This is a genomic window from Luteibacter sp. (assembly GCF_036499525.1).
Classification (GTDB): domain Bacteria; phylum Pseudomonadota; class Gammaproteobacteria; order Xanthomonadales; family Rhodanobacteraceae; genus Luteibacter.
This window is the reverse complement of record NZ_DASYDO010000012.1, coordinates 1-44,808: the sequence shown is the minus strand read 5'-3', so window position 1 is coordinate 44,808 and position 44,808 is coordinate 1. Positions and strand designations below refer to the sequence as shown.

Below are 44,808 nucleotides of genomic sequence, written 5' to 3'. Positions count from 1 at the left end.
CACCGGATCAGCGCGGACGAACGCAGTGCGCGCAAGGGGCAGCGCTTCCTGACGCTGTTCTGTGACCTGGACGCACGCCGCTTGCTGTTTGCCACGCAAGGGCGGGATGCGGCCACCTTCAAGGCGTTCGCGGCGGACTTGGCGGCCCACGGCGGTGACGCCGAGACGATCACCGACGTCAGCTTGGACATGGGCGCCGCCTACCATGCCGGCGCGCGTGGGCACTGCCCCAACGCCACGGTCAGCGTCGATCCCTTCCATGTCGTGGCACTGACCAACGAAGCACTGGATCAGGTGCGCCGCGCGGAGGTCAAGCAGGTCGGCGATCTCAAGGGCATCCGTTGGGGGACGCTCAAGGACGCGGCGTCCTGGACGCGCACGCAGGTCGCGCAGATGCACTGGCTGCAACGTACGAACCTGAAGACGGCACGCGCCTGGCGGCTTAAGCAGGCCTTGCGCAAGGTGTTCGCTGGCGGCACCGGCATCGCGCACGCCACGGTGCTGCTGGACGCCTGGCTGAGCTGGGCACGGCGCTGCCGCCTGGCGCCCTTCAAACGACTGGCGGCCACGCTCAAGAAGCATCGGGACGGCATCCTCGAACACTTCCGCTCCGGCTTGAGCAATGGTTTTGCCGAGGCCATCAACGGGCGTCTCCAGGCCGCCAAGGCACGGGCCAAGGGCTACGGCACTGATGACCACCTCATCACCATCAGCTACCTGATCTGCGCCAACCTCAGGCATCTACCGAAGAATCCCTGGCTCGACCCCGATCAACAGACCGCGGCCTGAAGGTCAACCACACGGATCGAGAGAGAGCCGGTTTTCCTCACGCAAGTCGTCCTGCAACTTCTCCCGTTTGATCTTGAGCTGAGAGGCGGTGACTTCATGGTAGCCGCCGTATTCGGCACTCCCTTGTTCCGCAGTGACTTCTAGCAAGGGCTGCCCGGCCGTAACTGCATCGCCTTCATGGACGAACGTGTGCGTGACGACACCCGCAGCGGGCGGAACAATCGTCAGCAATCCACTGCTGGGAGCTAATCTCCCCTCAGAACGAACTCGCCGCGTGTAATGACCACAAACCGTGAAGGCGACGATAGCAACGACGACTGCGGAGGCATAGCCGAAAAACAGCCAGCCCATCCGTGGCGGACTTACCCTGATGCTCCCAAGCCAATCCTTTTGTCGCGCCGCAATAACTTCCGGTCGAAACAGCGTCTCCGTCATCCTTGCCCCTTCGTCGATCTGCCCTTTCCCGACTTGCTCTGTCTTCTACTAGACTCGGCCACCCACCCTTCCATCCCCAGAAGGCTGTCATGACATTGCAATCCATGACAGGCAGTTGTCAAGTGTCAAAGCGAACGGCGCGGTGCCACGATCAAGTCGCCGAACAACAGGCCGGCCACCAGCGATACCAGCAGCGTAATACCTAGAAGTCCCGTATCCATGCCCAGCGAGGCATCGCGATCGAGCAGGTAGGACACGCTTCGGAAACTCACCGATCCCGGCACCAGCAGGATGATGCCCGGTTCGCGCACCACCGCTCCCGGCATGTGTGCATAACGTGCGTAGACATTGCTGAGCGAGCCGAGCAACACACCCCCCACAAACACGCCAAAGGGTGCGCCGGGCAAGGAGCCGGAAATACTGCCGCCCCAGGTGGTAGCGAGATAGCCGAGTACTACCGACGCCATCACGACGAGCCAGGTGCGCGGCGCGGCACGAAACAGGATGGCGAATGAAAACGCGCCGAGGATCAGTGAGGGCCAGTCGGCCCAGCCGGGAAGCGGCGGCAGCGAGTAATTGCGCGGCATGATGCCGAAGGCTTCACACAGCTGGCTCGCCGCGACCGTGCCGAAGGTGAGCTTGAGCAGCGTTGCTATCGCACCGCCCATGCGGGCCACGCCGGAAACGAGGTGCTGGCTGGAAATTTCTCGCACGGCCGTCGTGAGCGCCATGCCGGGCAGGAGCACGATGAGGCTGCCAAGGATCACGGACTTCAGCGCAAGAGGCACGATGTACGCGCTGACGATGGTGGCGATGGCCGTGGCGACCATCGCGCTGATGGCCTCGCTCGCGGCCGTGAGTTGGGGACGCCCGCCCGAAGCGATCGTGATGAGTCCGATGATCACGCCAATGACGCCCGCCGTGACCAGATCGGGCCATGCACTGTGCAGCAGCAGCGCCACGACGCTGGCCGCGCAAAGGCCATAGCTGGCGATGACGCCCAACTGGGCGCGGAACGTGTCTGGCGCACCGAGCTTGCGCAGGAGGTAAAACCCTTCGCGCAATTCCATCTGCCCGTCGATCACGGCATCGGCGATGCGATCGGCTTCAACCAGGCGCCCCAGGTTCACGTCGCCGGGTGGAAGACGCATCACCTGAGTGACCTGCGCAACGCTTTCCTCGCCTTGCCCCAGGTCGGCGAACGAGACGATGATCGCGGTCGGACTGGACCAGACGTCCGCCGTCAGGCCAAGCCGTTGCGCCGAGCGGCCGATGGCGGTTTCCAGTCGCGGTGCCGTGGTGCCGTATTGGTGCAGCCGGCGCGCCAGCTCGGTGAGGAAGGCGATGCGGGTGTTGATCGCCGTGGTGGCGAAGCTCACCGGTACCGTCAACGGCGCGCCTTCAGCCAACGTCCACCGCCTTCACCACGCGCAGGGTCGTGCCGTCGATACCCACCACCTCCACCATGGCGCCCAGCGGAAGGTCTGGCCCCGTGACGAGCCATGCACCGTCACCGACCTTCGCCTTGCCGCGGCCGTTGAGAATGGGCTCGCACAATATGTAGCGCTGTCCGATGAGCTGTTCGCCGCGCCGGTTGAGTCGTTCGTTGCCGGGCGGGATGCGGTCCAGACGCGGCCGCACCAACTTCCAGTAGGCGAAGCAGGAAAGGAACGCGAATACGGCGAAGACGAGCGCCTGGGCCAGCGCGCCCATGTCGGGTACCAGCAACAGGACGACGCCCATGGCCGCCGCGGCGATGCCGATCCACAGCATGAAATAGCCGGGAAGGATCACCTCGCCGCCGATGAGCAGCAGCGCGACGATCCACCAGAGATAATGCGTGGCGACCTGTTCCATGGCGTCAGCGCGGAAGTGGCGGCGTGCGGCCGGACGACGTGTCCGGGGCCCGCTGCTGTGCGGCGAGCGAGTCTTTCGCCAGTTCGGCGATGCCGGCCAGCGAACCGAGGATGCCGGTAGCCTCGATGGGGAGCAGCAGGGTCTTCTGGTTCGGGGACTTCGCCATTTCTTTCAGCGCCTCAACATAGTTGTTGGCGACGAAGTAGTTAAGCGCGTTGACGCTGCCCCCCGCGATGGCCTGCGAAACCATGGTGGTGGCCTTGGCTTCCGCTTCGGCGAGGCGCTCGCGCGCCTCGGCTTCACGGAACGCGGCCTCCTTCTTGCCTTCGGCCTCCAGGATGGCGGACTGCTTTTCGCCGTCGGCCTTGAGGATGGCCGCCTGGCGGAAACCTTCGGCGTCGAGGATGTTCGCGCGCTTCTCGCGCTCGGCCTTCATCTGCCGCGCCATGGCATCGACGAGATCGCGCGGCGGCGAAATGTCCTTGATCTCGATGCGGGTGACCTTGACGCCCCAGGGATGGGTGGCTTCGTCGATCACGCCCAGCAGCTTCGCGTTGATCGCGTCGCGCTGGCTCAGGCTTTCGTCCAGGTCCATGGAGCCCAGCACCGTACGGATGTTGGTCATGATGAGCGCGAGCGCCGCGGTTTCGAGGTTTGCCACTTCATAGGCGGCCTTGGCGGCATCCAGCACCTGGTAGAACACCACGCCGTCGACGCGGACCACGGCGTTGTCCTTGGTGATGACGTCCTGAGAAGGGACGTCGAGCACCTGCTCCATCATGTTGATCTTACGGCCGACCGCGTAAACGAACGGGATGAGGAAGTGCAGCCCGGGCGTGAGCGTGCCCGTGTATTTGCCGAACATTTCCACCGTCCATTCGTAGCCCTGCGGCACGATGCGGATCAGCTTGGCCAGTACGACGACGACGACCACCACGACGACCAGCGCAACAATACTTCCCATGGCCTGATTTCCCTCTCCCGGTATGTTTCCGGAGTATAGGCGAAGCGCCTCAGGGCGAACCGGCGGGCAGGACCAGGGTGACACGCAGGCCACCGCCGTCGCGGTTCGCCAGTGCGATGCGGCCGCCGTGCGCCTCAGAAATTTCGCGCGCCAGGGCCAGTCCCAGCCCGGTACCCGAGCGTTTGGTGGAATAAAAGGGCAGCAGCGCCTGGGCCAGCACGGTTTCGCTCATGCCCGGGCCGTGGTCGGCCACCTCGATCAACATGTCGCGGCCCACGTGGTGCACGGCAAGGGTCACCTCTTCCGGATCGCCGCCGGCCTCGTGCGCGTTCTTGATCAGGTTGATCAGCACCTGCTCCACCTGGGTCGGATCGAACCAGCCGGGCTGCTTTGGCACCGGCGCCGCGAGGCGGAACTTCGCATGCAGGGCGAGCGCATCGAGGAAGCCCTCCCAGCCCACCTCCTTCGACTGCGGCGTGGGTAGCTTGGCGAAGCTGGCGTAACCGGCGATGAAACTGTGCAGATGTTTCGCGCGGTCGCCAATGGAGGCGAACACGCCGGGAAGTCTGGCAAGATCGCCGCGGCGAGCCAGTTCCGCGCCCGAATGGGACAGCGACGAGATGGGTGCGAGCGAGTTGTTGAGCTCGTGGCTGATGACCCGGATCACCCGCTTCCAGGTGTGCACTTCCTGTCGCGACAATTCACGGGTCATGCGACGGTACAACTGCAGGCGGTGCGGCCGTCCTTGCAGGCGAAAGCCGCGCTGGGACAGGTGGAAGGTTTCCTCGCTGCCGTCCATGTCGACGGAGAACAACGCATCTTCCCCGCCCTTGGCCGCCTCGCGCAGGCTTTCCGGCATGGTGGCGAGCACGTCGTGGAAGTCCAGGCCGGCCAGCGCCCTGCCCTCATTGAACAAGTGGCGGGCGGCGATGTTGGCATAGGTGATCTTGCCGGCCGTATCGGTGAGCACGAGCGCGACCGGCGTGTTCTGCACCACGGTGTCCAGCAGCAGTTCTCGCTGGGCGAGGTGCTGGCGCTGGTCGCGCAGGGTCTGGCCCAGCGTGTTGTGCATGCGGATCAGGTCGCCCAGCTCGTCGCGCCGGGTGGTGCCGATGGACATGCTGAAGTCGCCATCGCGGTAGCTGGCCACGGCGCTCTCCAGGGCACGCATCAGCCGGCGCAGAGGCTCCACCAGCGCATGGGCGACCCAGGCCGACAGCGGCAGCAGCACCAGCAGGCAAATCAGTAGCGCGGTGCCGCCATCGAAGTTCTCGATCGGAGGCGCCGGCGGCAGCTTGCCGGCCTTGTCCGGCACCTCGCGCATCCAGGTCAGCAACTGGGGGAATGGCCAGATGTAGACGCCGGCGAACACCAGCGCGCCGACGATGGCGGAACCGGCAACGACCAGGGTCATCCGGCCTTCGAGGGAAATGGTCTTCATGGCGCTGAACGTATCAGACTGCCAGTCCGTACCGCTCCATGCGCCTGTACAACGCCTGCCGTGAGAGCCCCAGGTTGCTGGCCGCGCGGCTCACCACGCCACCGGCCGAGGCGAGCGCGGCTTCCACCGACTCGCGGCTGGGTTCGTCCAGGTTACGCGTGACGTTGGCCGCCGGCGGCGGCAGGTTCAGGTGCGCCGGTTCGATGCGGCCGTCCGCGGCCAGCAGCGCGGCGCGAGCGATGGCATTCTTCAGTTCGCGCACGTTACCGGGCCACGAATGCGCCAGCAGGGCCTCGCGCGCGTCCTCGCTGAGCGTGGCCTTTCCGTCGAGGAAGAACTCGGCCAGCGGCAGGATGTCGTCGCAGCGTTCCGACAGCGGCGGCAGGTTCACGTCGATCACGTTGAGGCGGTAATAGAGGTCTTCACGGAATGTGCCCGCGGCGATCATCGCCTTGAGGTCGGCGTTCGTGGCGCTGACGACGCGCACCTTCGCGTGCCGCGTGCGGCCGGAGCCGAGGCGTTCGAACTGCCCGCTTTCGAGCACGCGCAGCAGCTTCATCTGGCCCGGCAACGGCAGGTTGCCGATCTCATCGAGGAAAAGCGTGCCGCCATCGGCCATCTCGAAGCGGCCTTCGCGCGCCTTGTTCGCGCCGGTGTAGGCCCCTGCCTCGGCACCAAACAGTTCGGCTTCGATGAGTTCGCCCGGCAGCGCGCCGCAGTTCACGGCCACGAAGGGGCCCCGGCGTACCGCCGAGTTGGCGTGGACGATGGCGGCGATGCGCTCCTTGCCCGCGCCGTTGGGCCCCGTGATGAGCACCGGCACGTCCGATCGGGCGACCTGGCAGGCCAGTTCGATGGTGCGGCCCATGGCCTCGGAGGCGAAGACCAGGCCTTCGAGTTCGTAGCGGCTCTCGAGCACTTCGCGCCGGCGGCGGCGCTCGACCCGTGCACGGGTCACTTCACGGGTGGATTCGGACAGCTCGAGCAGGTTCTCGACCGTCGCCAGCAGCTTGATGTCGTCCCACGGCTTGGCGAGGTAGTCGGCGGCACCCGCCTTCACCAGTTCCACCGCCGCCTCGAGGTGGGTCCACGCTGTGAGCAGGATCACCGGCAGGTCGGAATACCGGGCGCGGATCGCCTTGAACAAGGCCGCGCCTTCCTCGCCCGAGGTGGTATCGGCCGTGAAATTCATGTCCTGGACGACCACGTCGACGCGCTCGCGGGCCAGGGTCGCCAGCCCGTCCTCGGGCGTGAGGGCCACGAGCGGACGGATATCACGCAGGCTGAGAGCGAGCGAAAGCGCCTCGCCCACCGAAGGGTTGTCGTCGATGATCAGTACGCAGCGCATCGGGTCTCTTCGCATGCAGCCATGGATGCTTCCCCCGGCGAAAAGGTTGCTCCCCCGCCGGCACATTTTTCCATTCTAGCCACGGGTGGCTTCGACCGGGGGGACGGACGCCGCGCGCAAGGCCGGCGCGAGGACCGCGACCTGCCCGAGGAGCCAGAGCACGGCCGCGCCCACAGGCAGGTAAGCCAGCGGCAGGCGGGGCAGCTCGTAATGCATCATCAGCAGTGCGTTGATGCCGTAGGCCAGCATCATGCCGAGCACGATGCCCATGCTTGCGAGCAGGAAGTTCTCGGTCTGGAAGTAGCGCAGGATCGCGGTCCGGCTCGCGCCGAGGGCCCGTCTCACACCGATCTGGCGACGCCGCTGGGCCACCCAGAAACTCGCCAGTCCCACGATGCCGAGGGCGGTCACGATCAGCAAGGCCACCGACACCGACGTCAGCAAGACCGCCATGGCGCGGTCCGAGGCAAAGAAGCGCCCGCGGATCTCCGGGTACAGCCGTGCCTCGACCACCACACGACGTGGATCGATGGCCTTGAGAGCGGCGACCGCGTCCTTGAGCACCCGCGCCGATTCACCTTTGCGGGCACGCACGAAATAGCCGCCACCGTAGGCGGGGATCATCCGCCAGGGCAGGAGTACCGTGTTGTTCAATTCGTCGCGCGCCTTCGTCGACGCCGCAGGTAGCCGCTCGAGGAGTCCCACGACCCGCATCGTCTTGTCGCCCACCACGATCTGCTTCCCAAGTGCCGACTGCCCTGGGAAAAGATGTTGCGCCAGCGCGCTCGTGAGCATCGCAATGTTGCTTCCCGGTGCCTTGCCGGTGATGTTGTCGTCGATCCATACGTATTCATCGGGGCGAATGGCACGCCCGGCGACGACGCGCAGGCCAAGGGTTTCGACGAGCGATTCGCCGTAATAGACCGCCACGCTGGTGCCAGGCGATTTCTGTGCCGGATCCAGCTTCACTCCTGAATTCCAGGCGGATCCGCCAAACGGAAGCGAATTGCCGATGGTGACCGCCTCCACGCCGGGAACGGCGCGGATGGCAGCGAGGTCTGCCTCGGCACGGGCGTGGATGTCGGCACGTGGACCGATATCGGAGACGACGATGCGCATGAGCTGGTCTTCGGCAATGCCGCTGGGCGTGGTCATCCATCCCAGGCGGTCGCCAATGACGAACGTGGCATTGCAGACGATCGCGCAAGTCAGCGCGATCTGCAGCACCAGCAGGGTGGCGGTGAGCTTGTGCCGGCGCAGCGTCGATACGATGGGAAGAACGTCGAGGGACATGTCACTAGCTCTTCAATTGCAGGGCCGGCGCGATGCGGCAGGTCCGCCAGGCGGGTATGAGACCCGCCACAAGCGTGGCGACGACAGAAACCACGAAGGTGGTTCCAAGCATGGCAAAGTCGAGGTGCGCGAGTTGCGCGGTGGCACCGGGCTGCAGGCGCACCAGCGCCAACCCCGCCAAGGCCACACACAATCCGGCCAGGCCGCCGGCCACGCCGATCATTGCCGCCTCGGTAAGCAACTGGGCGAAGACGCTGCGCCGGGACGCACCCAGGGCACGCCTCACGCCCACCTCTCCGGCGCGACGCATGAATTTCGCCAGCATCAAGCCCACGGTGTTAACGAGACACACCACGAAGAAGCCAAACGCGAGCCAGACCTGCAGGCGCACGTCGCCAGGCACGACGCGCTGCTCGTCCAGGTACTGCATCACGTTGGGCAAGTCGATACGCGCCGGCCGTTCGAAGCGTCCCAGCGTCACTTGCTCGCGCGCATAGCCGTCGAGGAAGGCGCGATAGGAGGCCACGGACGCGGCATCGTCCAGTTGCACCCAGAACTGCAGCCACACGCAGGTCGCCGTTTCCATGCCGTCCTCGTCCGCGGAGCCGGGGCCCCAGCACTCGATCCCGCCGTTTCGCTTCAATTTCGCGGTACGCGCCGTACCCAACGGGACGAATACTTCCTCGCCCACGCTGTAGTTGCCGGTGTTGAGGTCGTAAAAATGCGGCACCGCGCGCCATGGCCGCAGCACGCCGACAATGCGCAGGTCCACGCCATCGACATGCAGCGTCCGTCCGACGCTGTTCTCGCCGTAGAACAGCCGATCGTTCAAGTCCGCGCCGATGACCGCCACGCGTGCACGCGCCTCGTCGTCGGCAACGCTCCAGCCCTGGCCATAGCGAAACGGCACGTCGAACATGGGGAAAAAGTCCGTCGTGGTGTACCGCGCCGGCACGATGAAGGGATCGACGCCGAGATCGTCGGACTGCACCGGCGCGGCACCCGCGACCATCAGCGCCTGGCGATGGGCACGGTGGGCGTGGAGCAGGTTCATGCCGTCGATCCAGGTGACCTGGGTCGGCAACTCTTCGGTCGGGTCGTATCCTTCCTTGTCGCGCGGATCCAGGCGCGGCATGAAGACCTTCCCGCTGCGCCCCGGCAGCGGATCGCCCGAAAGCACGTGCCATACCGTGAGTGTCGTCATGCTGGCCCCGATCCCAAGGGCGACGGCCACGATCATCAGGGCCGTGAGCGCCCTGCTTCGCCGGAGGCTGCGCAGGGCGAGTTCCACGTAGTAACCGAACATCGGGATTCCTTGGCCTGGCCTCAGACGCTGCGGGTGGCTTCGACTGGGGACACCCTGGACGCACGCAGTGCGGGGGCGAACACCGCGGCCTGGCCGAGGCCGAGCAGCATCACCACGCCGACGAAGACGTAGCTGACCGAAAGGCGCTGCATCTCGAACTGCGTGAGCATCCATTGGTTCATGCCCAACGCCAGAACGACACCTACGACGACACCGGCAAGTGCGATCAGGAAGTTCTCGGTCATGAAGTAGCTGAGGATGTCGATCTTGCGGGCACCCAGGGCGCGCCGCACGCCGATCTGCTTCCGGCGCTGCCCGACCCAGAAGCTCGACAGGCCCACGATGCCCGCGGCGGTGATCGCCAGCAGCACTGCGCAGACGATGCTCATGAGGGTCGCCATCCCGCGATCGGCCTCATAGGCATTGCTGCGGACCATCTCGAAGGTGCGTATGCCCGACTTCTCGGGAAACACGCGCATGCGATTCACGCCGTAGAGCGTGTTGGCGATATTGCGGTATACCGAATCCTGCTGGCCCGGCTTGGTGCGCACAAGGAAGTGTTGATAGCTGCTGTTGAACAGAAAGGGCATGATCGTCACGTTATCGATGAAGTCCGCGTCGATCCAGGGCACGGTGAGCTTTTCGACGATGCCGATGATCGTGGACGGTCGGCCCTTGATGTAATACACGGCCTTGCCGAGCGCATTCCCACCCGGGAAGAGCTTGTCGGCAAACGCCTTGGTCACGATCACCTGAGGCGGAGCCGGCCGCTGGTCGCGTTCGAACGAGGTGATCTCGCTGGCGGTGAAGTTACGTCCGGCGATAAGCTTCACCCCCAGCGTCGCCAGCGCATGTTCGTCGCCGAAATACAGTGCGCTCTGCACGCCGTCCTTCGTGGCATCGGGGTCTTTCTGCGCCGTTGTCGACCAGCCACCCCGCCGAAGCGGGAAGGCATTGGTTACGTAGGCATCCTCCACGCCAGGCATCGAGCGGATCGCCTGGATGTCCGTCTTCATCAACGGGAGATAGCTCGCCGGCGAGCCGACGTAGAGGTTCTGCACGGCGACGACATTGGACTCGTTCATGCCGGTCGTTCGGCTCACCCGCTCGACGCGCTCGTGCACGATGAATAGCGCATTGCAGACGATGGCGAGCGTCAGGGCGATCTGCAAGGCGATGAGGATGGTACCCGCCTTATGCCGGCGAAGTGCTGCCAGGATGGGTTTGATCTGCATGCTGTGATCCTCAGTTCGACTTCAGCTGCCACGCAGGCTGCACCTGAGCGGCGCGCCAGGTGGGATAGAACGCGGCGATGACCGATGCCCCGATCGCCACCAGGAGCGTGAGGGCCATCAGCGCCGGGTCCAGCGTGGCGAGTCGCGCGATCTCCTCGGGGAAGACCAGGCCGACTCCGAGCACGCCGACTCCCGTGAGCAGCAAGCCAAGCACACCGCCGGCAATGCCGATCGTCCCCGCTTCGATGAGGAACTGTGCGTAGATGTCCCGGCGCGACGCGCCCAGGGCGCGGCGAACGCCGATTTCAGGCGCCCGACGCAGGAATTTCGCCAGCAGCAGCCCGACCGTGTTCACCAGGCAGATGATCAGGAAGCCGAGCGACACCATGAGCGATACCTGCGACTCGCGCGGCACGACCTTCTGTACCGACAGCCAGTCCATGACATTGCGCAGGCGGACGTTCGGCGCCCAGCTGAATCTTCCCGACCGCTGCATCTCCGCGGCATAACCCGTCAGGTACTCGCGATAGGATTGCGCGTCGGACCTGCTCGGCAATTCGGCCCACAGGGAAAGCCAGATGCATTCCGAGCGCAGGTAGTTCTCCCAGCCTTCGCCAGGGTCCTTCACGCAGTTGTTGTTGCCGTTGTTGGGAAGCTTGAGGTCCACTGCGCGGGTGAACGGCACATACACCGACGCAGCATCGTCGAAACCCTGCGTGTTGGGCACGTCGAAGAAGACCGGCTGAGGGGCCCAGTCCTTGATAACGCCGGTAATGCGGAACAGGTGTCCGTCCAGGTTCAACTGCTTGCCGACGCTGGGTCCGCCATTGAACAGCTTGTCGTTCAGCGACTTGCTGATGACGACCACGTCGGCATGCTTCTCGTCGTCGTCGAGGCTCCAACCCCGTCCCTGCAGGAAGGGCACGTCGAACATCGGGAAGAAGTCGGCACCCGTCGCATAAGCGCCCTGGCGCATTGGCAACCGGGAGGGATCTTCCGGAATCACCGACACGCCCACCGGGTAGCTGACGGTCTGCCGCTTGGCCTTGTGCGCACGCAGCAGTGCCGTCGCATCCCTGTAGCTCAATGCCGGCGGCGGCTCGCCGCTCTTGATGTTCTCGGGACCCCAGTTGTCGATCTGCACGTTGTAGAGCACATCGGACTTCTGCGGGATCGGATCGCGCGAGGTCGCTCGGAACACCGAGTAAGTAGTCATCGATGCGGCTACGCCGAACCCGATCGCCATCACCATCAGCGCGGTGAGCATCGGGTTGCGGCGCAGGCTGCGCAGTCCGAGTTGAAGGTAGTAACTGAACATGGGTGCCCCCGAGATTAGCGACGGGATCAGGAATGCGCGGTATGGGCGTGCGCGTGGAAGCGCGGCTCTTCCGCAAGGTCGACTACCTGGCCGTCGATCACGTGGACGTTGCGCTGCGCGCGGGCGGCCAGTTCCGGATCGTGCGTGACCATGACGATGGTGGCGCCTTCGCGATGGATCTCCTCGAGCAGCTCCATCACGCTGCGGGCCATCTGCGTATCGAGGTTGCCTGTGGGTTCGTCGGCCAGGAGCAGGCGCGGCGAGCCGGCCAGCGCACGGGCGATGGCCACGCGCTGCTGCTGGCCGCCGGAAAGTTCCGCCGGATAATGCTTGGCGCGCGAGGCAAGGCCCACGCGTTCCAGCGCATCCATGATGCGCTGCTTGCGCTCGGCGGCCTTCATGCCGCGATAGCGCAGCGGCACTTCCACGTTGTCGAACACGTTGAGGTCGGGAATCAGGTTGAAGGCCTGGAAGATGAAGCCGATCTTCTCGTTGCGGATGCGCGAGCGGGCGTTATCGTCGAGCTGGCTCACTTCCACGCCGTCGAGGTGGTAATGGCCACCGGTGAACGTTTCCAGCAGGCCCGCGATGGTCAGGAAGGTGGTCTTGCCCGAGCCCGAGGGACCGGTCACAGCGACAAACTCGCCTTCCTTCACATTGATGTTGAAGTCGCGCAAGGCGTAGGTCTCGACGACTTCCGTGCGGTAGACCTTGGCGAGATGGGTCATCTTGAGCATGGTTTTTCCCTCTATCAGCGGCTGATGGCGACGTGTTTCGCGTCGCCGAAGGTGTCGGCACCGGAGATGACGATCTTGTCGCCTTCCTTCAGGCCATCCAGGATTTCTACCTTGTCGATGCTGCTCGCGCCGACACGGATGTCACGGCGATCGGCCATGGCGTCGTTCACCACGTAGGCATAGCGGCCTGCGCTTTCGTCGACGAAGGAGCCGCGCTGCACGGTGAGCACGTTGTCGCGCTTGTCCATCAGGATACGCACGGACAGGCGCTGGCTCTGGCGCAGTTGCTTGGGCGTTTCGCCGTCGAAACGCAGGCGGGCGGACACCTCGCCATTCACCACTTCAGGCGACACGGCGCTGACCTTGCCGTCCCACTGCTTGCCGTTACCGCTGATTTCGCCCGGCATGCCGATGGCGAGGTCGCGGGCGAAGCTCTCCGGCACCTTCATTTCCACTTCCAGCGCGGAAAGGTCGATGACGCTGAGGAGCTGTGCATCCTTGGCCACCGTGGCGCGTTCGGCGATGAACAACTGGCCTACCTGGCCGTCCACCGGCGACTTCACGTTGAGGTCTTCCACCTGGCGCTCGAGGTCCTGCACCAGGTACACCTGGCGATCGTGGGCGAGCTTCTTTGCCTGCACGTCGAACGTGAGGCTGTCGTTGTCCATCGAGAGATCGGTCTTGGCATGCTTGGCGGTGATCTGCGCCTTGTCGAGCGTGGACTTGGCCTTGTCGACATCGGCCTGCGGCACCGCGCCTTTGCCGTAGGCGCTCTCGTAGCGATTCAGGTCGCGCTCGGCGGCAGTCTGGTCGATGGTGGCGTTATCGAAAGCCTTCTGAAGTTCGGAGCGCTTCTTCTTCGCGTCGATCTGCGCGCGCAGGTATTCCACTTCCATCGCGTCCGCAGCCGACTTTTCCTGGGACAGCTTGCTGGTCAGTTCGGGGCTGGTGATAACCGCCAGGACCTGCCCCTTCTTCACCACGTCGCCCGCGTGCACCTTCAGCACCACCGCACCGGAGGAGGCCGCGTACATGGTGGGGCTCACCGCCGCCACGACCTTGCCCTCGGCGGCGATGTCGCGGACGAAGGGACCACGCGTCACGGTGCCGAAATTCAGTCGAGAAGCGCTGACCGAGGTGTCCGCCGAGAACATCGTGGCCACGCGCGGCGCGGCAAGGGCGATGAGGGCCACCGCGGCGACGCCTCCTCCGATAAGGAGGAACTTGCGATTGCGAGCGCGGGTCGGGCGGACTTCGACGAGACGGTCCTGGGCGGAGGTGTCACGGATCATGGTGGATTCCCTGGTCTACTTGCCGGGATAGCCAGCAAGCGCCGTGCCAAGCCATGAAATACTTTCAGATCAAATATATAGCGTGGTCGCGCTAGGCCGAGGGGGTGTCCGCGGACAAAGTGTCCGGACACTGGAGAGTCCGGACACATAGGTAGGAACGCGCCCTGCGCGCGATCGCCCTTCGCCCCGTTTTCCACGTCTGCGCGCCAGCTCCGGGGCTCAGCCTCAAAACATGTCGCGCGCAAGGCGCGCTCCTACCCCAGGGTAGCGAGGGACTCGGAAACGGCAATAGCACGCGCCACGCCATGGCCTAGCGAGGAAATCGGTGCGTCGCGAGTACCAAGCACCGTGAAGCCGGCCATGCGCCGCCGGGTGAAACAGAGCACCCGCGCTCGGGAACCCCGCACCCAGTCGCGATCGGGCATGCGACACGCAGGCGGAAGCGCGGGCAGCGCACCCGCGAACAGCCCGTCCCAGGCGAGATAATCGGTGTCCGGCAGGAGGTATACGCGGCCGACGGTGTTGCCCTCCCCGTTCACGCAATCGATCCATTCGCGGGGCCCTTCGGCGGTCACCGCACCGCTGACGCCGACATGTCGCGTGCCCAGCAACGCCGCCAGCTCGGCCGATTCGACCAGGCAACCCAGCGGTTCGGCGACGTAAGGCAATGCGGCATGACGAGGCGCGAGATAGAGCACGCCACCCAGCTGGCCCAGGCCTTCGAACAGCGTGCGCGGCGATAGGGCCAGCCAGCGCGTGGTGGCGGTGGAGCGGGCGCGCGAATGCACGCCGAACGATGCGAGCCAGCCGAACATGGCGTCTCCCGGTGACGTGGGCGATGCGAGGATGCCTGGCTGGGCGGCCTGGGGAGACCCGCGTGGCTTGGCGTCGGGGAGAGGGTGACGCTTACTTGGTCAGGATGAGCTTGTCGTTACGCGTCAGGCGCAGGTGGTACTCGCTGCCCTGGTGCTCGATGACCAGCTCGCGCGAACCGTCCAGCAGGTTCCTGCTTTCGACCCGCCGGACAGCCATCGGGGCGGCACGAAGCGGCACGACCTTGTCGCGGTCGCCGTTGTCGTTCAGGGGAAGCGATCGAAGCAGCATGGTCTGACTCCGCAGGTTAGGGCGCGGAGTTGATGATAATGATTCTCAATTACAAGTCAAGCTGTCGCCAGCATTTCCGCCAGCGTGCCTTCGAGCTGCTCCAGGTCCGGAATGATCGCCGTATCGTCGCGGACCAGCACGCGGGCGCGGACGCCAAAAGGCAGGTCGTGGCCGTCGTGGGTCGGAAGCAAGAGTTCCGCGTTCAATGTGGTCAGGCGCGGAAAGCCGTGGGTAAGCACGGCGAGGTAAGGCATGGAAGGGTGCTGGCCCACCCCCTTCAGCACTGCGACGCGCGCGGCCTGCGGCGGTGCGTCCTCCGGAAGGCTCGCCACGTGGTCGAAGCTCAACAGAGGAATGCTCCAGCCGCGCCAGGCGATCTGGCCCAGCAGCCAGGACGGCGCATCGGCCACCGGCTCGACACCGGCAAGGGTGATTACTTCAGCCACCGCGGCATTCGGAAGCAACAGGCGGACGCCACCGCTGGGAATCAGGACGCAGCGGATTTCTCGCGGTAACGGCTCGCTCATGGAAGTTCCTCGATCAGTTTCTGTGCCAGCGCCCGCACGTCGCCGGCAAAGTCGGCCACCCGCTCCTCGCGGATGCCCGCCACCATGTGTCCCGCCTCCAGCTCCGGCGGCACGGTTTCGACCCATACCCGGCCGCCCGCGTCGTATACCGCCTGCGAACCGGCGACCGCGTCGTTGCCGCGGCCTGCGAAAACGATGGCCAGCACGTCGGCACCGAAGCCACCGGCAAGCGTGCTGAAGATGCCGTCGATCGACGGGCCGTTCGCGTTCGAGGAACTGCCATCGTCGCGCACCGTGACGCTGCCGTCGCGGCGGATCTGTACATGTGAGCCGCACGGCACGACGATACAGTCACCATGCACGGCATGGCTGCCATCGGTCGCGATACGCGCGCGTCCGAGACGTGTCGCAAAAGCCTGCGCATCCTCGTGATGGGCAACCACGAGCAACACGCCCGGTATACGCGCAGGAAGCGCGGCGAGGAAGGTAGCGATCGATGCCTCGCTCTCCTGCGTGCCGCCAAGCGCGATCACGCGGCGCACCGCGCGCGGCGCCGCCTCGAGGAACATCTCGTGCGCGAAATCGCCATCCGTACGCGGGGCGACCGCCTCTTCCATGGAAACCAGTTCCAGCGTGAAGCCCGACTCGAGACCGTGCGTGCCGTCGTCCACGACGTCGTGCGCGAGGTATTCCTTCGCGCTCATGGTTTCGATGCCGAATTCGGCCGGCTCGGCTCGAGGGGCGGACTCGACCACGATCGTGTCGTGATCGACCAGGTCCCACTCCGGCACCGGCGGAGGCACGTATTCAGTGGCGCGCGATTCGATCTGCACGGCAGGCATCGCCTCAGGCGCTTCGCCCGATCGCTCGTTGTCGTCAAGCGACGCGAGGCTGAAGCGGCCGGCATCGAATCCTTCTTCGGGTTGCGGCGCAGGCGCCGGCGCTTCTTCGACCACCTCGAAACCGGACAGGTCGAGGAAGGCCAGCTCGGTGAGTTCGACTGGCGTGGAAGGCACCGATTCGAGATCGTCGTCCGCCAACGGTCCCGAATCCGCCAGCAGGGCTTCGAGTTCCGCGGCCAATTCGGAAGGATCGGTGGGTTCGCCTTCCGCCACGGTGCCGTCCTCGGACAGCGCCGTCGAGAAGCTCAGTTCGTGGGTAACGCCTTCCGCCACGGCCGGCGTCTCGTCGGTGACGAAGTCATCCTGCGCGGGCATCGGCGTCTCCAGGTAGCCATGGCTACCGGTCATCGCCAGGTCGTCGACCAGCGGTTCGTCGAAGCTTTCCTCGGCCGGTGCGGCGACGCCCGCAAGCGCTACGACGCGCGGCTCGATGGCGCGCGCATCCTCGGGACGGGGCGGATCGAGTGCCATCTCCCCGACCAGTTTCGCGGCCAGGTGACGTGCCCAGCGGGCGCGGTCCCAGCCCTCGAGCTTGCGGCTCGCATCGGCATCGTTGAACACGAGGCGCGGGTGCCCGCCTTCGACGGTGTCGTACAGGCGGTCCAGGTCGTCGTCGCCCGGATCGTCCAGGTCGACAACGACCACGTTGGCCGAGGAGCCGACAAGCTCCGCCGGCGCGAACGAACGCAGGTCCGATTCGTAGACGATCCGCGCGCCCTGGGCGACGAGTGCTTCCCGCAGATGGGCGGAAAGGCTGGCATCGTCGAACAGCAGCGCGACGGTCGCCTCGCGATCAGCCATGGTGGGCTCCGAGCACGTCGTTGATCTGCACGATGAGGTCGTTCTCCTGGTACGGCTTGCCGATGTAGCGATCGACACCGATGTCGAACGCGCGCTGGCGATGCTTATCGCCGGTGCGTGAGGTGATCATGATGATCGGCACGCCGGCAAGGCGTTCGTCGGCCTTCATCTGCGTCGCCAGCTCGTAGCCGTCCATCCGCGGCATCTCGATGTCGAGCAGCATCAGGTCGGGCACGCGCTCGTTGAGTTTCTCGAGTGCATCCACGCCGTCCTTCGCCGTCATCACTTCGAACTCGTGACGCTCGAGCACGCGGCCGGTCACCTTGCGCATGGTGATCGAATCGTCGACCACCATCACCAGCGGCTTCACGCGGGTCTCGTCCTGTGCGCGTGGCGCATGCGGCACCAGGGCCTCTGCCTCGAAGGCGCGGCGCGCCACGCCGTGGCGGACCAGCGGTGCGAGATCGAGAATCATGAGCACCGAACCGTCGCCCATGATCGTCGCGCCGAGGATGCCCGGTACCGAGCTCACCTGGGGGCCAACCGGCTTGACCACGATTTCGCGCGAGCCGAGGACGGCGTCGACGCGGATCGCGGCGCGCAGATCGCCCGAGCGGGCGAGCAGCAGCGGGATGTCGCCTTCGTCCGGCGACGACACCACGTGCACGCCAAGCAACTGCGGGAGGTCGTGGATGCCGTATTCCTCGCCCAGGTAATCGAACCCGGGTTCGGCGTCAGCCATGCGATGGGCGAGTTCGTTGGGCGCCATGCGCGCCACGCCATGCACCGAAGTCATCGGAATGGCGAAGTTGGTTTCGCCGATCCGCACGATCAGGGCCTGGGTCACTGCGAGGGTGAACGGCAGGCGCATCACGAAGGTCGTACCGCTGCCCTTCTGCGATTCGATGCCGAGCGTGCCGCCGAGCTGCTTGATCTCGTTGGCCACCACGTCCATGCCCACGCCGCGCCCGGCCACCTGGGTGACCTTCTCCGCGGTGGAGAAACCCGGCACCTGGGTGAGCTGGTAGATCTGGTCGTCGGACACGCGGGCGTCGGCGCGCAGCAGGCCACGCTCGATGGCCTTGGCGCGGATCGCGTCGCGATCCATGCCGCCGCCATCGTCGGACAGGCGCACGACGACCTCGGTCGCCTCGCGCGATACCTGGATGCGCACCGTGCCTTCCGGGTTCTTGCCCGCGGCCTCGCGCGCCGCCGGCGCCTCGATGCCGTGCGCCACGGCGTTGCGCAGCATGTGCTCGAAAGGCGCCTTGATGCGGTCGAGCATGTTGCGGTCCATTTCGCCGTTGGCGCCCTCCACCACCAGCTGCGCGCGCTTGCCCACGTCGGAGGCAGCCTGGCGTAGCGTGCGGCGCAGGTTCGGCACCATGGCATCGAACGGCAGCATGCGCGTCTGCATGAGACCTTCCTGCAGCTCCGCGTTCACCCGCTGCTGCTGGAGCAGGAGGGTCTCGGATTGCCGGGTCAGCTCGTCAAGGATCGTCTGTAGCGAGACAAGATCGGACACCGACTCGGCCAGTGCTCGCGAGTACTGCTGCAACTGCGAGAAGCGGTCGAGTTCCAGTGGATCGAAGCTGGACAGGCCGGTATCGCGGTGTTCCTGGTGATAGCGCGCGATGATCTGCGCCTCGGTTTCGATCTCGAGCATGCGCAGCTGGCTGCGCAGGCGGCTGACCGTCTGCTCGTGCTCGGTGAGCGCCGAACGGAAACTGGCCGTCTGCTGTTCCAGGCGCGAGCGGTAGATCGACACCTCACCGGCGTGGTTCACCAGCGTGTCGAGCATGTCCGCTCGAACCCGGATCTGTTCCTGCGACGCGCGCTGGAGTTCCTCTTCCTCGAACTCCGGAAGGAGTGCGGGAAGATCGCGTTCGAGAACGGACGCCGCATGAGGCTCGGCTTCCGCGGGCTGTTCGAACGCGGGCGCATGCTCGATGATCGCGGCCTCGCGTTCTTCGCGATACGCGTCGGCCGTGAGGGTGTCGGGTGCGATCGGCGAGCCCGCCAGGCGCGCGAACGGCTCGATGTCGGCGTCGGTAAGGGAGATCGGCTTGCCCAGTGCGATGAATTGCACCATGCCGTGCAGGCGGTCGAAACCGGCCTCCGTCGCCTCGATGGCAGGGCGGTCGCCCTCGCGCTGGCCACCCGCCACCGCGTCGAGCAGCGCTTCCATCGCGTGCGACAAGTCGCCGACCGCTGAGATGCCGGCCATGCGTGCGCTGCCCTTCAGCGTGTGCAGGTCACGTTGCAGTGCGGCCACGTGCTCCGGCTGCTCGGGCTCGGCACGCCAGGCGGCGAGCGCGGCGTCTGCATGGTCCAGGATCTCGCGGCCTTCCTCGACGAACACCTCGAGCAGGTCCGGATCGATATCGGCATAAGGCGACAGTTCCGGCGCGAGTGTGGGACCGGGCTCGTCCACCGGCGTGTGCACGGGTAGCGCGAGTGGCTCGTGCGACTGGTCCTCGATGAAGACCGGCTCGTTCGCAACAACCGGTTCTTCCGGCACGTCACTGCCATGCGACGTCAGCAGCGGCAACGCAACCTCTTCGGCGACTACCGGTGACGCGGCACTTTCGATCTCACCCAGCAGCGAACGCCACGCGGCGTCTTCTTCGGCGTCGTATGCCAGTATGGGCCGGACTTCGCCTTCGGGCTTCTCGATCGCGGGTGTTTCGATCTCGAAGTCCTCGATCGAGGCCAGCAACTCCGCGGTGAATTCGTCGCTGGAAGCGATCGGTTCCACCGGCACCTGCTCGATACGCGGCAGTTCGCCCTCTTCCGCCAACTCGTCGTCGAGCGGCAGTGGATCGGGCTCGTACAGGATATGGGCGACTGTCGCTTCCGGCTGTTCGTCTCGCAGCGCGGCGATGCGCGTGGCAAGCGCGTCCACGTCCGGAACGCGTGGATCGGGCGCGTCGAACTGGGCCATGACGTGATCGACCAGGTCGGCCGCTTCAGTGAGCACGGCCACGCCTTCTCGCCTCAACGGCAAGCCCGTGGCACGCACGCGCTTGATCAGGCCTTCCAGCGGCGCCAGCACCTGGATCAGTACGGGGATGTCCACCATGCCGATCGCGCCGTGCAGCGTATGCACGGCGCGCAGCAGGGCATCGTCCACCGGCAGTTCGCCGTCCCCCGCCGTGGCGAGGGTGGCACGGATGACGGTGAGGTACTGCGCCACTTCCGCGCGCAGGATGTCGAGCAGCACCGCATCCACTGGCGGCAGCGGCGGCGCGACGTAGACAGGATCGGCGGCGTCCATGGCGTCGGCCGGCGCGGCGTGGCCGAGTGCCGCGGTTTCCGGCGTTTCCACCGGCGGCTGGCCATAGGCGGCGAAGCCGGCGGTCGGTACCGCCGCGATGGTATCGCGCGGCACGCGGCGCTTGACCTTGCTGCGCACGCGATGGATGGAGTTGCGCGCCACGTCTTCGACGAACGCCATGTCGCCCATGGCCAGGCGATCGGCTGTTTCCATGATCGCGGCAATCGGCGCGGCCGGCGTGGCATCGCCCTCCAGCGCGGCCCTGAGTTGCGGCAGCGCTTCGACGGCATGGCGCACCAGCGCCTGCGCGCCTTCGTGCGGCGCGATCGAACCGTCGAGCACGCGGTTGAGCATGTTCTCCACCTTCCAGGAGAACTCGCCCAGCAGGCGCGCCCCCACCAGTCGGCCGGAGCCCTTCAGGGTGTGGAAGGAACGGCGGATCGGCACCAGCGCATCGCTGCGCTCCGGCTCGGCGAGCCAGTGCCCCAGCGCGGCGCGCAGGTTACCGATCTCTTCCTCGGTTTCCTCGAGGAATATCTCGCGGATCTCATCGTCGATGCCGTCGACCGTGATCTGGAAGCCCGCGAACTCGGCCATGCCGGAACCGCCGACTTCCTGCTCGACCTCTTCCTCTATCTCTACCCAGTCTTCTTCGCCGGCGGATGCCTCCGCGGCGACGGGAACAGAAAGCCCGGTGACGACTTCATCCTGCGCGGGCGGTTCGTCCACGAGGTCGAAGCTGTCGGCGAAGCTGGCCACGGTTTCGCCGGCGTCGGCGCTCGTCGCAGGTACCGCGATGTGTTCGATGGCGGCAGCCTCGATGTCCTCGAGGGCCGCGTCGCCAAGGGCTTCCCCATCGCCTTCCGCATCGCCCGGCACGGGCCAGTAACCCAGTTCGGCCAGGCTCTGCTGGGTGACGTCGAGGATGTGTTCCAGGCCGCCGCGATGCTCGCGTGCCGCCTCGAGGTAATACTCGAGCGCGGCCAGCGCATCGGCGAGACGATCCATCTGCGTGCCATTGGGCACGCGGCGATCGCCGAGCAGTTCGCGGTGGATGAACAGGCCGATGCCGTCGGCGAGTTCGGCCGGACGGCTGGCGCCGAGCATGCGCATCGCGCCGCCGATCTCGGCCATCTGCGCCGGGGCACCGGCGAGCTGGTCGTGGTCCCAGGAGGATTCGACGAAGCCGACGATCGACTCCTTCACCTTGGCGGTATTGGCGGTCGCTTCGCGCATCAGCGTGGAAAGGATATGCCGCGCCTCGCTGCGCGGCAGGGGCGACGGGCCGAGTTCGCTTGGCGGTGGCACGTCGCCGTCCGCGCCCAGGCGCTCGATATGGTCGTCGAGCGAGGCTTCCACGTAGAGCAGCGCGCCCGCGACGTCGAGCAGCGATTCCTCGTCCGGCTCGCGCGTGCCGGTGGCGATTTCGCCCAGGATCCGCCGCTGTTCGCCGACGACACGACGCGGCACGCCCAGGGCGAGCATGCCCAGCGTATCGCCGACGCGGTCGAGCACTTCGGTTTGCTGGCCCAGCTGGGCCGGATCGCCATCGGGACGGCGCAGGAACAGGTCGAGCGATTCCTTCACCCGCAGCAGGTCGTCCTTGATCGCTGCCGACACGGTGTCGAGCAGGGCGCGGTTGTGCCCGGACATCGAACCACGGGCGTGCTCCAGTTCCGAAGCCTGCGGCAGCAGGCCTTCGAGGCGGTAGGTCTGGCGCAGTTCCTCGATACGCTCGCTGCCCGGCTTGGCCTGGGCCACGTAATAAAGCAGTTTGCGCGCGAGTTCATCGGCATCGCCGTTGAGCAGCGCTTCTTCGCCGCCATCGACCAGTTCGCGAATTGAGCGGTCCACGCGGCCAATCAGCTGGCGCACGTCCTTCTCGTGCGCGCGCAGCACGCCGCGCTCCAGGCCTTCGAGCACGCCCGCGGCGATCCACCACAGGCGGCGGCCGGCAATGCTGTAACAACGCGCGGCGATGCTGTCGAGCGTGGCGCGCATGCCGAGCAACTGGCGCTCGTTGCCCTGGCCGCGGAACCACGCCAGCAACTGCTGCTGGAAGCGAACGCGCAGTTCGGCAAGTTCGCGGCGCTGGGATTCGGCCACGGCCGGTTCGCTCGCACCGGGGGCCGTTGCCGGCAGCATGGTGTCGAGATTCGGCGTGAACAGTGCGGATTCATGCAGCGATTGCTCGCCGCGGCTTGCGCGCAGGTCGTTCAGCAGCGGCAGGAGCACGATGGGCACATCGCGATGGCCGCTCTGCAGGCGCTCGAGATAATCGGGCATCTGCATCATGCCGCGCATGAGCGCGGCGTAGGCATCGTCGCGCTGGGCAACGCGGTCGTCGATCAGCGCCGCGACCAGTTGCTCCATCTCGCCGACGACCATCGCGGCGCCGTAGAGCTCGACCATACGCAACGTGCCGTGCACCTGGTGCAGGTCGGCGGCGCAGGTGTGCATGACATAGGCGTCCCGCGAATCCTCAACGTACGACTCAAGGGCCTGGCGCGCCTTGGACAAGGCGTCGTCGAGCTCGGCCTTGACCCAGTGCAGTGTGGTGAAATCGGTATGGTCTTGGAGTCTCACTGCGTTAGCCCGGCAGCTTGAAGTTCGCGACGGACAGGCGCAGGTCGTTCGCGAGCTGGGCCAGGTTGCCGATCGACTCGGCCGTCTGGCTCGCGCCCAGCGACGTCTGCGAGGTGATTTCCTGGATGACGTTCATCGTGGCCGAGGTATCGGTTGCCGCAGCGGACTGCTGGCGTGCCGCGGCGGAGATGTTCTGAATCAGCGCCGAAAGGTCGTTCGAGACGCGCTCGATGTCGCCCAGTGCCGTACCGGCGTCCTCCGCCAGGCGGGCACCGGCCACCACTTCCGCGGTGGTCTGTTCCATGGAGCTGACCGCTTCGTTGGTATCGGACTGAATCGTCTGGACCAGGGTTTCGATTCGCTTCGTGGCGCTCGCCGAGCGTTCGGCGAGGCGCTGCACTTCGTCCGCCACCACCGCGAAACCGCGGCCGGCTTCACCCGCCGAAGCCGCCTGGATGGCTGCGTTCAACGCCAGGATGTTGGTCTGCTCGGCGATGTCGTTGATGAGTTCCACGATCGAGCCGATTTCCTGCGACGACTCGCCCAGGCGCTTGATGCGCTTGGAAGTTTCCTGGATCTGGTCGCGGATGGAGTCCATGCCCTGGATCGTCTCGCGCACCACTTCGGCGCCGCGCGATGCGATCTGCACCGAGCGCTGTGCGACGTCCGCCGATTCCGCGGAATCTTTCGACACCGTGTCCATCGAGGTCGCGATCTGGTTGATCGCGGAGGTGGCCGAGGTGATCTGCTGCGCCTGCTGTTCCGCCGCGTCGGCGAGGTGCATGGCGGTGGCCTGGGTTTCCTGTGCCGCCGCGGAGACGCGTACCGCGGTCTCGTTGATCGTGGTCACGAGGTTGCGCATCTCGTCCACGGCGGAGTTCATGGCGTCCGCGATGGCGCCCGTGATGTCCTCTGTCACCGTGGCCTTGATGGTCAGGTCGCCTTCGGCGAGCGTGCCCATCTCGTCCAGCAGCCGCATGATCGCGGTCTGGTTGCGCTGGTTCAGTTCGGACGTGGTCTCGAAGCGGCGACGCTGGTCGCGCACGAGGTTATAGACCAGCAGCAGCGCGAACAGCACCGCGCCGATGGCGCCGAGCAGGCCCCACCATACATTCGGGAACAGGCGGGTCAGCGGCAGCTTTGCGATCTGGTCCGCGGACTCGTTCGCGCGGAGCAGCACGGTCTGCGAATCGAGCGAGGCCTGGTTGCCCGCGCGCTTCACGTCCTGCAGGTTCGGCGAGGCGGTGACCAGCTGGTTCACCGGATCCACCAGGTCGCCCCAGGAGGTCTGCATGCCTTCGAGAATCTTGCGCGCGTTGCCGTCGCCGATGGCACGGACGCCACCGTCCGGGTTGCCGTCGATCAGGCCCTTCAGCACCGCGCCGTACAACTGCGCATCGCGGGACAGGCCGTCGGCCGCGGACTGCGCGCCGTCGCCACCCTGCAGGATCTCCTGCACGCGGCGGATCATGCGGTCGGCCATGAGCATCCAGCGGGCCAGGGTGAACGTCTGTTCCACCGAGGCATTCTTCTGCTGGACGATGTTCAGCACCTCGTCGGTGCGGGCGTTCAGCAGCGGCATCTGCTTGGCGAAAAGATCGGCGCGTTCACCCGAGGACAGGACCAGGTCCTTGTTCGAAAGGATCTTGCCGATGTCCGCGTCCAGTTGGTGCCAGGCGTTCGAGAGGCCACCGATGGCGCGGCCGGCGTTGGTGAGGTTGCCGTCGGCGTAGGCCGGCATGCCGGTCTTATCGTCGCCCTTGACCAGGCGCTGCACGGCCGAATCGATCGTGTTCCTGGTGGCGGCCAGTTCGCGGAAGGAGTCGCGGTTGCCGTCCGACGCCTCGAGCGCGTACTTCGCGGTCTGCTGCGAAAGCACCTGCACCTGGGTCGTGAGCGCGATGGCCTCGCGGTCCTCGCCGTTCTTGTTGTTCAGCCACCAGAAGTCGACCGACGCCAAACCGATCGCCAGGAGCAGGAACACGATGACGATCGTGTAGCCACGTTCCCGGCCTGCGCCGCCTGCTGTCGTGCTCATATCCACCTCACCCAAACCTGGCAAAGCTAGCCGCCGGGGCCTCGATGGCCACCAGCATGACGAAGCGGCCCAAGGACCGCCCCTCCGTTCCCATCGCGGAACCGGCCAAGCCGCCTCCGCCCATCATCCTGTAAGGGGCGGCCACGCGGCCGTCCCCTCCCCCACGGAGACGCTTAAAGCGCCGCCTGCCGGAAATCCGGCGCACGAACCAGACGGCTCATGCTGAAAAGTCCGAACGTCTGCTCGCCGAGCTGGACGTTCTCCACGACGAAACGCAGCAGCCGTGGATCGTGCTCTTCTTCCCCCGTGCCCCGCTGGGCATCGTCCATCGTACGCTGGCCGAACACTTCGTCCACCAGCAGACCCACTGTGCCGCCATGCTGGCGGACCAGCAGCAGGCGGGCGCGTTCCGACGCCGGCGTGCGCTCGTCGAAGAGGAACCGGCCAAGGTCGATCGCCGGCACGAGGTTGCCGCGCACGTTGGCCACGCCCATCAGCCAGGGCTGGGTGCCCGGCACGTTGGTCAGCGGCGGAACGGCCAGCAGCTCGTTGATCTCCTCGATACCGCTGACGAAGGCGCGACGCCCGACGCGAAAACCGATACCGCGCCACAGGCCCAGCGATTCCACGCGCTCGGGAGCGTCGGCGGAATGCGCGAGGCATGCCCGCTCGTAATGAGCGAGCAGTTCGAAAGGCGTGAGTGCCGCGTTCTCGCTCATGGCGTCCTCAATGCGTCGTTTTCGGGAGGAGGCTTGCGATCGTCGAGAGCAGTTCTTTCTCGTTGACCGGCTTGGTGATAAAAGCCTTTGCGCCCTGGCGCAGGCCCCAGACGCGGTCGGTTTCCATGGACTTGGTGGTGATCATCACCACCGGCACGTCGGCCGTGTTCGGATCGCGGCTCAGCGTGCGCGTGGCCTGAAAGCCGTTCATGCCCGGCATGATCACGTCCATGATCACCAGGTCCGGCTTGTTCGCGCGGATGCGGTCGAGGCCAGCTTCGGCGTTGTCGACGCTGGAAACGGAGAAACCCGCCTTCTCGAGCAGCGTGGTGAACACGCGGACGTCGGTGGGCGAGTCGTCGATGATGAGAATGTTTGCCACACGTCCCCCTGGACGTCGTTTAGCGTGGGAGTTCGGTCAGCTCGCCTTCGCGTACCGGTGGATCGCGCCGAGAAGTTCGTCGCGGGTGAAAGGCTTGGTGAGATATTGCTCCGCGCCGACGATGCGGCCGCGCGCCTTGTCGAACAGGCCGTCCTTGGAGGACAGCATGATGACCGGCGTGCCACGGAATTGGGCGTTGTTCTTGATCAGCGCGCACGTCTGATACCCGTCGAGGCGCGGCATCATGATGTCGACGAAGATGATGCTCGGCTTCTGGTCCGAGATCTTGGCGAGAGCCTCGAACCCGTCCACGGCAGTCAGTACGTCGCAGCCTTCCTTCTTCAGCAGGGTCTCCGCCGTGCGTCGGATGGTTTTGGAATCGTCGATGACCATGACCCGTAAACCAGTCAGGTCGTTACCGCGTCCGTTTTCGTTCACTGCGCCCCCGTCCCACGAAAAAAACCGCAAATACCCGCGCAGGATAGCCGGTTTTGGCCGACAATTTCCGTGCGCCAGGTCGTTGTCCGGAACCGAGGGGTTCCGGCGGCCCGCTCTTCGGCGTTCCTCCCGTCCGCTGTTTAATGGTTGGCCGGGACGGCGTCAAGATGAATTGTTCCTAAAGAGCTAGACTTGGCCTCTTTCCTGCCTTCTGGAAGGTTCCGATGCCCCTCTCCGTCGCTGTCCTGATGGACCCGATCCGCGCCATCAAGATCGCCAAGGACACCACTTTCGCCCTGATGCTCGAAGCTTCCCGTCGCGGACACGCCCTGCTGTACATGGAGCAGGGCGACCTGGCTCTGCGCGATGGCGAAGCGTGGGCCCGCCTGCGCGCCCTCACTGTGAAGGAAGACCCTTCCGGCTGGTTCGTCCTCGGCGAGCCCGAGTGGCGTCCGCTCGCGGACGTGGACATCGTGCTGGCCCGCAAGGACCCACCGGTGGATGCGCAGTTCATCTACGACACGATGGTGCTGGAACGTGCCCAGCGCGCCGGGTGCAAGGTGGTGAACGACCCGCGCTCGCTGCGCGACTGCAACGAGAAGCTGTTCGCCCTCGACTTCCCCCAGTGCATCGTGCCCACCCTGGTCTCGCGCGATCGCGGCGAACTGAAGGCCTTCGTGGGCGAACACGGCGAAGCGGTGCTCAAACCGCTGGACGGCATGGGCGGTCGCGGCATCTTCCGGGTGAAGGCGGGCGACAGCAACCTGAATTCCATGCTGGAGACGCTGCTCGACGGCGGCCGCCACTTCACCATCGCGCAAAAGTACATCCCCGAGATCACCTCCGGCGACAAACGCATCCTGCTGATCGACGGCGAGCCGGTGCCGTACGCCCTGGCGCGCATCCCGCAGGGCGACGAGTTCCGCGGCAACCTGGCCGCCGGCGGCCGCGGCGAGGGCATCCCCCTTTCCGGGCGCGATCGCTGGATCGCCGCCCAGGTCGCGCCGGAACTGGTCCGCCGCGGGCTGCGCTTCGTGGGCCTGGACGTCATCGGCGACTACCTGACCGAGATCAACGTCACATCTCCGACGGGTCTCCGCGAACTGGACGCCCGGTTCGGCATTAACATCGCGGGGCTGCTGTTCGACGCAATCGAGGCCCGATGACGACCCGCACCACCGGCGCCGACCTGTTCGGCGCGACCCTGCTGTTCTCGCTGCTGCTGCATGGTGTCCTCATCCTCGGCATCACCTTCGAGGCGGAAAAGCCACGGCCGAGCGTGCCCACGCTGGATGTCACCCTCGTGGACGTCGCCAACCAGGAACAGCCGGACAAGGCCGACTTCCTGGCCCAGGCGAACAACTCGGGCGGCGGCGACCAGGACAAGGCGGCGCGTCCGTCCGAGCCGGTTTCGGGACTGCTGCCCACGGCGCAGCACCGCCCGGCAGCCGAACCGAAGGAGGCCCAGGCCCCCGCGCCGCGCGACGCCACGCCCACCCAGCTCCTGACCAGTTCGGGCGAAACGGCCTTCGCCGTGGCCACCGCGCGGGAGCAGACCGAGCGGAAGGAACGCCCCCTTCCGGAATCGGACCAGGACGTGCAGCGCCGGATGGAAATGGCACGACTGGCCGCCGAGGTGCGTGAACAATCGCAGGCGTACGCCAAGCGTCCCAAGAAGAAATTCATCTCATCGAATACCCGTGAGTATGCCTACGCCGCCTACATGAAGGGCTGGGTCGGCCGCGTGGAGCGCGTGGGCAACCTGAATTACCCCGACGAGGCACGGCGCCAGGGACTGTATGGCGAGCTGGTGCTCACCGTAGGCCTCAACCGCGACGGCACGATCAAGAGCATGGACGTCATCAAGAGTTCGGGCCGGAAAGTGCTTGACGAAGCCGCGCAGCGCATCGTCCGCCTCGCGGCGCCCTTCCCCGCCCTGCCCGCGGACAAGAACCGCGTGGACGAGCTGTACATCACGCGCACCTGGCAGTTCCTGCCGGGGAATGTGTTGAGAAATTACTGAAGCGCGCCCCGTAGGCGCGCGCCCTGCGCGCGACATGCTTTGAGGCCGTGACCCGGAGCTGGCGCGCGGGAGTGAGAACTGGCGCGAGAGTCTGTCGCGCGCAGGGCGCGCTCCTACGGCAGCAGCTGGTCGGCTTCGCTTACGTATGCCTTTTCAGCCTTGCGATCCCACACACACAGTTCCCGGCCGGCTCGGTTCGTCATGTGTTTCTGCGGATAGCGCCCTGCCAGAACCAGCGCCGTGACCGGAACGCGGTCGTCGTAACGGATCGGCCCGCCCACGGGCTTCACGTCCTTCAGTCCGCTGGCGGCCACGCAGGCTTTCATCAGACGTTGGTCATAGTCCTTCCAGGCACCGGGCGCGGAGGCCCACGAAGTCGCGGCGAAGCTCATGGCGGCGATAGCGAAACCCTTTACAAACATGAGCTTGGACATTGGCTATATTCCTCATGACAAGACCCGGACGGTACCCGGAAAACACTGAACGTTCGCACACGGCTCAGGGTTGTAGCGGCTACAATGACGCCATGACGATCGCCACTACATTCGCGGGTCAATTCCTCATCGCGATGCCCTCCCTCGCTGAACCTCCGTTCGCTCGTGGCGTGGCGTTCCTTTGCCAGCATGGCGAGGACGGCGCCGTCGGCCTGCTGATCAACCAGATTTCCGAATATCGGCTCGGCGACGTGCTCGCGCAGATGAAGCTGTCCTGCGAAGACCCCGAGATCGCGGACTATCCCGTGCTCATCGGCGGACCGGTACAGCAGGAGCGCGGCTTCGTGCTCCATCGCGAACCCGGCAACTGGGATTCCAGTTATCGCGTGAACGAGGACTGGTCGGTCACGACCTCGCGCGACATCCTCGTGGCGATGGCCGCGGGCGAGGGTCCGCGCCGCGCGATGGTCACGCTCGGCTATGCGGGCTGGGACGCCGGACAGCTCGAGCAGGAAGTGATGGACAACGCCTGGCTCACCATCCGCGCCGACGAGCGCATCGTATTCGACACGCCCATCGACGAACGCTGGATTGCCGCCGCGCGCGAGCTCGGTGTGCACGATCCCTCCCAGTTGACCGGCTACGCCGGTCACGCCTGAGCCCGCCCTACACGATGAGCTGCCTCTTCGGCTTCGACGTCGGGACGAAGATCGTCGGCGTCGCCGTCGGTAACCGCCTGATGGGAACCGCCCGCGCACTAGCCGTCGTGCCCGTGCGCGACGGCGAGCCCGACTGGCATGCCCTGGACACGCTGCGCCGCGAGTGGCTGCCTGCGGAACTGGTGGTGGGCCTGCCACTCGACAACGAGGGCAAGGAACAACCGATGACGCGTACCGCGCGCCGCTTCGCCGAACGCATCGGCGAGCGCTACGCGCTTCCCGTCGTCTTCGCCGACGAACGCATGAGTTCGCAGGAGGCGGCTCGCCGCTTCGCCGCGGCCCGCGCCGCGGGCACGCGCAAACGGTCCGATGCGAAATCGATCGACGCGGAGGCCGCGGCGGTCATCCTGGAGTCGTACCTCGTGCAGGCATGAACCCCAACCGCACTCCTTCGATGCCATCCACCTTGAGGACGTCATGTCACATCGCCTGCGCCACCTGACCACCCTCGAGAACCTGCCGCGCGAGGCCATCGAGCGCCTCCTCGACCGCGCAAACAGCATGCGCGAGGCCACCGCGCACGGCACCCGCAAGCTCGACCTTCTCACGGGCCGCACGGTGCTCAACCTGTTCTTCGAGCCCTCCACGCGCACGCGAACGTCGTTCGAGCTGGCGGCGCGCCGGCTCTGCGCGGATGTGATCAATTTCGACATCGGCTTTTCCTCGACGGCAAAAGGCGAGGAACTGTTCGACACGCTGCACACTCTCGAGGCAATGCACCTGGACACGATCGTCGTTCGCCACAAGGAATCGGGCACGCCCGAATCCCTGGTGCGCCACGCGATGAGCGGCGTCTCGGTGGTGAATGCGGGCGACGGCAACCGCGCCCACCCCACCCAGGGCCTGTTGGACGCGCTGACCATCCGCAACCATCATCCGGACTTCCGCAAGTTGCGCATCGTCATCTGCGGCGACGTGCGCCATTCGCGCGTGGCCCGCTCCGACGTGCACGCGTTCACGGCCCTTGGCGCGAAGGACGTCCGCATCGTGGGGCCGTCGGCGCTGCTTCCGTCGGAGGGCGAACTGGAAGGGGTGACCTACCACGACGATTTCGACGCCGCGATCGAAGGCGCGCACGCGGTCATCATGCTGCGCCTGCAGAAGGAGCGCATGGCCTCCACCGACCTGCCCGACGAGGCGGCCTATTTCGAGCGCTTCGGGCTCGACTGCCGGCGCCTCGCCCGTGCGGCCAAGGGCTGCCTGGTCATGCACCCCGGCCCGATCAACCGGGGCATCGAAATCGCCCCCGACGTGGCCGACGGCGCCCAGTCGCGCATCCTCGAACAGGTCGGCAACGGCGTGTTCGTGCGCATGGCCGTCCTGGCCGAGGTGATGGGCCGATAGCCTCGTAAGAATTTGCGCCAGACCCCCCATGGGGCCGCCTTGAGGCCCCATGGTTCCGGCATAATGGCGGGACCAAGGGACCAACCGGATATGGGATACACGATGCGACCGACGAAGCGACTAATCGCGCTCGGCCTTGCCAGCATTTTGCTGGCGGCCTGCGGCCACAAGGACAAGGACGCCCCGCTGGCCTTCGTGCCGGCCGATACGCCTTACGTGCTGGCGAACCTGGACAAGCTCGACGACGACGCCTACGACGCCATGCTGTCGCAGGCCAATAGCGAACTGCCCGGCGAAGTCGCGCAGATGAAGTCCGTGGCGCAGGACCTCGAAACGAAGGGCAATACCGAAGGCGCCCGCCTGCTCAAGGCCTTCGCCGCCGAATTCGACGGCAAGACAGCCGAGGTCGCCCTGAAGAACATGGGCCTCGACATCAAGAATGGCTCGGCCATCTACGGCATGGGCCTGAGCCCGGTCGCCCGCGTGGCCCTCGCCGATCCGTCTGCCTGGGACGCCTTCGTGGGGCGTCTCGAAACCGCCTACGGCAAGAAGCTGGAAAGCGCGGATGCCGGTGGCCAGGCCTATCGCCATGTCGCCCTTTCCGACTCCGGCCTGCAGCTGATCATCGCCACCGTCGGCAAGCAGGGTGTGGTTTCGCTGCTGCCGGCCGATGCCGCGCAGCCGGCGATCCGTCAGGCACTTGGCGTCGATCGCCCCGAGAAAAGCCTGCAGGACGACGGCCGCCTTGCCGACCTCGCCAAGGACAAGGGCTACAAGGATTATGCGGTCGGCCAGGTCGACCTCGTCCGCCTGCTGCCGCTCGTCGCCACCGGCAAGGATCCGCTGTTTTCCACCTTCCTCAGGCACCAGTCGGCCAAGACCGGCGACCCCGTACCGGTGCTGCCGCCGAGCTGCGTCACGGAGGCCAGCCGCGTCGCCGCGCGCATGCCTTCGATCAGCTTCGGCTATACCCGTCTCGACCTGCATCACCAGGAACAGCGTGTCGATGTAGCGCTGGCCGATGACATCGCCAAGGCCTTCTCGGGCCTGAAGGTGGAACTGCCTGGCCTGGGCAGTGATGCCTCCGGCCCGTTCGACGTCAGCCTCGCGCTGCCGATGGAGCAGATCCGCACGTTCTTCACCACGCAGTCCGAAGCGGTGGCGGCCAAGCCATTCGAGTGTCCCGCCTTCGTCGGCATGAACGACAGCTTCACCAAGCTCGGCTCGACGATGCAGCAGGCGGCCATCCCGCCGTTCGGAGACATCCGTGGCGTGCGCATCGTGCTCGACTCGTTCAAACCCGCCCCCGCCGGACAGCAGATGCCCATCGTCACCGGCCGCGTGCTGCTCGGCACGCGTAACCCGGCCGGCCTGATCGCCATGGGCCAGGCGATGCTCGGCGGCGACTTCAAGCTCGCCGGCGACGGCAAGCCCGCACCGCTGCCGCCGAACATCACCGCGATGCTCGGCATACCCGGCTGGGCGGCGATGAACGGCCAGGCCATCGCCATCGGCGTGGGCGACGGCGAGGACGGCAAGCTCGACGACATGCTGATGGGCGCCATCGGCGATGCCGGTCGTCTCAGCCGCTTGCACCTTAACGGCGACATGTACCGCGCCTGGGTCGACGTGATGGCCGACAAGGCCCAGGCCTATGCCAGGTCCATGACCGAAGCCTCGGGCGCGGACGGCGCACCCGACGATCAGGCCGCGCAGGCTTCCGCCGCGGAGCGGTCCAAGATGCAGATCGACGCGATGAAGGCGCAGGCCGCGCGCATCGTGCAGGTGTCGGGCGAAGCGCACGTCGAAGAGAAAGGCCTCGTGATCTCCGGCGCTGTCGAATACAAATAAGTAACGTTATCGTAAGCCGGAAAGGCGCCCCTTGCCGGGCGCCTTTTCTTTGTCAAAGCCTTTGTTGACTATGCTGAACGGTGGTGTTTTTTCGGCACGAATCGTTCACGGATGCACTGTTTCCATTGATCCCGCGAACCGGCAGCCACAGCGCGTGGCGCCATCGCCAGACCCATTCAGTGCGAGACAAAGGAGTCACCCATGAACCACGCCAACCTCCGTAAGGCCCTGTTTGCCGCCGTCCTCGTCGCCGGTCTCGGCGCGGCTCCCGTCGCGCAGGTCTATGCGCAGGACTCCGCCGCCATGTCGAAGGGCGACAACCAGACCGTTCCCGGAAAGGCTGACGACGCCTGGATCACGACCAAGGTGAAGTCGGAATTCGCCACCGCGAAGAACGTGAAGGCCACCGATATCAGTGTCGACACCAAGGAAGGCATGGTCACCCTGACCGGCACGGTCGCCACCGCCGCCGAAAAGAGCAAGGCGGAACACCTTGCCAAGAGCGTCAAGGGCGTGAAGAGCGTCGACGCCAGTGGCCTGACCGTTTCGGCTGCCGCGAAGTAAGGGCACCGCAATGCGGTAATAGAGGGAGCCTTCGGGCTCCCTTTTTTTGCGCTGGTATTTCTACGGCTCGGCTTCGCCATCGGGTTGCGCTGTGGCAGTGAGGCAAGGGGAGCCGAACGCGGCATTGCATTTGCAGGAGAGCGCCCTGCGCGCGACATGTATTGAGGCCGTGCCTTGGAGCTGGCGCGCTAACTTTAGGACTGGGGCAAGGAGCGGTCGTACCCGACGCGGGCATAAACGCGCCGGGCGCGCTCCTACAAACCACGGCCACCGCAAACGCGCAACACGATGGCGAAGCCGAGCCCGCAATGCCCTCGTGGTCAGCGGTGCAGCATGCCGCCGAAGGTGTTGCGGTCGTTGCTCTTGTCGATTTCCACGCCTTCCAGCCCCTGCGACAGCGTATGTGCGTCGCCGCCCTGGGCCAGCTTGATGCGCAGGCGGACTTCGTTGGAACTGTCCGCGTGGCGGAGCGCGTCCTCGTAGGAGATCTCGCCAGCGTGGTAGAGCTCCACCAGGCTCTGGTCGAAGGTGCGCATGCCGAGCTGGTTGGAATCGCGCATCAGTTCCTTCAACTTATGAATCTCGCCCTGGCGAATGTAGTCCTGGGCGAGCGGCGTACCCAGCAGCACTTCCACCGCCACGCGACGCGCCTTGCCGTCGGGCGTGGGAATGAGCTGCTGCGCCACGATGCCCTTGAGGTTCAGGGACAGGTCCATGAACAACTGCTGGCGGCGGTCTTCCTGGAAAAAGTGCAGGATGCGGTCCAGCGCCTGGTTGGCGTTGTTCGCATGCAGCGTACACAGGCAGAGGTGGCCGGTTTCGGAGAAGTTGATGGCGTGTTCCATCGTCTCGCGCGTACGCACCTCGCCGATCATGATCACGTCGGGCGCCTGGCGCAGGGTGTTCTTCAGCGCGTTTTCCCAGCTGTCGGTGTCGATGCCGAGTTCGCGCTGGGTAATGATGCAACCCTCGTGCTTGTGCACGTATTCGATCGGGTCCTCGATGGTGATGATGTGGCCCGTCGAATTCTGGTTGCGGTAGCCGATCATCGAAGCCAGCGAGGTCGACTTACCGGTACCCGTGCCGCCCACGAAGATGATGATGCCGCGCTTGGTCATCGCCAGCTGCTTGATGATCGGCGGCAGGTTGAGTTCTTCCGGCGTGGGGATTTTCGACTCGATCCGGCGCAGCACCATGCCCACGCAATTGCGCTGGTAGAAGCACGAGACACGGAAGCGGCCGATGCCCGAGGCGCTGATCGCGAACTGGCACTCGTGGGTTTTCTCGAACTCCTCGCGCTGGGCGGGCGTCATCACGTTCAGCACCATGTCGCGCGACTGTTGCGCGGACAACGGACTCTGCGTGATGGGCACGATGCGGCCCTGCACCTTCATGGAGGGGGCGACGCCGGCGGTGATGAACAGGTCGGAGGCCTGCTTGTGCACCATCAGCTTGAGGAAGGAGGTGAAATCGAAGTCGCTCATGGCCTGGTATCCCAATGCCGGACCGGGCCGGCGTCCCCTGTGGGGGCGATCATATACCTGCGCCCGAATGGACGCAGGGATCCTGGTCACGCTCCGTGGCTCCCGCACGCTCCATGGCTCCTGTAGGAGCGCGCCCTGCGCGCGACATGTTTTGAGACCGAGCCCCGAGCTGGCGCGCCAACCTGAGGACTGCGGCGAACAGCTGTCGCGCGCAGGGCGCGCTCCTACCGGAAGCCTTCCTTGTTCTTGGCATACGTGGAGGCTTCCTGGCGGGTGACCAGTCCGCGCTTGACCAGGTCGGCCAGGGTCTGGTCCAGGGTCTGCATGCCGTGCTGCTGGCCGGTCTGGATGGACGAGTACATCTGCGCGACCTTGTCCTCGCGGATCAGGTTGCGAATGGCCGGGATGCCCACCATGATCTCGTGCGCCGCGGTACGACCGCCGCCCACCTTCTTGAGCAGCGACTGCGAAATCACCGCGCGCAGCGATTCGGACAGCATGGAACGGACCATTGGCTTCTCGCCTGCCGGGAACACGTCGATGATGCGGTCGATGGTCTTGGCGGCCGACGAGGTATGCAGCGTGCCGAACACCAGGTGGCCCGTTTCCGCAGCGGTGAGCGCCAGGCGGATGGTTTCCAGGTCGCGAAGTTCGCCCACCAGGATGTAATCCGGGTCTTCACGGAGCGCGGAGCGGAGCGCCTCGTTGAAACCGTGGGTATCGCGGTGGACCTCGCGCTGGTTCACCAGGCACTTCTGCGAGGTGTGCACGAATTCGATCGGATCCTCGACCGTGAGGATGTGGCCGTATTCGTTCTTGTTCACATGGTCGACCATGGCCGCCAGCGTGGTGGACTTGCCCGATCCCGTGGGGCCCGTGACAAGGATCAGGCCCTGCGGCTGCTCGATCAGTTCGCGGAAGATCTTCGGTGCGCCGAGGTCTTCCAGGGTGAGTACTTCCGAGGGAATGGTGCGGAATACGCCGCCCGCGCCACGGTTGTGGTTGAACGCGTTCACGCGGAAACGGGCCAGCCCGGGGATTTCGAACGAGAAGTCGACTTCGAGGAATTCCTCATAGTCGCGCCGCTGCTTGTCCGACATGATGTCGTAGATCAGCGAATGGACCTGCTTGTGCTCCAGGGCCGGGATATTGATACGCCGGACGTCGCCGTCGACGCGAATCATCGGCGGCAGACCCGCGGAGAGGTGCAGGTCGGAGGCCTTGTTCTTCACGGAGAAGGCAAGGAGTTCGGCAATATCCATTGGGGTCCCCTATCTTGGTGGGCATAGGTAACCATGCCCGGGGGGCGGCCACAAGGGACGCTGGCCAATTCTCCATATATGCTTTGCGCGTTGTGAACGACGTCGCCAACGGAGCGGAAACCCCAATGAACCGGATCGCCTTCATCGGCGGGGGCAACATGGCCACCGCCCTGATCGCCGGGATGATCCGCCACGGCGCACAGCCCGGCGGCATCGCCGTGGCCGAGCCACGCGCGGAAGCCCTGCACGAACTCTCCCGTGAATACGGTGTGGCTACGTATACGGATAATCTCGATGCCGCGGAGGGGGCTTCCATCCTCGTCCTGGCGGTGAAACCACAGATGCTGGCCGAGGTCTGCCGGGCCCTGCGCCCCGCGGTGCAGAAATACCGCCCCATGGTGATTTCCATTGCCGCGGGCATCCGCATCCACCAGATCGAACGCTGGCTGGACGCCGCCCTGCCCGTGGTGCGTTGCATGCCCAATACGCCGGCGATGTTCGGCGCGGGCGCCACGGCGCTGTACGCCAATGCGCGGGTGAGCGCGCCGCAGCGGGCCGAGGCCCAGCACGTGCTGGATGCCGCGGGGCTCACCGTCTGGGTGCCGGAAGAAGAGCAGCTCGACATCGTGACCGCCCTGTCCGGCTCCGGCCCCGCCTACTTCTTCCTGATGGTAGAGGCGCTGGAGAACGCGGCATTCTCGCAGGGGCTTTCCCGTGAAACGGCCCGCGCCCTGGCGGCGCAGACCGCTTTCGGCGCCGGGCGCATGCTGGTCGAGAGCGGCGAACCCGCGGCCATCCTGCGCCGGAAGGTCACCTCACCCAACGGCACCACCCAGGCGGCGCTGGACAGCTTCCACACCGATCATTTTCCCGAGGTAGTGGCGCGCGCGGTCGACGCGGCGCGGCGCCGTGGCATCGAACTTTCCGAAGACATGGAATCGAAGACGTGAATTACCTGACCAATGCCGGGGCGCTGCTGCTCCAGTTCGCCTTCGGCGCCATCGTCACCCTTTTCGTGCTGCGGCTGCTGGCCGAGGCCTATCGCGCGGATTTCCACAATCCAATCTGCCAGTTCCTCTATCGTTTCACCAATCCCGTGCTGCGGCCCTTGCGCAAGGCCTTGCCGAACATGCGCCGGGTGAACACCGCCGGGCTGCTCATCATCCTCGCGCTGGAATGCGTGAAGGTGTTGCTGATAGCCGTCCTCGCCGGAATCGCACCGGCACCGCTGGGCATCCTGGTGGCAGCCATCGCCGAGACACTGGATTTCTTCCTGCTCACCTGGATCGTGCTGGTCTTCGTGTGGTCGCTGATGGGCATGCTCTCCACCGACCGCTACCACCCCGTGGCCCGGCTGGTATCGAGTCTGGCCGAACCGCTGGTGCGGCCGCTCCGCGGTCGCCTGACCATCGGCGGGCTGGACTTTTCGCCCACCGCGGTGCTGCTGGGGCTGTTCCTGGCGCGCATGCTGATCGCGCAGCCGCTGGCGGATTGGGGCATGCGGTTGCTTCTGGGGGCGTAGGAGCGCGCCCTGCGCGCGACAGATTTTTCGCCCCGGTTCGCAACCTGGCGCGCCAGCTCCGGGTCGCGGCCTCAGAACATGTCGCGCGCAGGGCGCGCTCCTACCTGCCGCCCAATCGCCTCGCATCCGTCACGTTCGGCAACGCCCCAAGCCTTCCCAGCAAGGTCGACAGCTGTTCGTAATCCTTCACCCGTAACGTGAAGCGCATCTCCACCTCGCCCGTGCGCACGTGCACGCGGCTGGAGGAAGCAACGATGTGTGGCCCCACGTTGTTGATGGTGGTGGCGACGTCTTTCTGCAGGCCCTTGCGGTCGTACCCGCGCAGTTCCACATCCACTTCATAGTTCTGCACGTCGACCCTGCCCCAGCCCACCTCGATCACGCGATCCGGATCGCGCCGGGCGAGACGGGCCAGCGAGGCGCAGTCGGCGCGATGTACCGATACGCCACGACCGCGGGTGATGAAGCCGCGCACGGTGTCGCCGGGTAGTGGCTGGCAGCAGCGCGCCAGCGTCGTGAGCAAGTTGCCCACGCCTTCGATCGAAAGCGCGCCGCGATCGTGCTGTGCCCCGCGCGATGCGACCGGATTGCCGGATTGGATGACCTCGGGCTCCGCGGGCTCCTGCAGCGAGCGTGCCACCTGGCCAAGACTCACCTCGCCCAGCGCCACCGTGACATACAACTCATCCACATTCTTCAGGCGGAAGTGTGTGGCCAGCTTCGCCAGGTCGACGTCGTCCAGCGCGAGGCGGCGCAGTTCCTTTTCCAGCGACGCCTTGCCCGCGAGGATGTTTGCGTCGTGCGTCTCGCGCCGGAACCACGCGCGCACCTTCTCCCTGGCACGCGACGTGTTGAGATAGCCGTGGTGCGCGGAGAGCCAGTCGCGGCTGGGCTCGGACACCTTCGTGGTGAGGATTTCCACGCGATCGCCGCTGCGCGGCTGCGTGGTCAGCGGCACGATGCGGCCGTTGACCTTGGCGCCGCGGCAGCGGTGCCCCACGTCGGTATGGATGTGGTACGCGAAATCCAGCACGGTGGCGCCGCGGGGCATGTCGATGACCTCGCCCTTGGGCGAGAGCACGTACACGCGATCTTCCATCAGTTCGGTTTCGAAGCCGGCAGCCAGTTCGGCTTCGTCTTCGCCGCGCGGCTCGAGCAGCTTGCGCATCCAGGCGATCTTCGCCTCGAACTCGGCATCCGCGCCGCCGCCTTCCTTGTAGCGCCAATGCGCGGCCACGCCGAGCTCGTTCGCGCGATGCATCTCGTGGGTGCGGATCTGTACTTCGAGTGTTTTCCCTTCCGGCCCCAGCACCGCCGTGTGCAACGAGCGGTATCCATTGCCCTTGGGCCGCGCTACGTAATCGTCGAACTCGCCGGGCAGGTGCGGCCACAGGCTGTGCACGAGACCGAGCGCGGCATAGCAGTCACCCACGCTATCGACGAGGATGCGCACGGCGCGAATGTCGTAAAGATCGGAAAACTCCAGCCCCTTCTTCTTCATCTTCTTCCAGATGGAGAAGATGTGCTTGGGCCTGCCGGCCAGGTCAGCGTGTACACCCGCGCCTTCCAGCACCGTGCGCAGTTCCGCCAGGCTGGAGGCGATGAAATTCTCGCGGTCGGCACGACGCTCGTCCAGCAAGCGCGCGATGCGGCGATAGGTGTCCGGTTCGAGGTAACGGAAGGCAAGGTCTTCAAGCTCCCACTTCAGCTGCCAGATGCCGAGGCGGTTAGCGAGCGGCGCGTGGATGTCGGAGGTGAGCTGGGCCAGCTCGCGGCGCTCGTGGTCGGGCAGCGCCATGGCCGTGCGCATCGCCGCGAGTTGTCGCGCCAGCAGCACGAAGACCACGCGCAAGTCGCGGATGATCGCTAGCAGGAGGCGGCGCAAGCCTTCGGCGCCGCTGCCGGAACCGCGCTGGGCATGCAGGGCCCATACTTTCTCGGCCTCGCCTTGGCCGTCGACCAGGCGGCGCAACGACGGCGCCCACGCCTTGGCCATGTCGTCGGTCGCGCCCGGAAGGCCACGCTGCAGCGAGAACCACAGGGCCGAAGCACAGGTTTCGTCATCGCAGCCCAACAACCGCAGCAACTCGATGATGGTTTCGCCCTCGGCGCGCGCCGCCACGGGCAGCACGCCACAGGCTTCGCGGGCACGCTCGGTCTGCGGCATCGGCGGGGAAGCGCTCATCGCCTGTCCTCCGCCAGCGCCGTTTCCAGGGCGCGGGCCAGCCGCTTCGCCGACACCGGCTCAGCCGTCTTCAGTTCCTGGGCGAACAGCGACACCCGCCATTCCTCGAGCAGCCAGCGCAGTTCCTGCCAGGTGGTGTCGCGGAGCGCCGTGCCGCCCGCATTGAGCAGCGCGCGCCAGTACGGCAGCACCTGCAACATGCGCGACTGGTCGCGTGCGGGATCCTGGCGCAGCCGTTCGGCACGCAGGCGCATGGCCCTCAGGTAGCGCGGATAGTGCGCCAGCCGGTCGCGAGGAAGGTCACGCAGAAAGCCGGGCTGCAACAACGCAGCCAGCTGTTCGCGCAGGTCGTCGTAGCTGGCCTTGGCGAAACCGACCAGCGGCGGGTCCATCCAGGGTTTCAGATCGGCCTGCGCCTCGATGATCGGCTCGGCCAGTTTCTGCCGTGCCATCGCCGCACCGAACAGTTCGCGCGCGAACTCGGCGCGTAACGCCTCAAAGTCGCCATGGGTACGCACATCCAGGCGGCGTTCCACCAGCAAGTCGGCAAAGCCCCCCTCGACCAGGTCTTCGCGCAGGCCGTCGACGCTGCCAAGCGGCGCGTACTTCAATGAAAGAGGATTGGCGATCGGCAGCTGCCGCCGAGCACGCTTGAATTCGGGTGCAAGGGACTGACGCAGGAGGCGTTCGACACCGCCCACGTGTGCTTCCGCGGCCTCGTCGGCACGTTCGAAGACACGCAGGGCCACGGCTTCGCCCAGGTCTACCAGTGCCGGATATGCCGTGAGGCCGCCCTCCGAACGCACTTCCTTCGGAATGGCCTCGAAATCCCAGGCGACGATGCCTTCGCGCGTGAGTTCGACGTCGGTCTTGCGCGAGAAAGCCTCGCGCGCCTTGCCTTCCCATTGCGCCCGGATGGCCGCGAGGTCGCGTCCCTCGGCAACCGTGCGCCCGTTCTCGTCATGCACCCGATAGCGCATCAGCAGGTGTGCCGGCAACTCGGTATCGGCGAAAGCCGACGCGTCCACGTCGACGCCAGTCGTACGCTTCAGGAACGTCGCCAGCGCCGAAACCAGGGGCTCGTCGCGCGGTGCCTCGGCTTCTACGAAGGCCCGGGCGAAGTCCGGCGCAGGCACGAAGTTGCGGCGCAACGCCTTCGGTAGCGCGCGGATCAGTTCAGCCACCTTGTCGGCCAGCAGGCCACCGACGAGCCAGTCGCCGCGGGCTCCCGGCAGTGCGTTGAGGAACGCCAGCGGCACCTGGATGGTGACACCGTCCGCCGGGTCCCCCGGTACGAAGCGATATTCAAGGCGGTAGCGATGCTGGCCGATGTCGAGTGATGCGGGGAACGCCTTGGGGTCAAGCCCTGCCCCGGTGTCCATCACATCGGCGAGGGTCCAGCGCAATGCGGCCTGCTCCGCCGGAGCCGCCTTGTGGTACCACGCATCGAGTGCCCGCGTATCCGCGATGCTCTCCGGCAGTTTGCCCTCAAAGAAGGCGGCAAGTTCCTCGTCCGGGCGCAACAGGCCGGCACGCCGCTGCTTGGCCTCGATGTCCTGCGCCTGTTCGAGGACGCGCGCATTGGCGCGCACGAAATCGGCGCGGCTGTCGAGCTCGGCGCGAACCAGCGCCTCACGAACGAAGATCTCGTGGGCGAGGCGCGGGTCCTGGCGCTGGAAGGTCACCGGCCGGCGCTCGACCAGCACCAGCCCGAACAGGGTGACCTGCTCATAGGCTACGACCGTGCCGCGCTTTCGCGACCAGTGCGCATCGCGCGCCGTCGCGCGCACCAGGTGGCTCGCCTGCGACTCCACCCAGGCCGGATCGACGCGTGCTGACATCATGGCCCAGATGCGCCCGCCGATATCGATGATCTGCGCGGCGAAGATCCATGCCGGCGGGCTCTTCGCCAACGCCGAACCGGGGAACACCTGGAACCGGCGCTCGCGCGTGCCGCGGTACACACCCTTCTCATCCTTATGACCGACCTGGGTCGGAAGACCCGTCAGCAGGGCGCGATGGACGGCTTCAAAAAGGGCGTCACCGTCGAGGGGATCGGCGGCGTTGTAGGAGCGCGCCTCGCGCGCGACAGCTTTTCGCGAAGAGCCCTGGACCTTGTTGCCTTGCTGCGGAAGGCTGTCGCGCGCAGGGCGCGCTCCTACGGGAGCGCTTTCGCCCCAGCCGATGTCGCGGGCGACCAGCACCAGTTGCCGGTGCAGTTCGCGCCATTCGCGCATGCGCATGAAGCTGAGAAAATGCCGCGAACACCAGTCGCGCAGCTTCGATGAAGTGAGTTCCTCGGCGGCGGAAAGGTATGCGCGCCACAGGTTCAGCACGCCGATGAAGTCGGACTTGGGATCGGCGAACTGCGCATGGGCCGCATCGGCCTGACCGCGTGCATCGGGCGGCCGCTCGCGCGGATCCTGGATGCTGAGGAAGGCCACGACGGTGGTGAGTTCCGCGAGGCTGCCAAGGCGGCGCGCCTCCACCAGCATCCGCGCCAGCTGCACGTCGATCGGCAGCCGGGCCACCGTGCGGCCCACATCGGTGAGCCGGCGGTCGTCGTCGATGGCGCCGATCTCCGCGAGGCGGCGGTGACCGTCGGCGACCACGCGCGGATCGGGCGCCTCGAGGAACGGAAAATCCTCCACCTCGCCAAGGTCCAGCGCGAGCATGCGCAGGATCACGTTCGCCAGCGACGAGCGCAGCAACTCCGGATCGGTGTATTCCGGGCGCAGCGCGAAATCCGCTTCTTCGTAGAGGCGATAGCAGATGCCCGGTCCCACGCGTCCGCAGCGGCCCTTGCGCTGGTTGGCGGCGGCCTGCGAGATGGGTTCGATATGCAGGCGCTCGAGCTGCCCGCGCTGGCTGTAGCGTTTCACGCGTGCCGTGCCGGAATCGATGACATAGCGGATGCGTGGCACCGTCAGCGAGGTCTCAGCCACGTTGGTCGCCAGCACGATGCGCCGCTTCGGCCCGGGACGGAATACGCGGTCCTGCTCGGTTGCCGACAGCCGCGCATACAGCGCCAGCACTTCGGTCTCGCGGTATTGCCGGCGTGAGAGCAGCAGGTGCGCATCGCGGATCTCGCGTTCGCCCGGGAGGAACACCAGCACGTCGCCGCGCGGGTCCTCGCGCGTGATCTCGTCCATGGCGTCGGCCACCTGCTGCGCCGCGTTGCCCTCCACGCGCTCGCCCGGCGGACGGTAGCGGACCTCGACGGGATACGTGCGACCTTCCACGGCGACCACGGGCGCACCATCGAAATGCGCCGCGAAGCGCTCGGTGTCGATGGTGGCGGAGGTGACGACGATCTTCAGTTCCGGCCGCCGTGCGGCCAGGCGCTTCAGGTAGCCGAGCAGGAAATCGATGTTGAGGCTGCGCTCGTGGGCCTCGTCGATGATGATCGTGTCGTAGGCCGACAGCCAGGGATCGGACTGCGTTTCGGCGAGCAGGATGCCGTCGGTCATGAACTTGACCAGCGCCTGGTCGGAGACTTTCTCGGTGAAGCGGACCTGGAAGCCGACCTTATCGCCGATCGGCGTGCCGAGTTCCTCGGCCACGCGGGTGGCCACGGAGCGCGCGGCCAGGCGGCGCGGCTGGGTGCATCCGATCATGCCCGCCTCGCCACGGCCGGCGGCCAGGCAGAGCTTCGGCAGCTGAGTGGTCTTGCCGGAGCCGGTTTCGCCGGCGATCACCACCACCTGGTGCTCTCGGATGAGTTTCACGATGTCGTCCGCCCGCGCCGCGATGGGCAGCGAAGCGTCCACCGCGATGACCGGCTTGGACGCCACGCGCGCGGCGCGGCGGGCGGTCGAGGCAGCGATATCGGCGGCCAGCGCCTGCAGCTTCCCGGCATCGGGCTTGCGTGACAGCGCGCGCCAGCGACCCAGCAGGCGTCCGAAGTCGCGGCTGGCGACCCGCGCCAGCGCATCGCGCAGCTCGCGCAGGCGCGGATCGGGGGCGGAGGGTCGCGTGGGGCTTGTGGAGGTGCTCATGGGGACCCCAATAATAGCGTGTGCCTATCGGCGGAATCGGAACAGTTCATTTCACGTAGGCCGCACGGATCGTTAGAATGGCATTCCTCAGACCTTAAAAACCCCCAAGGAGAGTCGAGCCATGACCATCGATATCGGTATCGCCAAGAAGGACCGCGAAGCTGTCGCCAAGCAGCTTTCCCGCCTCCTCGCTGATACCTATTCGCTGTATCTCAAGACGCACAACTTCCACTGGAACGTCACCGGCCCGCAGTTCAACAGCCTGCACGCCATGTTCGAAACCCAGTACAACGCCCTCTGGCTGGCCGCCGACGAAGTGGCCGAGCGCATCCGCATCCTCGATGTGTTCGCCCCCGGTTCCTACAGCCAGTTCGGCAAGCTCACCTCGATCAAGGAAGAGTCGGAGGTGCCGGAATGGAAGGACATGGTCGCCCAGCTCGTGGAAGGCCATGAAATCGCCGCCGCCACGTCCCGCGACACGATCAAGGTCGCCGATGGCGCGGGCGACGAGGGCACGGCCGATATAGTCACGGGCCGCCTGAGGGACCACGAGAAAACCGCCTGGATGCTGCGCTCCCTCCTGAAGTGAGCCTCCTGTAGGAGCGCGCCCTGCGCGCGACATGTTTTGAGGCC

Annotated in this window: 37 protein-coding genes; 11 read left to right on the top strand and 26 right to left on the bottom strand. The window is 66.0% G+C overall.

Going from position 1 to position 44,808, the window contains the following annotated elements; translation table 11 throughout:
• A partial coding sequence (locus tag VGM71_RS01700) for an ISL3 family transposase (RefSeq protein WP_331542045.1) occupies positions 1 to 789 on the top strand: 789 nt, incomplete at its 5' end.
• Between the two features lie 3 nt (positions 790 to 792).
• On the opposite strand, the gene VGM71_RS01695 is transcribed toward VGM71_RS01700, so the two are convergent.
• From VGM71_RS01695 to pilG, 21 genes are all read right to left on the bottom strand, one after another.
• Positions 793 to 1,224, bottom strand: coding sequence for a hypothetical protein (locus VGM71_RS01695; protein ID WP_331542044.1), 432 nt, complete (start codon positions 1,222 to 1,224; stop codon positions 793 to 795).
• 125 nt (positions 1,225 to 1,349) lie between these two features.
• Positions 1,350 to 2,633, bottom strand: coding sequence for a threonine/serine ThrE exporter family protein (locus VGM71_RS01690; protein WP_331542043.1), 1,284 nt, complete (start codon positions 2,631 to 2,633; stop codon positions 1,350 to 1,352).
• Entirely contained in the window at positions 2,626 to 3,081 is a 456-nt protein-coding gene (locus VGM71_RS01685) for an NfeD family protein (protein WP_331542042.1), read from the bottom strand. The genes VGM71_RS01690 and VGM71_RS01685 overlap by 8 nt, the downstream gene beginning before the upstream one ends.
• A gap of 4 nt (positions 3,082 to 3,085) precedes the next feature.
• A complete protein-coding gene (locus VGM71_RS01680) occupies positions 3,086 to 4,045 on the bottom strand; it encodes an SPFH domain-containing protein (RefSeq protein ID WP_331542041.1) in 960 nt (319 codons plus the stop codon).
• A gap of 49 nt (positions 4,046 to 4,094) precedes the next feature.
• Complete coding sequence (locus VGM71_RS01675; RefSeq protein ID WP_331542040.1) at positions 4,095 to 5,486, bottom strand: sensor histidine kinase; 1,392 nt, start codon at positions 5,484 to 5,486, stop codon at positions 4,095 to 4,097.
• A gap of 13 nt (positions 5,487 to 5,499) precedes the next feature.
• A complete protein-coding gene (locus VGM71_RS01670) occupies positions 5,500 to 6,834 on the bottom strand; it encodes a sigma-54 dependent transcriptional regulator (protein WP_331542046.1) in 1,335 nt (444 codons plus the stop codon).
• A 75-nt stretch (positions 6,835 to 6,909) separates the two neighbouring features.
• The gene (locus VGM71_RS01665) at positions 6,910 to 8,127 is read right to left on the bottom strand and encodes an ABC transporter permease (RefSeq protein WP_331542039.1); all 1,218 of its coding nucleotides are present in this window, start codon (positions 8,125 to 8,127) and stop codon (positions 6,910 to 6,912) included.
• Between the two features lie 4 nt (positions 8,128 to 8,131).
• Complete coding sequence (locus VGM71_RS01660; RefSeq protein WP_331542038.1) at positions 8,132 to 9,433, bottom strand: ABC transporter permease; 1,302 nt, start codon at positions 9,431 to 9,433, stop codon at positions 8,132 to 8,134.
• A 20-nt stretch (positions 9,434 to 9,453) separates the two neighbouring features.
• A complete protein-coding gene (locus tag VGM71_RS01655) occupies positions 9,454 to 10,668 on the bottom strand; it encodes an ABC transporter permease (RefSeq protein ID WP_331542036.1) in 1,215 nt (404 codons plus the stop codon).
• A 10-nt stretch (positions 10,669 to 10,678) separates the two neighbouring features.
• Entirely contained in the window at positions 10,679 to 11,986 is a 1,308-nt protein-coding gene (locus VGM71_RS01650; RefSeq protein ID WP_331542035.1) for an ABC transporter permease, read from the bottom strand.
• A gap of 26 nt (positions 11,987 to 12,012) precedes the next feature.
• Positions 12,013 to 12,723, bottom strand: a complete 711-nt coding sequence (locus tag VGM71_RS01645; protein WP_331542034.1) for an ABC transporter ATP-binding protein — start codon at positions 12,721 to 12,723, stop codon at positions 12,013 to 12,015.
• Between the two features lie 14 nt (positions 12,724 to 12,737).
• Entirely contained in the window at positions 12,738 to 14,015 is a 1,278-nt protein-coding gene (locus VGM71_RS01640; RefSeq protein ID WP_331542033.1) for an efflux RND transporter periplasmic adaptor subunit, read from the bottom strand.
• A 254-nt stretch (positions 14,016 to 14,269) separates the two neighbouring features.
• Positions 14,270 to 14,830 carry a hypothetical protein gene (locus VGM71_RS01635; protein WP_331542032.1) on the bottom strand — a complete coding sequence of 187 codons (561 nt, stop codon included), beginning with the start codon at positions 14,828 to 14,830 and terminating at the stop codon, positions 14,270 to 14,272.
• A gap of 91 nt (positions 14,831 to 14,921) precedes the next feature.
• Positions 14,922 to 15,119 (bottom strand): hemin uptake protein HemP, encoded by a 198-nt coding sequence (gene hemP / locus VGM71_RS01630; RefSeq protein ID WP_331542031.1) that lies wholly within the window; start codon positions 15,117 to 15,119, stop codon positions 14,922 to 14,924.
• A gap of 56 nt (positions 15,120 to 15,175) precedes the next feature.
• Entirely contained in the window at positions 15,176 to 15,646 is a 471-nt protein-coding gene (locus VGM71_RS01625; RefSeq protein WP_331542030.1) for a chemotaxis protein CheW, read from the bottom strand.
• The gene (locus tag VGM71_RS01620; protein WP_331542029.1) at positions 15,643 to 17,349 is read right to left on the bottom strand and encodes a chemotaxis protein CheB; all 1,707 of its coding nucleotides are present in this window, start codon (positions 17,347 to 17,349) and stop codon (positions 15,643 to 15,645) included. The genes VGM71_RS01625 and VGM71_RS01620 overlap by 4 nt, the downstream gene beginning before the upstream one ends.
• Entirely contained in the window at positions 17,342 to 23,212 is a 5,871-nt protein-coding gene (locus tag VGM71_RS01615; protein WP_331542028.1) for an Hpt domain-containing protein, read from the bottom strand. Before VGM71_RS01615 ends, VGM71_RS01620 begins: the two co-directional genes overlap by 8 nt.
• A gap of 4 nt (positions 23,213 to 23,216) precedes the next feature.
• Positions 23,217 to 25,250, bottom strand: coding sequence for a methyl-accepting chemotaxis protein (locus tag VGM71_RS01610; RefSeq protein WP_331542027.1), 2,034 nt, complete (start codon positions 25,248 to 25,250; stop codon positions 23,217 to 23,219).
• Positions 25,251 to 25,423: 173 nt separating this feature from the next.
• Positions 25,424 to 25,969 (bottom strand): chemotaxis protein CheW, encoded by a 546-nt coding sequence (locus tag VGM71_RS01605; RefSeq protein ID WP_331542026.1) that lies wholly within the window; start codon positions 25,967 to 25,969, stop codon positions 25,424 to 25,426.
• A 7-nt stretch (positions 25,970 to 25,976) separates the two neighbouring features.
• On the bottom strand, positions 25,977 to 26,351 hold the full coding sequence (locus VGM71_RS01600; RefSeq protein WP_331542025.1) for a response regulator: 375 nt from the start codon (positions 26,349 to 26,351) through the stop codon (positions 25,977 to 25,979).
• 36 nt (positions 26,352 to 26,387) lie between these two features.
• Positions 26,388 to 26,744: a twitching motility response regulator PilG gene (gene pilG / locus VGM71_RS01595; protein ID WP_414675072.1), complete on the bottom strand. Its 357-nt coding sequence runs from the start codon at positions 26,742 to 26,744 to the stop codon at positions 26,388 to 26,390.
• A 269-nt stretch (positions 26,745 to 27,013) separates the two neighbouring features.
• On the opposite strand from pilG, the gene gshB reads away from it, so the two are divergent.
• Positions 27,014 to 27,955, top strand: a complete 942-nt coding sequence (gshB, locus tag VGM71_RS01590) for a glutathione synthase (protein WP_331542023.1) — start codon at positions 27,014 to 27,016, stop codon at positions 27,953 to 27,955.
• Positions 27,952 to 28,812 carry an energy transducer TonB gene (locus VGM71_RS01585; protein WP_331542021.1) on the top strand — a complete coding sequence of 287 codons (861 nt, stop codon included), beginning with the start codon at positions 27,952 to 27,954 and terminating at the stop codon, positions 28,810 to 28,812. Before gshB ends, VGM71_RS01585 begins: the two co-directional genes overlap by 4 nt.
• Before the next feature lie 113 nt (positions 28,813 to 28,925).
• On the opposite strand, the gene VGM71_RS01580 is transcribed toward VGM71_RS01585, so the two are convergent.
• The gene (locus VGM71_RS01580; protein WP_331542019.1) at positions 28,926 to 29,246 is read right to left on the bottom strand and encodes a hypothetical protein; all 321 of its coding nucleotides are present in this window, start codon (positions 29,244 to 29,246) and stop codon (positions 28,926 to 28,928) included.
• Between the two features lie 92 nt (positions 29,247 to 29,338).
• Here VGM71_RS01580 and VGM71_RS01575 point away from each other — a divergent pair, with 92 nt between their 5' ends.
• The 5 genes from VGM71_RS01575 (at position 29,339) to VGM71_RS01555 (ending at position 33,724) form a co-directional block, all read left to right on the top strand.
• On the top strand, positions 29,339 to 29,905 hold the full coding sequence (locus tag VGM71_RS01575) for a YqgE/AlgH family protein (protein WP_331542017.1): 567 nt from the start codon (positions 29,339 to 29,341) through the stop codon (positions 29,903 to 29,905).
• Positions 29,906 to 29,919: 14 nt separating this feature from the next.
• A complete protein-coding gene (gene ruvX / locus VGM71_RS01570; protein ID WP_331542016.1) occupies positions 29,920 to 30,339 on the top strand; it encodes a Holliday junction resolvase RuvX in 420 nt (139 codons plus the stop codon).
• Positions 30,340 to 30,382: 43 nt separating this feature from the next.
• On the top strand, positions 30,383 to 31,309 hold the full coding sequence (locus VGM71_RS01565) for an aspartate carbamoyltransferase catalytic subunit (protein ID WP_331542015.1): 927 nt from the start codon (positions 30,383 to 30,385) through the stop codon (positions 31,307 to 31,309).
• Between the two features lie 102 nt (positions 31,310 to 31,411).
• Positions 31,412 to 33,160, top strand: coding sequence for a hypothetical protein (locus VGM71_RS01560; RefSeq protein WP_331542014.1), 1,749 nt, complete (start codon positions 31,412 to 31,414; stop codon positions 33,158 to 33,160).
• A gap of 201 nt (positions 33,161 to 33,361) precedes the next feature.
• Complete coding sequence (locus tag VGM71_RS01555; protein ID WP_331542013.1) at positions 33,362 to 33,724, top strand: BON domain-containing protein; 363 nt, start codon at positions 33,362 to 33,364, stop codon at positions 33,722 to 33,724.
• Between the two features lie 320 nt (positions 33,725 to 34,044).
• Here VGM71_RS01555 and VGM71_RS01550 read toward each other — a convergent pair whose 3' ends face one another.
• Both VGM71_RS01550 and VGM71_RS01545 read right to left on the bottom strand, forming a co-directional pair.
• Positions 34,045 to 35,208: a PilT/PilU family type 4a pilus ATPase gene (locus VGM71_RS01550; RefSeq protein ID WP_331542012.1), complete on the bottom strand. Its 1,164-nt coding sequence runs from the start codon at positions 35,206 to 35,208 to the stop codon at positions 34,045 to 34,047.
• A gap of 224 nt (positions 35,209 to 35,432) precedes the next feature.
• The gene (locus VGM71_RS01545; protein WP_331542011.1) at positions 35,433 to 36,470 is read right to left on the bottom strand and encodes a type IV pilus twitching motility protein PilT; all 1,038 of its coding nucleotides are present in this window, start codon (positions 36,468 to 36,470) and stop codon (positions 35,433 to 35,435) included.
• A 125-nt stretch (positions 36,471 to 36,595) separates the two neighbouring features.
• Between VGM71_RS01545 and proC the strand changes: the two genes are divergently transcribed.
• Both proC and VGM71_RS01535 read left to right on the top strand, forming a co-directional pair.
• Positions 36,596 to 37,420, top strand: a complete 825-nt coding sequence (gene proC / locus VGM71_RS01540) for a pyrroline-5-carboxylate reductase (protein WP_331542010.1) — start codon at positions 36,596 to 36,598, stop codon at positions 37,418 to 37,420.
• Positions 37,417 to 37,992 carry a YggT family protein gene (locus VGM71_RS01535; protein ID WP_331542008.1) on the top strand — a complete coding sequence of 192 codons (576 nt, stop codon included), beginning with the start codon at positions 37,417 to 37,419 and terminating at the stop codon, positions 37,990 to 37,992. Before proC ends, VGM71_RS01535 begins: the two co-directional genes overlap by 4 nt.
• A gap of 100 nt (positions 37,993 to 38,092) precedes the next feature.
• Here the strand turns inward: VGM71_RS01535 and VGM71_RS01530 are convergent, their stop codons facing one another.
• Positions 38,093 to 40,177: a bifunctional (p)ppGpp synthetase/guanosine-3',5'-bis(diphosphate) 3'-pyrophosphohydrolase gene (locus VGM71_RS01530; protein WP_331542007.1), complete on the bottom strand. Its 2,085-nt coding sequence runs from the start codon at positions 40,175 to 40,177 to the stop codon at positions 38,093 to 38,095.
• Positions 40,174 to 44,175 (bottom strand): ATP-dependent RNA helicase HrpA, encoded by a 4,002-nt coding sequence (gene hrpA / locus VGM71_RS01525; protein ID WP_331542006.1) that lies wholly within the window; start codon positions 44,173 to 44,175, stop codon positions 40,174 to 40,176. The genes VGM71_RS01530 and hrpA overlap by 4 nt, the downstream gene beginning before the upstream one ends.
• Positions 44,176 to 44,296: 121 nt before the next feature.
• Here hrpA and VGM71_RS01520 point away from each other — a divergent pair, with 121 nt between their 5' ends.
• Positions 44,297 to 44,764, top strand: coding sequence for a Dps family protein (locus VGM71_RS01520; RefSeq protein ID WP_331542005.1), 468 nt, complete (start codon positions 44,297 to 44,299; stop codon positions 44,762 to 44,764).
• Positions 44,765 to 44,808 lie beyond the last annotated feature (44 nt).

Excerpts from the sequence above, each read along its gene's own strand:
- VGM71_RS01670 (WP_331542046.1), bottom strand. The coding sequence starts at position 6,834 with ATGCGCTGCGTACTGATCATCGACGACAACCCTTCGGTGGGCGAGGCG.
- VGM71_RS01530 (WP_331542007.1), bottom strand. The coding sequence starts at position 40,177 with ATGAGCGCTTCCCCGCCGATGCCGCAGACCGAGCGTGCCCGCGAAGCC.
- VGM71_RS01660 (WP_331542038.1), bottom strand. The coding sequence starts at position 9,433 with ATGTTCGGTTACTACGTGGAACTCGCCCTGCGCAGCCTCCGGCGAAGC.
- VGM71_RS01650 (WP_331542035.1), bottom strand. The coding sequence starts at position 11,986 with ATGTTCAGTTACTACCTTCAACTCGGACTGCGCAGCCTGCGCCGCAAC.
- VGM71_RS01695 (WP_331542044.1), bottom strand. The coding sequence starts at position 1,224 with ATGACGGAGACGCTGTTTCGACCGGAAGTTATTGCGGCGCGACAAAAG.
- pilG (WP_414675072.1), bottom strand. The coding sequence starts at position 26,744 with ATGGTCATCGACGATTCCAAAACCATCCGACGCACGGCGGAGACCCTG.
- VGM71_RS01545 (WP_331542011.1), bottom strand. The coding sequence starts at position 36,470 with ATGGATATTGCCGAACTCCTTGCCTTCTCCGTGAAGAACAAGGCCTCC.
- proC (WP_331542010.1), top strand. The coding sequence starts at position 36,596 with ATGAACCGGATCGCCTTCATCGGCGGGGGCAACATGGCCACCGCCCTG.
- VGM71_RS01620 (WP_331542029.1), bottom strand. The coding sequence starts at position 17,349 with ATGGCTGATCGCGAGGCGACCGTCGCGCTGCTGTTCGACGATGCCAGC.
- VGM71_RS01685 (WP_331542042.1), bottom strand. The coding sequence starts at position 3,081 with ATGGAACAGGTCGCCACGCATTATCTCTGGTGGATCGTCGCGCTGCTG.
- hemP (WP_331542031.1), bottom strand. The coding sequence starts at position 15,119 with ATGCTGCTTCGATCGCTTCCCCTGAACGACAACGGCGACCGCGACAAG.
- hrpA (WP_331542006.1), bottom strand. The coding sequence starts at position 44,175 with ATGAGCACCTCCACAAGCCCCACGCGACCCTCCGCCCCCGATCCGCGC.
- VGM71_RS01675 (WP_331542040.1), bottom strand. The coding sequence starts at position 5,486 with ATGAAGACCATTTCCCTCGAAGGCCGGATGACCCTGGTCGTTGCCGGT.
- VGM71_RS01555 (WP_331542013.1), top strand. The coding sequence starts at position 33,362 with ATGAACCACGCCAACCTCCGTAAGGCCCTGTTTGCCGCCGTCCTCGTC.
- VGM71_RS01655 (WP_331542036.1), bottom strand. The coding sequence starts at position 10,668 with ATGCAGATCAAACCCATCCTGGCAGCACTTCGCCGGCATAAGGCGGGT.
- VGM71_RS01625 (WP_331542030.1), bottom strand. The coding sequence starts at position 15,646 with ATGAGCGAGCCGTTACCGCGAGAAATCCGCTGCGTCCTGATTCCCAGC.
- VGM71_RS01550 (WP_331542012.1), bottom strand. The coding sequence starts at position 35,208 with ATGAGCGACTTCGATTTCACCTCCTTCCTCAAGCTGATGGTGCACAAG.
- VGM71_RS01645 (WP_331542034.1), bottom strand. The coding sequence starts at position 12,723 with ATGCTCAAGATGACCCATCTCGCCAAGGTCTACCGCACGGAAGTCGTC.
- VGM71_RS01635 (WP_331542032.1), bottom strand. The coding sequence starts at position 14,830 with ATGTTCGGCTGGCTCGCATCGTTCGGCGTGCATTCGCGCGCCCGCTCC.
- VGM71_RS01640 (WP_331542033.1), bottom strand. The coding sequence starts at position 14,015 with ATGATCCGTGACACCTCCGCCCAGGACCGTCTCGTCGAAGTCCGCCCG.
- VGM71_RS01520 (WP_331542005.1), top strand. The coding sequence starts at position 44,297 with ATGACCATCGATATCGGTATCGCCAAGAAGGACCGCGAAGCTGTCGCC.
- VGM71_RS01610 (WP_331542027.1), bottom strand. The coding sequence starts at position 25,250 with ATGAGCACGACAGCAGGCGGCGCAGGCCGGGAACGTGGCTACACGATC.
- VGM71_RS01565 (WP_331542015.1), top strand. The coding sequence starts at position 30,383 with ATGTCACATCGCCTGCGCCACCTGACCACCCTCGAGAACCTGCCGCGC.
- VGM71_RS01560 (WP_331542014.1), top strand. The coding sequence starts at position 31,412 with ATGCGACCGACGAAGCGACTAATCGCGCTCGGCCTTGCCAGCATTTTG.
- VGM71_RS01605 (WP_331542026.1), bottom strand. The coding sequence starts at position 25,969 with ATGAGCGAGAACGCGGCACTCACGCCTTTCGAACTGCTCGCTCATTAC.
- gshB (WP_331542023.1), top strand. The coding sequence starts at position 27,014 with ATGCCCCTCTCCGTCGCTGTCCTGATGGACCCGATCCGCGCCATCAAG.
- VGM71_RS01665 (WP_331542039.1), bottom strand. The coding sequence starts at position 8,127 with ATGTCCCTCGACGTTCTTCCCATCGTATCGACGCTGCGCCGGCACAAG.
- VGM71_RS01680 (WP_331542041.1), bottom strand. The coding sequence starts at position 4,045 with ATGGGAAGTATTGTTGCGCTGGTCGTCGTGGTGGTCGTCGTCGTCGTA.
- ruvX (WP_331542016.1), top strand. The coding sequence starts at position 29,920 with ATGAGCTGCCTCTTCGGCTTCGACGTCGGGACGAAGATCGTCGGCGTC.
- VGM71_RS01585 (WP_331542021.1), top strand. The coding sequence starts at position 27,952 with ATGACGACCCGCACCACCGGCGCCGACCTGTTCGGCGCGACCCTGCTG.
- VGM71_RS01580 (WP_331542019.1), bottom strand. The coding sequence starts at position 29,246 with ATGTCCAAGCTCATGTTTGTAAAGGGTTTCGCTATCGCCGCCATGAGC.
- VGM71_RS01575 (WP_331542017.1), top strand. The coding sequence starts at position 29,339 with ATGACGATCGCCACTACATTCGCGGGTCAATTCCTCATCGCGATGCCC.